At 54.0% G+C, this 57,671-nt stretch carries 51 protein-coding genes, 1 tRNA gene and 6 pseudogenes (1 of these 58 running past the window's edge); 40 read left to right on the top strand and 18 right to left on the bottom strand.

The window, feature by feature from the left end; genetic code table 11:
- The 4 genes and pseudogenes from C816_RS10670 to C816_RS25615 form a co-directional block, all read right to left on the bottom strand.
- Positions 1–2,107: the 5' portion of a hybrid sensor histidine kinase/response regulator gene (locus C816_RS10670; RefSeq protein ID WP_242832185.1), read on the bottom strand. Its footprint begins 131 nt before the window's first position; 2,107 of the gene's 2,238 nt are visible here — the first part of the coding sequence; it begins with the start codon at positions 2,105–2,107; the stop codon falls past the left edge of the window.
- A 293-nt stretch (positions 2,108–2,400) separates the two neighbouring features.
- A complete protein-coding gene (locus C816_RS10665; protein WP_016322398.1) occupies positions 2,401–2,763 on the bottom strand; it encodes a response regulator in 363 nt (120 codons plus the stop codon).
- Between the two features lie 297 nt (positions 2,764–3,060).
- Positions 3,061–3,459: pseudogene (locus C816_RS25620) on the bottom strand (recombinase family protein); the annotation flags it as partial.
- A gap of 44 nt (positions 3,460–3,503) precedes the next feature.
- A pseudogene (locus tag C816_RS25615) lies at positions 3,504–3,749 on the bottom strand (type IV secretory system conjugative DNA transfer family protein); the annotation flags it as partial.
- Positions 3,750–4,320: 571 nt separating this feature from the next.
- On the opposite strand from C816_RS25615, the gene C816_RS10655 reads away from it, so the two are divergent.
- Positions 4,321–4,521: a DUF4177 domain-containing protein gene (locus tag C816_RS10655; protein WP_016322396.1), complete on the top strand. Its 201-nt coding sequence runs from the start codon at positions 4,321–4,323 to the stop codon at positions 4,519–4,521.
- Between the two features lie 101 nt (positions 4,522–4,622).
- Here the strand turns inward: C816_RS10655 and mobQ are convergent, their stop codons facing one another.
- The 6 genes and pseudogenes from mobQ to C816_RS10635 form a co-directional block, all read right to left on the bottom strand.
- Entirely contained in the window at positions 4,623–6,029 is a 1,407-nt protein-coding gene (mobQ, locus tag C816_RS10650) for a MobQ family relaxase (protein WP_016322395.1), read from the bottom strand.
- Between the two features lie 491 nt (positions 6,030–6,520).
- Positions 6,521–6,916, bottom strand: coding sequence for a DUF3847 domain-containing protein (locus tag C816_RS10645; protein ID WP_016322394.1), 396 nt, complete (start codon positions 6,914–6,916; stop codon positions 6,521–6,523).
- Positions 6,917–6,996: 80 nt separating this feature from the next.
- Positions 6,997–7,164, bottom strand: coding sequence for a transposon-encoded TnpW family protein (locus C816_RS22700; protein ID WP_016322393.1), 168 nt, complete (start codon positions 7,162–7,164; stop codon positions 6,997–6,999).
- An 88-nt stretch (positions 7,165–7,252) separates the two neighbouring features.
- A complete protein-coding gene (locus tag C816_RS10640; protein ID WP_016322392.1) occupies positions 7,253–9,097 on the bottom strand; it encodes a recombinase family protein in 1,845 nt (614 codons plus the stop codon).
- Between the two features lie 57 nt (positions 9,098–9,154).
- Positions 9,155–9,343 (bottom strand): annotated as a pseudogene (locus C816_RS22695) (type IV secretory system conjugative DNA transfer family protein); the annotation flags it as partial.
- A 54-nt stretch (positions 9,344–9,397) separates the two neighbouring features.
- Positions 9,398–9,625 (bottom strand): annotated as a pseudogene (locus C816_RS10635) (PcfB family protein); the annotation flags it as partial.
- A 59-nt stretch (positions 9,626–9,684) separates the two neighbouring features.
- Between C816_RS10635 and C816_RS22690 the strand changes: the two are divergent.
- Together C816_RS22690 and C816_RS10620 are read left to right on the top strand one after the other, a co-directional pair.
- Positions 9,685–10,416, top strand: a pseudogene (locus tag C816_RS22690) (IS5 family transposase).
- Between the two features lie 314 nt (positions 10,417–10,730).
- Positions 10,731–10,806 (top strand) — tRNA-Pro (locus C816_RS10620).
- An 86-nt stretch (positions 10,807–10,892) separates the two neighbouring features.
- On the opposite strand, the gene C816_RS10615 is transcribed toward C816_RS10620, so the two are convergent.
- The 6 genes from C816_RS10615 to C816_RS21820 form a co-directional block, all read right to left on the bottom strand.
- Positions 10,893–12,098 (bottom strand): site-specific integrase, encoded by a 1,206-nt coding sequence (locus C816_RS10615; protein ID WP_016322388.1) that lies wholly within the window; start codon positions 12,096–12,098, stop codon positions 10,893–10,895.
- A gap of 88 nt (positions 12,099–12,186) precedes the next feature.
- Positions 12,187–12,381 (bottom strand): helix-turn-helix domain-containing protein, encoded by a 195-nt coding sequence (locus C816_RS22685; protein WP_016322387.1) that lies wholly within the window; start codon positions 12,379–12,381, stop codon positions 12,187–12,189.
- An 18-nt stretch (positions 12,382–12,399) separates the two neighbouring features.
- Entirely contained in the window at positions 12,400–12,699 is a 300-nt protein-coding gene (locus tag C816_RS23665; protein ID WP_207636919.1) for a hypothetical protein, read from the bottom strand.
- Positions 12,700–12,819: 120 nt separating this feature from the next.
- Positions 12,820–13,602, bottom strand: a complete 783-nt coding sequence (locus C816_RS10610; protein WP_016322386.1) for a Rep family protein — start codon at positions 13,600–13,602, stop codon at positions 12,820–12,822.
- A gap of 161 nt (positions 13,603–13,763) precedes the next feature.
- Positions 13,764–14,738 carry a hypothetical protein gene (locus C816_RS10605; protein ID WP_155978990.1) on the bottom strand — a complete coding sequence of 325 codons (975 nt, stop codon included), beginning with the start codon at positions 14,736–14,738 and terminating at the stop codon, positions 13,764–13,766.
- 428 nt (positions 14,739–15,166) lie between these two features.
- Positions 15,167–15,484 (bottom strand): hypothetical protein, encoded by a 318-nt coding sequence (locus C816_RS21820; protein ID WP_242832183.1) that lies wholly within the window; start codon positions 15,482–15,484, stop codon positions 15,167–15,169.
- Positions 15,485–16,391: 907 nt separating this feature from the next.
- On the opposite strand from C816_RS21820, the gene C816_RS10595 reads away from it, so the two are divergent.
- Together C816_RS10595 and C816_RS10590 are read left to right on the top strand one after the other, a co-directional pair.
- On the top strand, positions 16,392–17,615 hold the full coding sequence (locus C816_RS10595; protein ID WP_016322383.1) for an S-layer homology domain-containing protein: 1,224 nt from the start codon (positions 16,392–16,394) through the stop codon (positions 17,613–17,615).
- A gap of 289 nt (positions 17,616–17,904) precedes the next feature.
- Positions 17,905–18,552 (top strand): SprT-like domain-containing protein, encoded by a 648-nt coding sequence (locus tag C816_RS10590; RefSeq protein ID WP_016322382.1) that lies wholly within the window; start codon positions 17,905–17,907, stop codon positions 18,550–18,552.
- Between the two features lie 320 nt (positions 18,553–18,872).
- On the opposite strand, the gene C816_RS10585 is transcribed toward C816_RS10590, so the two are convergent.
- The gene (locus C816_RS10585; protein WP_051147079.1) at positions 18,873–20,120 is read right to left on the bottom strand and encodes a recombinase family protein; all 1,248 of its coding nucleotides are present in this window, start codon (positions 20,118–20,120) and stop codon (positions 18,873–18,875) included.
- Between the two features lie 244 nt (positions 20,121–20,364).
- On the opposite strand from C816_RS10585, the gene C816_RS10580 reads away from it, so the two are divergent.
- From C816_RS10580 to C816_RS10445, 29 genes are all read left to right on the top strand, one after another.
- The gene (locus tag C816_RS10580) at positions 20,365–21,186 is read left to right on the top strand and encodes a ParA family protein (RefSeq protein WP_004081473.1); all 822 of its coding nucleotides are present in this window, start codon (positions 20,365–20,367) and stop codon (positions 21,184–21,186) included.
- A complete protein-coding gene (locus C816_RS10575; RefSeq protein ID WP_016322380.1) occupies positions 21,143–22,078 on the top strand; it encodes a ParB/RepB/Spo0J family partition protein in 936 nt (311 codons plus the stop codon). Before C816_RS10580 ends, C816_RS10575 begins: the two co-directional genes overlap by 44 nt.
- 11 nt (positions 22,079–22,089) lie before the next feature.
- Positions 22,090–22,365, top strand: coding sequence for a DUF5720 family protein (locus C816_RS10570; protein ID WP_004054662.1), 276 nt, complete (start codon positions 22,090–22,092; stop codon positions 22,363–22,365).
- Positions 22,366–22,394: 29 nt separating this feature from the next.
- Entirely contained in the window at positions 22,395–22,580 is a 186-nt protein-coding gene (locus C816_RS10565; RefSeq protein WP_016322379.1) for a hypothetical protein, read from the top strand.
- 67 nt (positions 22,581–22,647) lie between these two features.
- Positions 22,648–23,532, top strand: coding sequence for a DUF6017 domain-containing protein (locus tag C816_RS10560; RefSeq protein WP_016322378.1), 885 nt, complete (start codon positions 22,648–22,650; stop codon positions 23,530–23,532).
- Positions 23,533–23,582: 50 nt separating this feature from the next.
- Positions 23,583–23,945: a DUF7768 domain-containing protein gene (locus C816_RS10555; RefSeq protein ID WP_004070646.1), complete on the top strand. Its 363-nt coding sequence runs from the start codon at positions 23,583–23,585 to the stop codon at positions 23,943–23,945.
- Entirely contained in the window at positions 23,938–24,249 is a 312-nt protein-coding gene (locus C816_RS10550) for a DUF5720 family protein (protein ID WP_016322377.1), read from the top strand. The genes C816_RS10555 and C816_RS10550 overlap by 8 nt, the downstream gene beginning before the upstream one ends.
- A gap of 42 nt (positions 24,250–24,291) precedes the next feature.
- Positions 24,292–24,783 (top strand): PcfB family protein, encoded by a 492-nt coding sequence (locus C816_RS10545; RefSeq protein ID WP_004070654.1) that lies wholly within the window; start codon positions 24,292–24,294, stop codon positions 24,781–24,783.
- On the top strand, positions 24,780–26,615 hold the full coding sequence (locus C816_RS10540) for a VirD4-like conjugal transfer protein, CD1115 family (RefSeq protein ID WP_016222262.1): 1,836 nt from the start codon (positions 24,780–24,782) through the stop codon (positions 26,613–26,615). The genes C816_RS10545 and C816_RS10540 overlap by 4 nt, the downstream gene beginning before the upstream one ends.
- 221 nt (positions 26,616–26,836) lie before the next feature.
- Positions 26,837–27,052 carry a Maff2 family mobile element protein gene (locus C816_RS10535; RefSeq protein WP_004077018.1) on the top strand — a complete coding sequence of 72 codons (216 nt, stop codon included), beginning with the start codon at positions 26,837–26,839 and terminating at the stop codon, positions 27,050–27,052.
- Positions 27,053–27,125: 73 nt separating this feature from the next.
- Positions 27,126–27,995 carry a VirB6/TrbL-like conjugal transfer protein, CD1112 family gene (locus tag C816_RS10530; protein WP_016223835.1) on the top strand — a complete coding sequence of 290 codons (870 nt, stop codon included), beginning with the start codon at positions 27,126–27,128 and terminating at the stop codon, positions 27,993–27,995.
- Between the two features lie 18 nt (positions 27,996–28,013).
- Complete coding sequence (locus C816_RS10525; RefSeq protein ID WP_040655434.1) at positions 28,014–28,499, top strand: PrgI family protein; 486 nt, start codon at positions 28,014–28,016, stop codon at positions 28,497–28,499.
- Complete coding sequence (locus tag C816_RS10520) at positions 28,429–30,816, top strand: VirB4-like conjugal transfer ATPase, CD1110 family (RefSeq protein ID WP_040655431.1); 2,388 nt, start codon at positions 28,429–28,431, stop codon at positions 30,814–30,816. Before C816_RS10525 ends, C816_RS10520 begins: the two co-directional genes overlap by 71 nt.
- The gene (locus C816_RS10515) at positions 30,813–31,184 is read left to right on the top strand and encodes a DUF3851 family protein (protein WP_016322375.1); all 372 of its coding nucleotides are present in this window, start codon (positions 30,813–30,815) and stop codon (positions 31,182–31,184) included. The genes C816_RS10520 and C816_RS10515 overlap by 4 nt, the downstream gene beginning before the upstream one ends.
- A complete protein-coding gene (locus C816_RS10510) occupies positions 31,177–32,937 on the top strand; it encodes a C40 family peptidase (protein ID WP_016322374.1) in 1,761 nt (586 codons plus the stop codon). Before C816_RS10515 ends, C816_RS10510 begins: the two co-directional genes overlap by 8 nt.
- 25 nt (positions 32,938–32,962) lie before the next feature.
- Positions 32,963–33,220, top strand: a complete 258-nt coding sequence (locus C816_RS10505) for a DUF4315 family protein (protein ID WP_016322373.1) — start codon at positions 32,963–32,965, stop codon at positions 33,218–33,220.
- Positions 33,210–33,932, top strand: coding sequence for a DUF4366 domain-containing protein (locus C816_RS10500; RefSeq protein WP_016322372.1), 723 nt, complete (start codon positions 33,210–33,212; stop codon positions 33,930–33,932). The genes C816_RS10505 and C816_RS10500 overlap by 11 nt, the downstream gene beginning before the upstream one ends.
- Positions 33,929–34,123, top strand: coding sequence for a hypothetical protein (locus tag C816_RS10495; protein ID WP_004054605.1), 195 nt, complete (start codon positions 33,929–33,931; stop codon positions 34,121–34,123). Before C816_RS10500 ends, C816_RS10495 begins: the two co-directional genes overlap by 4 nt.
- The gene (locus C816_RS10490; RefSeq protein ID WP_016322371.1) at positions 34,120–34,818 is read left to right on the top strand and encodes a hypothetical protein; all 699 of its coding nucleotides are present in this window, start codon (positions 34,120–34,122) and stop codon (positions 34,816–34,818) included. The genes C816_RS10495 and C816_RS10490 overlap by 4 nt, the downstream gene beginning before the upstream one ends.
- On the top strand, positions 34,799–36,898 hold the full coding sequence (locus tag C816_RS10485) for a DNA topoisomerase 3 (protein ID WP_016322370.1): 2,100 nt from the start codon (positions 34,799–34,801) through the stop codon (positions 36,896–36,898). Before C816_RS10490 ends, C816_RS10485 begins: the two co-directional genes overlap by 20 nt.
- Positions 36,898–37,179: a hypothetical protein gene (locus C816_RS10480; RefSeq protein ID WP_004054600.1), complete on the top strand. Its 282-nt coding sequence runs from the start codon at positions 36,898–36,900 to the stop codon at positions 37,177–37,179. Before C816_RS10485 ends, C816_RS10480 begins: the two co-directional genes overlap by 1 nt.
- Positions 37,180–37,181: 2 nt before the next feature.
- A complete protein-coding gene (locus C816_RS10475) occupies positions 37,182–40,280 on the top strand; it encodes an LPD28 domain-containing protein (protein ID WP_016322369.1) in 3,099 nt (1,032 codons plus the stop codon).
- Position 40,281: 1 nt separating this feature from the next.
- Positions 40,282–40,497, top strand: a complete 216-nt coding sequence (locus C816_RS10470) for a transposon-transfer assisting family protein (protein ID WP_016220730.1) — start codon at positions 40,282–40,284, stop codon at positions 40,495–40,497.
- Positions 40,498–41,345: 848 nt separating this feature from the next.
- Complete coding sequence (locus C816_RS24890) at positions 41,346–41,702, top strand: TnpV protein (protein ID WP_242832182.1); 357 nt, start codon at positions 41,346–41,348, stop codon at positions 41,700–41,702.
- A gap of 59 nt (positions 41,703–41,761) precedes the next feature.
- Positions 41,762–49,477 carry an SNF2-related protein gene (locus C816_RS10465; protein ID WP_242832181.1) on the top strand — a complete coding sequence of 2,572 codons (7,716 nt, stop codon included), beginning with the start codon at positions 41,762–41,764 and terminating at the stop codon, positions 49,475–49,477.
- A gap of 1 nt (position 49,478) precedes the next feature.
- A complete protein-coding gene (locus C816_RS10460) occupies positions 49,479–50,285 on the top strand; it encodes a DUF3848 domain-containing protein (RefSeq protein WP_016322367.1) in 807 nt (268 codons plus the stop codon).
- A complete protein-coding gene (gene mobC / locus C816_RS10455) occupies positions 50,282–50,626 on the top strand; it encodes a plasmid mobilization protein (protein ID WP_004070769.1) in 345 nt (114 codons plus the stop codon). Before C816_RS10460 ends, mobC begins: the two co-directional genes overlap by 4 nt.
- Positions 50,627–50,775: 149 nt before the next feature.
- Entirely contained in the window at positions 50,776–51,090 is a 315-nt protein-coding gene (locus tag C816_RS10450) for a hypothetical protein (protein ID WP_016322366.1), read from the top strand.
- 116 nt (positions 51,091–51,206) lie between these two features.
- A complete protein-coding gene (locus C816_RS10445) occupies positions 51,207–52,625 on the top strand; it encodes a relaxase/mobilization nuclease domain-containing protein (RefSeq protein ID WP_016322365.1) in 1,419 nt (472 codons plus the stop codon).
- A 242-nt stretch (positions 52,626–52,867) separates the two neighbouring features.
- On the opposite strand, the gene C816_RS10440 is transcribed toward C816_RS10445, so the two are convergent.
- Entirely contained in the window at positions 52,868–53,224 is a 357-nt protein-coding gene (locus C816_RS10440) for a helix-turn-helix domain-containing protein (protein WP_004070777.1), read from the bottom strand.
- Between the two features lie 238 nt (positions 53,225–53,462).
- On the opposite strand from C816_RS10440, the gene C816_RS10435 reads away from it, so the two are divergent.
- From C816_RS10435 to C816_RS10415, 6 genes and pseudogenes are all read left to right on the top strand, one after another.
- On the top strand, positions 53,463–54,155 hold the full coding sequence (locus tag C816_RS10435) for a response regulator transcription factor (RefSeq protein ID WP_016322364.1): 693 nt from the start codon (positions 53,463–53,465) through the stop codon (positions 54,153–54,155).
- Positions 54,152–55,183 carry a sensor histidine kinase gene (locus tag C816_RS10430; RefSeq protein ID WP_016316886.1) on the top strand — a complete coding sequence of 344 codons (1,032 nt, stop codon included), beginning with the start codon at positions 54,152–54,154 and terminating at the stop codon, positions 55,181–55,183. The genes C816_RS10435 and C816_RS10430 overlap by 4 nt, the downstream gene beginning before the upstream one ends.
- A gap of 123 nt (positions 55,184–55,306) precedes the next feature.
- A complete protein-coding gene (locus C816_RS10425; protein ID WP_016316885.1) occupies positions 55,307–55,717 on the top strand; it encodes an ester cyclase in 411 nt (136 codons plus the stop codon).
- Between the two features lie 12 nt (positions 55,718–55,729).
- Positions 55,730–55,933, top strand: coding sequence for a hypothetical protein (locus tag C816_RS24275; RefSeq protein WP_162288734.1), 204 nt, complete (start codon positions 55,730–55,732; stop codon positions 55,931–55,933).
- Positions 55,934–56,113: 180 nt separating this feature from the next.
- Positions 56,114–56,779, top strand: a complete 666-nt coding sequence (locus tag C816_RS10420) for an ABC transporter ATP-binding protein (protein ID WP_016322361.1) — start codon at positions 56,114–56,116, stop codon at positions 56,777–56,779.
- Positions 56,780–56,793: 14 nt separating this feature from the next.
- A pseudogene (locus C816_RS10415) lies at positions 56,794–57,671 on the top strand (ABC transporter permease); the annotation flags it as partial.

Below are 57,671 nucleotides of genomic sequence, written 5' to 3'. Positions count from 1 at the left end.
CCGCCCCGATGGTCAGCGACGTGCTCTTCAGCGCGTGGACCTTGATGGCATAGTCCGTCCAGTTGGCGCTCTCATATAACGCGGCGATCTCCGTCCGCTTTTCCTCGCCCTGGGCGCTGAAAAGCCGAAGCATTTCCTGATAAAAATCCTCGTCCCCGGCACAATAATCCAGTCCCACATCCACGTTGACGCCGGACTGGGCAAGCCGGTCATAAGGGATCGCTGAGGCATCTGCCCGGCGCACCGGAGGCTCAGTCGGCCTGGGCTGCTCCGGGCTGTCTGCCGGGACGCTCCGCGCGGCTTCCGAAAGTTCTTCCACAGACATTTCCCTGTTTGCGGGCGTTACACTGTACTGGATGCAGCTTTTGGGCAAAACCTTCCGCAGCACCCGCTCCAGCACCATCCGTTCGATTGGTTTGGGGACAAATTCAGTGAACCCCTCGTTGCGGAACATTTCCCTCGCGCCGCTGACGGTGTTGGCGGTCAGCGCGATCACCGGCAGGTCCTGGTACATTCCGTTCCGAAGCTCCCGAATCCTCTTCAGCGTCTCCACGCCGTCAAAGCCGGGCATCATATGATCCAGAAAGATGATGTCGTAGGCGGTGGTTCCGCACTGGGCTATGGCCTCTTTTCCGCTCAGGCAGGTGTCCACCTCGATCCCATAGTTTCCCAAAACTCCCTTTGCGACCATGAGATTCATCTCTTCATCATCCACCGCCAAGGCCCGAACTCCAACGCAGGTAAAGGGCTTCCGGCCCGCGGCCTGGTCCTCCGCGAACCCGCGCTCCCCCATCTCACCGTTCAGAAGGTTCGCCACGGAAAGGGCGGAAAACGGCTTATGTATCACAAGCAGACGGCTTTCAGCGCTCAGCGTGAAATCCTTCTCTGCGATCACGATAACACGGAGCGTATTCGTCAGCTCCTCGTAATACTCCCGGTTCTCATCATACTCCGACTGGGCAATGAACACATGGGTCAGCTTGTGGCTGCGCCGCAATTTGAGCAGAGTCTCAAAATTATGCGCCTGGTATCCTTTGATGCCAAGCCCATGTATCAGATTATAGATCAGCCCGTCGTAATATCCCCGGACCTCATCACAGACATATCTTTCCGGCCTGAAATAGCAGGCTATACACAGCTGTTCCGGGTGATTGAGCACAATGCATGGCCGCTCATCCACAACCCCCTGGGGAATCACGATATGGGCGGACAGTCCCTGCCTTTCCTCGCTGTTGAAATGGATAAAACCGCCCATGGCGGTCAAAAGTCCCTGCGCGATAGGGAGGCCAAGGCCGAGCCCTCCCGCAAGACGGCTGCTTCCGGTATCCGCCTGATAAAAGACATCATACATCTGTGTCAGCTGAGAATCGGTCATGCCGATGCCGGTGTCACAGATATCAATGACCAGATTGGCGCCGTAATTCTCCTGGCGGTGCTTGATACGGATATTCACACCGCCCTCTTCCGTAAACTTGATAGAATTTTCTACCAGGATTTTGAGTACATGGGAAATCTTTTCCGCGTCGCCGACAAGGGTTGCCGGCACATTGGGATCGATATCAAAAACCAACTCCAAATGCTGCCGGTTGGTTTGCAGCGCAATCGTTGTGATCACGTCGTTCAGCACCGAGGTGATCATATATTCTTTTTTGGCTGGGGTCAGCGTGCCTTCCAAGATCTCCGTATAGTCCAGCATATTGTTAATCTGGTTGGACAGGCGCTTTCCCGCCAGCTTTATGGACGACATATCCGAGCGGATGTCCGGGGAAAGCTCCTTCGCCAGGGCTACCTCGCTGATGCCGATCACCATATTGATCGGCGTGCGAAGCTCATGGGATACATTGGATAGAAAGACGGCGTTTTGCTTCCCCGCCGTCTCCAGCTCTTCAAATATATGCTCATACCACTTCTGCTGCACATTCCGCCGGTTGACCCAGTACCGCGCCAGCGCGGTTCCGCCAAGGGTCACAACAGCGCCAAGGCCTATGCGCACGATGTCCCGGAGTCCCATTTGAGCTGAGATGGTATGGAGGATCAAACAGTGGTACAGCAGCGCCAGCACATACAGGGCGGCTACCGCATGCAATATCCACTTCTTATTCAGCATAAATAGCGCAAGGACAAGAATACAGGCCATGGCTGGTGTATCATAAAGGCTGGATTCATGTACGCTGAAGAAAAAAAATTCGATCAGCATCACTCCCGCGCACAAATTCTCATAAAACGTATCCGACCCAAGCTTCGTAATGTGTAAAATCCACACGCTGAAACATCCTGCTGTTATCAGCAGAATCATCCAGAATTCCCATGACATGACCAATGTGACAAAACTCAATATACCGCTAAGTACCGTAATAATGACCGCCAGCAGAAGGTGCCTGCTTGTCTGTTCCTCTGGCCTCATCGCTTCTCAAACTCCTGGGAGATCCGTTTTAGCAGCTCCTGGGGACGGTAGGGTTTTTTAAGATAGTTCACCGCGCCCAGCTTGATGGCGCTGACAACATCCTCCTCCAGCCCCGACGCCGTCAAAAAGATCACGGGGATCTCGGGGGCAACACCCTTCATGCGCTCAAAGGTCTCAATGCCGTTCATCTCCGGCATATCAATGTCCAGAAGAACCATGTCTACCTTCGTGTTCCTCAACCTCATCAGCGCGTCCATCCCTGATTCCGCCGTGAGCACATCATATTCCTTCCCAAGGATGATCTGTGTCCTGGTCAAATTCATACTGTCGTCATCGACAACTAAAATGTGCTTTTTCATGTGGCTACCTCCAGCTATTATTATTACGAAGTCGCATGAAGCAATACATAGTTTATTTTAATTAAAAGCAGCAGAAAAGTCAAGCCTATGTTCTCGCTTGCCAGGGTAAAGACACCAGGACATTAAAATCTACTACCGCTTTGTTGGGCTGGTGTGATCGGGCAAAAAAAGCGCCCGACCGCATCAGCAGCCAGACGAAAACATTTTGTAACAGCAGCGATATTTGATTGTTGCACACTGATTTGTCGAATTGGAGAGAAATTAGCAGTTTACCCCTCCCAAATGCCTCGTGTTCCTCATAATGTTCAAAAACGGGGTAAAATCGTTATCTCCCTGCTTGTCGCTGTCGATACCATTATTGACGGCGATAAACCGAACACCCTTGTCTCTGAACATGACATCGGTGTAAAAGCCAACCTTGAGATAGTCCCGCCCGAAACGGCTCATATCCTTGACGATGATCGTTGCCACGTTCCCGGCCTCCATCTCGGCAATCATGGCCTTGAAGCCGTCCCGGTCAAAGGTCGTGCCTCTCACTCCACCGTCTGTGAAATGGCGGACATTGGTGAAGCTGTTCCGCTTGCAAAAGTCCTCCAAAAATACCTGCTGGTTCAGAATGGAATTGCTGGGGCCTTGTAACTCATCGTCGCGGCTTAACCGCTCATAAAGTGCCGTAATCTTAGTGTTGTGCGCCATGTTCGCCACCTCCTGTTGTTGTGCGGATTTCTCCGTCCCTAAAATACTAACCCTTTCGGGTCTGTGACAACACAGCTGCTGTGCATTTGCATAAGTGACGGTTTGACGAAAAAGCGCGTCTTGCCGCCGCCGGAACCGCCAATCACAAGAATGTTTTTGTTCCTTGCGTATTTTGGCTGCTTCGGGCGGTTGTTCATAGTGAGCCGTTCCGTCTGTGTCAGCAGGACATTGTTTTCAAATACTGGGTCTATGTATGGCTTTATATCCTCGGCTGTCCCCCATGAAGCGTTTTGTCAAGTGCTTTTTTTAGTTATTGACGCAAACCCTTGTTAGTGCGACGGGAAACGGGGCGCAAAACGCGCCTGTGGACGCTTAGAAGCCGTTTTCGCGGGTGGGTAGTATAAAACCCTTACCCGGTGGGTTTTCGTGTCTGAAACGCCTTGAAAATCAAGCCTTTTCAAGCCCTATTGCGTAACATTCCATTCTGTTCTTTGGAAGAGGTCGGGGGCGCGGGGGCAGAGCCACCGCATAACCTACCGCTCGCCGCCGAAGTAGTGCAGACGGTTTTGCCGTTAGAATGAAGCGGACGAAAGCGGGGGCAGGATTTTTTTATCCTGTTCCCCGTTTTCGGCGGCGAAATGGCAACGGCAAAAATCCAGACGGTCAAGGGTTTAAGAGTGGAGATTTTTTCGCGCACTTTGCGAAAAAATACTACTCGCCCCTTGACGGTCTGGATAGTCGGAACGGAACAAAGTGCGTATTGCTTTCCGGTATTGGGTATGGTATAATTTTCTCCAGTACAAACCGATAAATCAGAATTTGTTTGATAAAATTATAATTAACAGCAGGAGGAAACAAATCATGTACACTTACAAAACAGAAATTTTGATGGTAGGAACCAAATGGTTTTCCGACAAAGCAAGTGCAAAGGATATAGAAGTATTAGACCAGTTAATCAATGAAAGGGCTACCGATGGGTGGGAACTTGTGACATACGATTACATGGCAACATCAATGCAAGTTAAAGGAGCATTTGTGATTACATTCAAAAAGCAACAGTAACACTAAATACAGTGTATAGGGCAAAATACAGTTTATTGTTCTAACAAAAGTCAAAAACAGGGCGGCGGTGACAGGCATTGACTATCCCGCCGCCCTGTCTGTTATCGTTCCATATCTTGTTTTCTTTGGGTCTGTTGCTCCCTCTGTTCCTGCCGCAAGATACCGTAAACATTCTTTCTGATTTTCTCCGCTTCTTTCACTTCCTCTTTCAATGCAAGATACCGCTGATTGAGCGTTTTCCTCTCGGCGGTCAGCTTGGTGTATTCTTCTTTCCATGCCTTTGTCGGGATTGTGGTCTTTCCGTTCATCACGCCTTTGAGATAATCTTTCGCTGTTGTGAACAAGATTTGCTCGGCTTCGGTCAGCGGCTTCTTTCCCTTACACTTGAAATAAATGTCGGCTTGCTCTAAGTGCTTTTTCAGAGTGGCAAGCCGCCGTTCAACGGGTTTCAGTTTCCCTTGAATGTCCAGTTGTTCCCCTATCATGGACTTGAATTTTTCATCAAGCCCCGCCATATCCATGATGTTGTTGGTTTGCAGGAAATTCAGCATTTTTGCCGCGTCTTTAAGGTTATAGAGGGATTGGGAATATCCCGGTTTTCCCGTCTGCGCCTTGCGTGACAGTATGCCCTGAATGTAGTCGGCAAGGGTAGGCGGCTCGGTGTTCTCGGTTTCCTCTTTCAACCAGTTTTGCAGTTTGGAGATACGCGCCTTTAACTGCCGTAACTTCTGGTTTGTCACTTCGATTTCGCGGTTAAGGTCGCCGCGCTCGGTGCGGATGCCGCGCTTCTCCATAGCAGAAGCGGCAACGCCTAAATGGATGGTGGGTATCTGGTCTATCCCCTGCCGCTCATAACTGCGGTGGTCGATACGCTCCGCGTGTCCGTTCTGTTCTAACGCTTGATTACAAAGCTGCGCCCATGCCGCCCTCCATTCCTCCGCTTTGGTCTGCTCGTTCCAGTCGGTAGCGGGAATGGGTTTGCATTTGTACTGCCGCTTCTTCGGGTCATAGATTTTATCCCCGTCTTTGTCAAGAATGTACTCCTTTTTCTGCTTCGCTCCCCACTCGCCGCCCTCATCAAAAGGGCGCATTGTCAGCATGATATGGGCGTGGGGGTTGCCGCCGCCTGTGTCATGTAAACATACATCGGCGCACATTCCCGCCGCCACAAAATGCCGTTTCACATACTCGCGGACAAGGGAAATGCTTTTCTCCCTCGTCAGTTCGCGGGGTAAGGAAATTTCAATCTCCCGCGCAAGCTGGGCGTTTTTGGCTTTCTCGATTTTCTCAACCTCGTTCCACAAAACCGCCCTGTCCGTATATTCGGCGGGGGCGTGGTCGGGCAGTAAAATCTCGGTGTGGACGACACCGCCCTTGTGGGTGTAGTCGTGGGTCATTCCGTCAAACTGGTTTGTGATTTTCTCCCCCGCCCGGTAAGCGGCGGCGGCAACAGCGGATTTGCCCTTGCCGCGGGATATGACTTTGATACTGCAATGGTAGATTGCCACGCGCCGCGCTCCTTTCTGCGGGTAACTCCCGCCGTTTCCTTTTGTGCCGACAGGCACAAAACGCCGTCTGCAAGACCGCACATACCACATTCATGTGGTATATAAGTGCGCCTTATCTGAGATCTCAGATAAGGCGCATTATCCGAGGAGAAAAATAATCCGAGAAGTGGAGCGAAAAGTCCTTAAAATCAAGGTTCTCAGCAAAAACTTCTCGGATTATTTTTAGTAAGATTTTGTCTGGGAAAATCGAGACTATATTACCTGCTGTCCAAAATTGGCGGATAGAAACAGTTTTCAGGCAATTATGGTAACTATATTCCCGAATATGCTTACCCATAGCTGTGTGGAGTAGCTATGCCAAAGCAAAAAATAATCCGAGGAATTTTGGATAAAAACCTTGATACCATCGGGGGTTTGAGCGATTTCCTCGGATTATTGATTTACTCGGATAATGCGCCCTTGCTTTAAGCAAGGGTATGGGCGCAAGCCCGTTACCCTTGTAAACCGCCCCCGTCCGCGTCCCCGCCTGCGCCGCCCTCGCGGGCTGTATGGGCGGTTTTAGCGGCGGGTGGCGTGTTACCCTGTGCCGCCGTTTCCGCGCCCTGTGCGGGGGCTGTGGGGGCGTTCCGGGCGGTCAATTCGTCCAGTATGCGGCGGGCTTGGTCGCTCATTACCGTCTTTTCAAGAAAGGTCTTGAATTGCTCCTCTGTCAGCGGTATCGTGTCGGGGACAAGGCTTTCAAAAAGCCCCATGCGGCGGCATAGGCGTTTCGTCCTGTCCCTGCGCTCCTGTGCCTTTTGCTCCTGCACAAGCTGTCTGCGCCTGTTTTCAAGCTGTCGGATTTCTTCCTCAATGCTCGTGATTTTTTCAGCTTTGGTCTTTGCCATGCGTCAATCGCTCCTTTCATGTCTGGCGTGGAATGGATAGGAATGGATAGGATAGGAATGGATTTTTATAGATAACCGTTTTATTCCTGCCTGTCGGCAAGTATCATTTTCAACAGCTTGTCGCGGAATGTTTCTGTGCCGCTGTGGTTGAAAAACAACTCCGCAACAATGGTCTGCCCGTTCCTGTGGGTCGTGATGATACCGTCCGGCTTTCGGGGCGGGGTGGGCGTTTCTCTCTTTTCTGTCAATGGGTTGCTCCTTTCTTTGGGCGCGGAAAAGGGATTTCCCGTAATCGGAAAATCCCCCTCTGCTGTCGGCTATTTAGTTTTTGCTATTTTACTGTGCGGACGCGGCGGCTTGCGCCTTTTTCCTTGCCCGGTATTCCCTCGCTTTGATACGGTCATACTCCCGTTGCTTTTCAATGTTTCTGGCGCGGTAGGCTCTGGAATATTCCCGGTGGTAAGCGCGGCTCTTTTCCTTTTTTGCTTCTTCGATTTCCTCCCTCATTTGTATGATTTCCTGCTCTGTCGGCTCGGTAAGCTGTGTCAGTTCGTTCTCAAACCTGCCGATATGGTTGAAGTATATCCCGATATGCTGAATGGCGTATCTTGCCCGTTTCTGGTCGCGCTCATGCACTTCGATTTTGCTGATAAACTCGTTGAGAATGGCGGGGGTGAGTTCGGCAAAATCGGCGTATCGTTCTGTCAGTTTTACAAACCTCTGCGCCCGCCCTCCCGCATTTTCAAAAGCGGATAACTGTTCTTTGATTTCCGCAAGTTCCGTTTTCAGTGTATAGTATTCTTCTGAATACTTCTGCGACATCTGCTCGTAACGGTCTTGTTCAATCGTGCCGAGGGCATTATCCTCGTACAGCTTATCCAGAACCTTTTCGATTTGTTCAAGCCGCGTTGTAATCTGCGGGACACGTTTCTGCTGTTTCTTGGTCCGGTCAGTCTGCTGTACGTCAAGGCTCTTTTTCACTAAGGCTTCAAAGTCTGCCCGGTTGCTGATAGAGTATTCCGCGATTTTTTTCAGCACCTCCGAAACGGTCTGCATAAGTAAATCCGCGTCCATGATGTGTGGGGAATGGCACTTCGGATTTCTGGCTTTCCCCTTGTGGTACTCGCTGCAATAGGCGATATGCCGCTTGCCGCCGTTCCTGTAATCTATCCGTATGTGCATTTTTGCGCCGCAGTCCTTACAGAAAAGCAAGCCCGACAAAGGGTGGATTTCCCCGTCCCCGTTGGGGCGTTTGACGGGAATGTTCTCCAAAATCCGCTGTACGTTCTCAAAGTCGGCTCGGTCAACAATCGGCTCATGCACGTTTTCCGTAATCTGCCACTGGCTTCTGTCTACATAGTGGTTTCGCTTGTCGCGGAAATGCTTTGCTGTCTTGAAGTTGACTACATCACCGCAATACTCCTGCCGCGTAAGGATTTTTGTCAAGGTTGTCTTGTTCCATTTGTAGCGGTTTTCCTCGTTCAGCGTCTTGCTTTTGCACGTCCCCCGCCCGCGTTCTTTCATGTAAAAAGTGGGCGTTGGGATTTGCTCATTTTTCAGATATACGGCAATCTGGTTTCGGTTTTTCCCGTCCAGAAACAGGCGGAAAATAAGGCGGACAACTTCGGCGGCTTCTTCGTCAATCAACCAAAAATCCTTGTTGTCGGGGTCTTTGACATATCCGTATGGGGCTTCGGTTGCGATTGGTTTTCCGCTCGTCCCCTTTGTGCGGATACCCGTTTTTACTTTCTTGCTGATGTCCCTTGCGTACCATTCTGACATGATGTTGATGAACGGCGCAAACTCCAACGTGTCGGGCTTCTCGCTGTCTATCCCGTTGTTTACCGCGATAAAGCGCACGTTGTTTCTGCGGAAAATCTCCATGGCGTTTCCCACTTGGAGATAGTCGCGCCCCCAGCGGGTCATGTCTTTCATAATGCACACGCCTATTTTGCCGTTTTCCACGTCCTCAATCATGCGGGAGTAGGCAGAGCGGTCAAAAAATCTGCCGCTTTCGTCATCGTCAATGTAGTGCCGGATATTGGTTAATTTTAGCTGTCTGGCATAGCTTTCCAGAAATTTCTTCTGGTTCTGTATGGAGTTGCTTTCGCCGCCGTCCCTGTCCTCGTCCCCCACTGATAGGCGGGAGTAAAGGGCTGTGATTTTGCTGTAATCATTCATGTGCATACCCTCCTGCGTCAATATATGTGTTGCTTACAGTTAAGATTATGCACCTCAGCGGGCGGAACTGTACTCAATGCCCTTGCGGTATTTCTTCGCGTTCTTGTCTTTCATGTAAACGGCAAGCCGGATAATCACCGCGCCCACAATGCCGATCAGTAAATCGGCGGGGTGGAAGTTGGGGGCAGCGAAAGCAAAGGCGGCGGTGAAGCCCTCCCCCAAGTGTAAGATTTTTGGGCTGGCGTTCAGCTCCTTTGCCTTTTCCCGAAAAGCGGCTAATGCCTTTTGGATTGAGGGCTATTTGTCCTGTGTCAGCTTCTTTGCGGAAAACTCCTTGAAAGCGGCGGTCAGCGCATCCGCGTCCCTGCCCTTGAAGAATACATGATAGCGGGGCGGGGTTTCCGTACGGTCTTTTTTCAGCACAAAGTCGATACCGTACTTTTTGGCGGTATGCTCAAACGCCTTGATATTTTCCTTTTTGATCTCAATATTGGAAATGCCCGTGTTCTGCTTCATAAGCTGCTTTAGATGGTATCGTCAATGAACATATGATAAAATAATCCTCAAAGAAATAGGAGGGCTGAAAAATGGGAAAGGAACAGCGGCGACACGGTATAAGCGATAGAGCTTGGGAGAAAATCAAGCCATACACTATAGGCGAAAAGGGAACACAAGGAGGGAATGCTCGAGACACCCGGCAGTTTATCGACGGAGTATTCTGGATTCTGCGCACCGGAGCGCCTTGGCGGGACTTGCCAGAAACTTATGAAAACTGGAAGAATGTACACCGACGGTTTTGTCGATAGCGAGATAAGGGAATTTGGGAAAGGATTCTGGAAGCGCTGGTGGATGACACAGACTTTGAGTGGTTGATGATAGATGCCAGCCATGTCAAAGCGCATCCGGACGCTGCTGGCGCACGGAGCGGCAATCAGGCGATGGACCGCACAAAAGGGGGCATAATACCCAGATACATTTGGCCGTGGATGCGCATGGTATGCCGGTGCGATTCTTTTGCAGCGTAACTGATGGAGGGTTTCCGGGCGAAATATCTTCTGGCAGACCGGAGCTATGACACAGACGCAATCCTTCTCAAAGCCACCGAGGTGGGAATGATTCCGGTCATTCCGCCGAGAAAAAACCGGAAACGCCAGTGAGAATACGATGAATATCTCTACAAACTCCGTCATCTCGTTGAGAATGCTTTTCTGCTTCTCAAGAGATGGCGCGGTACTGCTACACGTTATGCAAAAAATCTTGCTTCTTTCGTTGCGGCTGTCCAAATTCGTTGTATTGCCATTTGGCTCCTCATTTATTGACGACACCATCTAGGGTCTGTTTCCCGTGGAGCTGCTTCCCAATCTGCTTCTTTGACTGCGCAAGCGCGGCTTACTCTTTTTGTTTTTTCATTCTACCACGAGAGAATAGGTGCTCTCCTATTTTATGCTTACGTATCTAAGAAGCACCGCAGATGCCGTGGACCAGCGATGCTGCATGCAAGGCCCCCGCTCTATCTGGTGGAGAGTGTTTGGGCTGAAAATTTTTTTTGCAAAAAAGCATTTTGGGGGTTGCTTTTTCTGGAAAGCTATGCTAATATATACAAGCTGACAACAAAGTCTGTGTAATTAAATATCCGGGTGTGGCGCAGTTGGTAGCGCGCTTGACTGGGGGTCAAGAGGCCGTGAGTTCAAGTCTCGCCACTCGGACCAGTGAAAAAGCCTAGAGCCGCAATGGTTCTAGGCTTTTTCCACGCCTTTTCCCCGAACGGTTTCCCTTATTTTTTCCCTTATTCGTTTTAAGCCCCGGAAACGCTTTGAATAAACTTTTCCATCCGGTCAGCACTGGCCCGCTTCATTTCCTCCGTGACATGCCCATAAACGTCCAGGGTAAAGGCGGCGGTATGGTGTCCGAGATTGCTTTGAACCGTCTTAATATCGTCCCCGGCCCGGAGCGAGGCCACGGCGTAGCTATGCCGGAGGTCGTGCAGACGGGCATCCGGCAGACCAATAGAGGCCACCAGCCGCTTGTAATTGTGATAGACCGTATTCGGAGAAAGCCGGTGTCCCACTTCATCCGTGAACACAAGGCCCTCTTCCTGCCAGAGAGGGCCGGCCTTTAATCGGGCCTCTGTCTGGAGGACCTTATGCCGCTTCAAAGCGTCTACTACAAAAGCGGCGGGGGTAATCATGCGGCCCTTGCCGTTCTTCGTAGGCGTGAGGCAAAATTCCCCAGAGTGTCCCGGAATCTGTTGAAGCTGCTTATTGATGAAGATGGTCCCACGGTCCAGGTCTACACAGTCCCAGGTCAAGCCGCAGACCTCGCCGCGCCGCAAGCCAGTGAACAGCGTTACCAGATAGAGAACTTCAAAGCGGTGTCCCTGGATAGCTTCCATAAAGGCCCGGATTGCATCATCATCCAGAGGCTTGATGTCCTTCCGCTCTGCTTTCGGCAGTTCACAGGCAGTCGTAGGATTCGAGTGCAGATAGCCTATCGCAATTGCCTGTTGCAAAGCCTTGTGGAAAATCCCATGGACGCACTTAATCGTTTTGGGTGACAGTCCGGGCTTATCTCCGTGAGCAGTCCCAAGTTCATTGTAAAACTGCTGAATGGTATGGGTGTTCAGCTTATCAAGCCTTACTTTCCCAAGGGCGGGCTTGATGTGGTTGTTGACGTGCTGGGTATAGTTCAGGACTGTGTAAGGTCTTACGCCTCCAAGGTAGGTTTCCAGCCAAATATCCAGCCATTCGCCTACGGTCATTTTAGACGATTCCTGATAGGTCCCGTTGTCCACATCCAGGGACATTTGCTTTAACTTCTGGGCAACCTCTTTCTGGGTCTTGCCGCTGATGGAACGTTGAATTTGCTTTCCGGTTCCCGGGTCATAGCCCACCGTGCAGCGGGCTTCCCAATAGGTATATTTCTTGCCATTTTTCGTAACGGTCTTTTTGCGGATGGTGCCGTTACCGTTGGCGGCACGGCCCATAGATTTTGTGCGTGGCATATATCCTCCTTATCCGCCACGCAGACGTACTAAAAACTAAGATTATTATACATCATACGTGGCGGATAATCAACTTTTCTGGATAATATTATGATAGAAATTCTAAAAACGCAGACTTTGGGACGCGGATTTGACGCCCCACCCGAACACTCTTGATGGCCCCGCTGCGGATAAAGTCATAGGCGGTATTCTTTCCGATGCCGAGGATTTTTGAAACATCAGAAACCGTCAGCACAAGGGGCAGATCATCTGTGCTGGTAATCGCAGATTTTGAAAAATGCACTTCAAGGCTCCTATAAAATCAATCTTCAAATATGGAATTGTAAATACCTTCCTCTTGATTAGGCGGCGTGGGTCTTGCCAGAGAAGAATATGGATTGGGACGCTCCGTACCTGGAATGGCCCAGTACCAGCCACTGGTCGTCTGGAACGGGAGCGGGCGATATTGCATCGCCTTAATCTTCCGCCCTGACATTTCAATTGTAAGAGAAATCCGCCGCGCAAGCTGGTCGAGGCTATCTATGACATTAGGCCCCAAAACAGCGGGGAATTGAACACCGTAAAATTCCGACGGCATATAGGGAGTGGTGATGATAATCAAGTCACAGGCAAGGGGCTTGTCGTTATAGCGGCAAGGGGCCATCACCCGATTGTCAATGCCATGCGGGTCAAGGATGCGCAGCAAATCCGAGTAGGCGATTACTCTAGGTCGAAGCTCGTCCTAAATCAGGGTGTGCTCTCCGTTATAGCCCTGAAAAATGTCTCGGCTGGAACCGGAAACAAAATAAGGCTCGCCTTTCTTCTGGGCGTACTCTTTGGCAAGACTGGTCTTGCCCGTACCGGAGGGGCCGTAAATCCATATAACCCGGATTTGAGCGTTTTTCGCTTTCATTTCCGCCCGCCATTTTTCGGCCTCTTTTATCAGCCGCTTGGCGTCCACGTCCTCAATCTGACGGCGGTACTTGGCATATTGGGAGCCGGAGAGCTGCTTTTCGATTTCAGCCTTGGTCGTTCCGCCAATGTACAATAAATCTAAAAGAGCATCCACATTACAGGCGTTATGCCCGGCTTTGGCCTGCTCGATCTCTGTAACAATCGCTTTCATGCGCTCGGGGAAATTGAAATTGGCAACCACAGCACACGGGTCATACGGATGTTTACCCGCCTTTTGGGCCTTGCGGGTCGCGTGTATCAAGTAGGCATGTCCGTTGTTGGCTTCCCCGTCCCACTTTTGGACATATTGCTCCTTATCACCCAGCGCTTTGGCTACTGCGGAGAGATAACGGGCGTTTTTGAAGCACAGCATTGCATGAAGATGTGCCTCTGCGGGCGTTCCGTCCTCGCTTATATCCTGGTCGTGTAAAATAACCGCATATTCCTTTGGAGCCAGCACGTTTTCAATATGGGCCGCTAAATCACTGGCCGTCTTAATGTCCGGAGGTAAATGGTCGATTTGCTGCGTGTACATCATGTTTTTGCATCGAATGGCGTTGTTGTCGCTCATGGCTTCGCATGTTCTCCTCGATGGTTTTTGACACTTTGACACCGGATCTTTGCCGCGCTATAACAAGCCCAGCGCGGCAAATTTTATAGGTAATATAGGAAATTGGCACCTGACACCGCCCCGCCTTTGCTTATCGCACGGCGGGGCGGTGAAATCAGGTATCAGTCGCCGTAATACTCTTTAAGTAACCGTCCCAGTTCCCTATAGACCAGAAATTTCATGCGGGGAAAGTGCACACGGCTCACGGTTTCATGCTCCCCATCGGTCGAGGAAAACCATGCGTCACCCTGTTTGCCCGCAGGAAAGCGGCTGATAGCCTCCAGGCTGGTCCGGTCCCAGATGAAGCTGCCCTCATTCAGGGTGGGCTTGAACAGGACCCGCGTAGTCATGGCCGACTTAATCATAGTCGGCAAGCCGCCCTCTCCGGCACTAGCCTGGGCAATGCTGATAATCATATAGCATCCCGCAGAAGCTCCGGTAGTCACAATCACTTTAACAAGACGGTCAAATGTCTCAAGGCAGTAGTCATCACCCTTGGCGGCTTTCGCTGGCAAAACGGACCGCAGACCCACATACTCGTCAATGAACAGTATGGACGGGTGCATACCCGCATCCCACCAATGGACCGCATCGCCCGTCTTTTCTGACAGGTCATTCAGGACTTTCTGCCGCTCTTTGATGGAAGCGGTAAATCGCTTCATCCCATCCAAAATTGCCCTGGCTTCGCCGTCCTCGTCCAGCGTACGCGTACGAGGGAAACGGCTCAACTCGGCCTGTTTAGGGTCAACGACCATAACTTCGCTCCCAAATTCATCCGGGCCTTGCAAAAGGACTTGCAGCAGCAGAGCAATCACGCCGGTCGTTTTGCCGCCCCTCGTTTTACCGACAATCAACATGGAACCGGAAGTAGTCAGGTCAATATCTGTGCCGTACTGGACGGCCAGTTTATAGGGACTCAAAGGCCGCATTTTCCGCACAGAACGATATGTAATGCTCTTATCTGCCAAAACATCATCGGCGCGGAAAATGATAAAGTTACAAGCTTCGGAGGGGATTATCTCGGTAATGGCAAAAGCCCAAAGCCGGCCCTGCAAATACCCGGAGATAAGCGGGGCCATTTTGGCTAAATCATCCACTGATTTTGTAGTCGCGGTAACCTTAATGTCATAAACGCCTCTGCTAACTTCCTGGCAGTCTACTATGGGGAGAAGTTCTCCGTCCCGCAGTCCAAGCGGATTACCGTAGGCGGGGCAGCACAGGCCTCGGCGAACGAAATGCCGAATCCTGGCAGTATCCGGCCACAAGCCAAAGGCGTAGACAGACGCAAGTATTATAATACAAGCCAAGAGAGAGAGGAACACGCCAGCCAGCCCCAGGTGAAACGCAGCCCGTTGAAGAACAAGGTCACTAATAAAAACATTAGAGGGAACAGCAAGCACCACTCGCCTAAACAAGAACAGCATCCACGACACAATCAGTAGGACCCCGCCCCCTACACAGAATTTTGTGTAGGGGGCGGCGTACCGGAGGCGCGAGGCTCCAGGGTCATACGTCCCAAACATAATCAAGCCTTCTTTCCATCCGCGCCGGTCACGGGCGCAGCCACGACATCATCACAGCGGACGGACAACTGATTGCGATAATCACCATAGACGGTGCAGACCGGATTGACCGGCATGACACAATCACCGACGGAGACAGCGGGCTTCTTCTCCACCTTGAGCGCCAACTTCTCGTAAAGATTATTGGCAACCACACCGTCTTTGCACTTGTACGGCGTGTCATCAACGGTAATCACCGCATCGACAATCCAACCGAGCTTGGCCTTTGTGGAATGGTCCAGCCACTCGCGCAAACCAGTGACGGTCAAGACCTTGTTCATGAAAAACTGGTCCGCCGCAAACTTCAAAAATTGATTTAAGAATCTCATTATAGACATGTCCTTTCTATAGATTAGGCCATTGATACGCTAAATTATCGGCACAGACAGGTGGTACCACGCCTGTCCATGACCTTGCAACATTCACAAAGCGCCGGTTCGTCATTTCGCCAGTGGCGCATTTGACTATTTTCCGGCACACAGCAGTTTCCCTGGCCATCTATCACTATACCGCGAAAACTGAATTTTGTAAACAAAAAAACGAGATATATTTGCCGTCTATCCGAATTTCTACAACTTTAACAAAACGATTCAAGCACGACTTGTTCCAGCTCGAGCGCAGTTTTATAGATAAATTATTGCGGAAAATTCAAATCAGAATCATCTGTTTCACCTCGGTGGAATTCTGCATATTGCACAACAAAAAGCGGGCGGAATATATTGGTAACAGAAGAAGAGAAAGAAAGAAGCAAAAAATATAAGAAAATTTTAACTCCCTTTTTCTGCGGCTTTGAAAAGTACACATCAAAAAAAGGGCCTCTGCCGATATAGACAGAGGCCCTAAAAATATCTTGATATACCTTGCATTTCAGGATATGCAGGTTTATAATATGACTACGACAAACAAAGGCAGGGCGAAGGGTGTTAGCAGCACCCCCGCCCCTATGCGGGAGCTACACCTCCCACACAACAGTATAACTGCGCCAGCCTCATTATACCGGACTTTTCATGAATTTACAAGGCCGGGTTTGGGGTTTGTGTCTGATATGCGGTGTGGGATTTTATATCTCGCACCGCTTTTGTTTGTCTCAGCGGCACCCAGGCAAATCCCCCAGGGAGCGGCAGATCATGCTCCCCGGGGGCCGGACCGCTGAGGACCAAACACATTATATATTTAAGGAGAGGTCATATGAAACGAATATTGTCCCTGGTCCTGGCCCTGATCCTGTGCACCAGCCTTGCCGTCCCTGCCCTGGCGGCGGATTTTTCCGACGTGCCCCCGTCCCACAACTTCTATCCCGCCGTCGCTGACTGTTCGTCCAAGGGCATTGTCGGCGGCTACCCCGACGGCACGTTCCGGCCCTCCGCCACCGTTACCCGCTCCAACTTCTGCGTCATGCTCTCCCGTGCGTTCTATCCCAGCGACATTACCAGGTATACCAACGACTTCACCACATCTTTCGGTTCGTTCTACCCCAACTATCTCGCGCTTGCGAACAACTTCATCTGGAACAACGTCAGCTTTGATACCGATGATATTTACACCTCCGACTTCGCCGAGAGTATGAATCTCGGTATCTCCCGGTACGACATGGCCCAGCTCATGACGAACATTATGAACGCCAGAGGCTTTGCCGCCGGAGAGGCCGAAAAGAACGCCGCCGCCTCTAAGATTACGGACTATTCCAGCATCCCCGGCCAGTACCGCGACGCCGTAGCCAACGTGTATGCCCTCGGCGTCATCGGCGGTTATTCCGACGGTTCTTTTAACGGCGGCGGCATCATGAACCGCGGTCAAGCCGCCGCTGTCATTTACCGCATGACACAGGCCGTTCCTGTCGAAGCCCCCGCGCCGGAAACCCCCGCTGTCCCGGCACCGGAGACACCGGAAGCCCCCGCGCCGGAAACGCCCAGCACTCCTGCTGCCGGTACTCTGACCAACGGCAAGCCCATCACAGTCGAGAACGTGACGGAACTCATGAACGAGCTTCGTGCCCAGTATCCGAGCAAAACCGACGCTGGGACATACAGCGGCGGACCGATGACTATTCGCAAAATTATCAACACGTATACGTTTACCGGACTTCCCTGCAGCACCAGCTCCGGCTGCGGCGGATGGGCCGCCCGAGTGTTCGACTATATCTTTGACAAGAATGTCACCTTCCGACAGGTCAGCTACGACGAAGCTCGCATCGGCGACCTTCTCATCGACGTAAATGACCAAGGCTATGCAACACATGTCGCCATCGTCAGTGCCAGAAAGACTGTCAATGGCATTCCGAACATGCTCTGCACCACTGACGCAAACTATGGTGGTGGTACAAACGTCATGACATGGGACTTGGGCCGCTATGACCCCATCGAGTATAACGACCCCTGGACCTACGACATCTACACCGTATATCCCGACTAATTTTCCAACGTATGGCCCACACGCTGCAAAGCGTGTGGGCCAGTTTTTTTCAAATAAAGTCTTATCCCCCCCAAAATGAAATACACCCCTGGCAGATAGCACAGAGAGAAGCCAGCTTCAAGGGCCGTAAAAAAATTTTCCGGGTTGCGTAAGTGCCCGGAAATTTTTTTTACTTTCCGCTTCGCTCCACCCTTGACCCTGTCTGCTCTTTGTGCGCAAGGAGGCCAACCGAAATCGCCGCAGCCGATTTCGGCAAGGCCGACAACGTTGATTTTGGGAGGATACAGCTATGAAGCAGACGATTAAGACCAGCAGGACAGCCGGGTATCTGGAGAAAATTTTCAGGGCGCTAAATGAGCATTATTTCAGCGGGGTTATCGAGGAACCCGTTATTACCATCCAGAGCACCCCCAGGGCCTACGGGCATGTCACCGTGGCTAAGGCATGGCAGAGGGCGGACGGCGGACAGCGCCATGAATTGAATATCGGAGCGGGAACCCTCGACAGACCCATAGAAAACGTGACGGCTACCGTTCTTCATGAAATGGTCCATCTTTATAATTTGCAAACCGGCGTACAGGACACCAGCCGGGGCGGGGCCTACCACAACAAGAAATTTCGTGACGCCGCCGAGGCAAGGGATCTGCATATCAGCTATGACAGCCGTATCGGGTGGAGCATTACCGAACCCACGGACGCGCTAATCGAGTTCATCATCTCCCAGGGCTGGGACGATATTATGATGAACCGGAAAGCGGGCTTTTCCATGCGGGGCGTGGGAGGACCGGGAGCAAAAGGAGGCGTCACCCCTCCGGCTACGGGCAGGACTTCCAGCACAAGAAAGGTCATGTGCCCCTGTTGCGGTCAGTCGGTCCGGGCTACCAAAAAGGTCAACATTATTTGCGGGGACTGCTTGGTCCCTATGGCGGAGGTTTGAACGTGTAGATTCAAAAAGAGACAGGGGGCCGGGTTTGGCCTCCTGTTCTCTTTTGTTTTTTGTACGTCCGCATGGCCTTGAGTTTCCCTTATTTTTTCCCTTAATGGCTTGATTTAAGCCGGGACCGCTTGTGATTAGGTAACACATGGAAAACGCTGGACCCGTTGCAAATAAAGGCTTTTGGGACTAGGTGGGATTAGGCGGGAAAACGGAAGCGGTATTATTCTCAAATTCAAGTCTCGCCACTCGGACCATGCGGAGTGTCCTTATAGGATTTGAGTATCCTTGTGGGACACTCCGCATTATTTTTGCTCAAAATCCTATACGGCGATCCGCTCCGGGGAGTAGCTGACGGCTACTCCCTTTCTCGTCCCCATCGTGATCTCCGCAGCCGGGATTTTCCGACGGTCAGGGACGGAGAAAGTGCCGATACAGTTGTAATAGATGGTGATGTGCTGGGTGGTAACGCCGTCCTGCTTTTCCGCATGGTACACGTCGATATGGTCAATCAGCTCCGCCACCATGCGCTGGGTGATCTCGGTGGCGTTGGTGTACCGCCGGACCGTTTCAAGAAACGTGTCAACGTCCATCCGCTGGCCCTCGCTCTTTTTCAGTTCCAGCCGCAGCGCCTTGATCCGCTTGGCGTTCTCCCCCTGCTCCTGCTCGTACCGCTGGGACATCTTCGCAAACCGGGCGTCGCTGATCTTCTGGCTCACGTTATCCTCATAAAGCCTCTCGAAAAGCCCGTCCAGCTCTTTATCCCTCGCCAGAAGTCCATCCAGCTCCCGCTGCTTCCTGGCCCGCTCGTCCTCCGTCACTTTCGCGGAACGGCCCATCATGGCCTTGATAAAGTCGTTCTCATATTCATTGGCGAAACAGGCCAGCCGGTTTACCTCATACAGCACCACCCGCTCCAGAAATTCCAGCCGGATATAGTGGGTCTTGGAGCACTTGCGCAGGCCGGAATTGTGGTTCTGGCAGCTAAAGAATTTAATATCGTGGTTGCCCTGGTTGAAATGGAAATTGAGGTTGCCGCCGCACTCTGGGCATTTCAGAACGCCGGAAAAGGCGCTGGGCTCCTGGGTGACGGTGGGCCGCCTCCGGCGGGTCCCCTTTTTCATGCTCTGTACCTTTTCCCAGGTGGCCCGGTCTATAATGGCCTCGTGGACGTTGAGGAAGATCGCCCGGTTCTCCTCCGGGTTTTCAATCCGCTTTTTCATCTTGTAGGACTTGGAGTAGGATTTGAAGTTAATCACGTCCCCGCAATACTCCTGCAAGGTGAGGATTTTCTTGATGGTGGTATGTCCCCATTTGGTGGGTTCCACGGTGCTCTTGGACCCGCCCCGGCCGGTCCCCTTGCTCCGCCAGTAGTAGGTGGGATTGAACACCCCATCCCGCTCCAGCGCGGCGGCGGTTTCCGCCAGCCCGTAGCCGTCCAGGGCCATTTGATAGATACGACGGACAACGGTGGCGGCCTCCGGGTCAATCACCCAAAAGCGGGGATCCTCCGGGTTTTTGATGTAGCCATAGGGAGGCGGGGACAGCGGTACGCCGGAATTACCTTTCATTTTGTTCACGATCCGGCGTTTCTTGGAAATATCGCGGGCGTAGTATTCGTTGAACACAGGTTATTGGGGAAGGGAAAGCAAACAGGCAAAAATCCAGTATTCATGCGGGTTTGCGGCGAGATGGCTCTCAAAAGCTAACCTCACAAAAGACAGATTATTGCACAATCACATATCGTTTCTAAGGGAGAATGTTGATTCCGGTCACATTCTCCCTTTTTTCATACCAAGAAACGAGGTGATTATCTTGAACACGCAAATCATCGCCATCGCCAACCAAAAGGGAGGTGTGGGCAAGACCACAACCTGTGCCAACTTAGGGATAGGACTGGCGCAGGCCGGAAAGAAAGTGCTTCTCATTGACGGGGACCCGCAAGGGAGCCTGACCATCAGCCTGGGCAATCCCCAGCCGGATAAGCTGCCCTTTACCCTCTCTGACGCGATGGGCCGTATCCTGACCGATCAGCCGGTCCGCCCCGGCGAGGGGATTCTGCGCCACCCGGAGGGTGTGGACCTGATGCCGGCGGATATTCAGCTGTCCGGCATGGAGGTGTCGCTGGTAAACGCTATGAGCCGGGAAACGATTCTGCGGCAATATCTGGACAGTGTAAAGGGGCAGTATTCCCATATCCTCATAGACTGCCAGCCCTCCCTGGGTATGCTCACCGTCAACGCGCTGGCCGCCGCCAACCGGATCATAATCCCCGTCCAGGCGGAGTATCTGCCCGCCAAAGGGCTGGAACAGCTGCTCTCTACGGTAGCCAAAGTCAAGCGGCAGATCAACCCGAAACTGCAAATAGACGGTATCCTGCTGACGATGGTGGACAACCGCACCAACTTTGCCAAAGAGATTGCCGCCCTGCTGCGGGAAACTTACGGCAGCAAAATCAAGGTGTTTGGCACTGAGATTCCCCATTCTGTCCGGGCAAAGGAAACCAGCGCGGAGGGCAGGAGCATTTTCGCCCATGACCCAGGCGGCAAAGTAGCCGAAGGCTACGCAAATCTGACCAAGGAGGTGTTGAAACTTGAAAAGCAGCGCGAAAAAAGTAGAGCTGGCATCGGTCGATGATCTGTTTTCCACCGAGGAAAGCCGCGCCGACGCGGGGCGGGAAAAGGTGGTAGAAATTCCTTTAAGCGAGCTGCACTCGTTCAAGGGACACCCCTTCAAGGTCAAAGATGATGATGCCATGATGGAAACAGCGGACAGCATCCGGCAGTACGGCGTTCTTGTTCCTGCTATCGCCCGTCCTGACCCGGAGGGCGGCTATGAGCTGGTAGCCGGACACAGGCGGCATCGGGCCAGTGAACTGGCAGAGAAAGAAACCATGCCGGTGATTGTCCGGGATTTGGACGATGACGCCGCCACGATTATCATGGTTGACAGCAATTTACAGCGGGAAAGCCTTCTCCCCAGCGAAAGGGCTTTTGCCTACAAAATGAAATTGGAGGCCATGAAACGGCAGGCAGGTCGCCCCTCTAAAAATTCCGCCCAACTTGGGCGGAATTTTGAAGGCAAGGAATCCAGAGAAATTTTAGCGGAACAGGTTGGGCAAAGCCGCAATCAGATTTCGCGCTACATCCGTCTGACCGAGTTAATCCCCGAACTGCTGAACATGGTGGACGAAAAGAAAATTGCCCTGAACCCGGCCTATGAGCTGTCCTTTCTCAAAAAAGAAGAACAGACACAGCTTTTGGACGCTATGGACAGTGAACAGGCCACCCCCTCCCTTTCCCAAGCCCAGCGGCTCAAGAAATTCAGTCAGGAGGGGCATCTGTCCATAGACGTAATGCGGGCGATTATGGGCGAGGAAAAGAAAAGCGATCTGGACAAGGTGACGTTTACCTCCGACACCCTGCGGAAGTATTTTCCCAAAAGCTATACCCCTGCCCGGATGCAGGAAACCATCATCAAACTGCTGGAACAGTGGCAGAAAAAGCGTCAGAGAGATCAGGAACGCTGAAAGGAGCGCCTATGAGAGATCACGTTGCCAGGGAGTTAAAGGGCCACAACATACTGGCTGTGGAACGGTTTCAGGATAAGACCCGCTGGATGGTGGAGTTTTCCGTCCTGCGGCCCCGCACCGCCTACGGCGCACCCGGCGATGAAACGCGCCTGTTTCTGGACGAGGACGGCTACCAGGCCGTTCTCGCCAGCCAGAAACGCCGGGACATCAAAATCAAACGGTATGCCCGCGTCATTGAGGGGCATATCCTGGACTTCAAGCCCAAAAAGAAACGCCACCCGTAAACCCGACAAATTGAGAGGAAGGAATGAATATGTGTACCGTTAAGGAAATCAGAGAAGCCATCCGGGAGGACTGCCGCTCCCAGCGAAACATGGAAACCATTGAGATCGACCGGATTTTTCAAACCCTGACGTTTCCGCAGTTAGAGAGCCTGTTTGACAAACCGCCCATGCCGCCGTTTTTTCACCGGTACAGGCAGAAGTCAGCCAGCAAATGAACGCCGCAATTCTTTTTACGGGATTGTGGCTTTTTTCATGCCCTGGGAAACGAAAGGAGTGCAGAAAATGGCCGTTTTTCGCGTAGAACGCACACAGGGATACACCGTTATGAGCAACTATCATCTGCGGGACAAGAGCCTGAGCCTGAAAGCAAAGGGCCTGCTGTCCCAAATGCTCTCGCTGCCGGAGGATTGGGACTACACCCTTTCCGGCCTGGCTGTTATCAACCGGGAAAGCAAGGACGCGATCCGCTCCGCAGTCAATGAGCTGGAAAAGGCGGGGTACATCAAGCGCCGCCAGACCACCGACGCGGGCGGCAAGTTCAGCGCCAACGAGTATGTGATTTATGAGCGTCCGGTAACAGAGGAACCGCCCGCCCAACCGTTGTTGGAAAAACCGTTGTCGGGTTTTCCGACAACGGATAATCCGTCAACGGGAAAACCGTCAACGGAAAATCCAACGCAAATAAATATAGAGAAATTAAATACCCAAAAATCAATTACTGACGGATCAATTACCGATTCCCTTCCCTTCCGGGGAACGGCGGCAAAGCCACCGGAACCGAAGCGAAGGGAAACGATGTCACTGACAGAGATGGAAAGTTATCGGGAGCTGATTTTGGAGAATATCGAGTATGACTGCCTCAAACAGCGGTTTGGAACCTACCGGGAGGATTTGGACGAGATTGTGGAGCTGCTGGTGGAAACCGTCTGCGCGAAGCGTAAGACCACCCGGATTGCCGGGGCGGACTTCCCCCATGAGGTGGTGCGTTCCCGCTTCCTGAAGCTGGACAGCTCCCACATCGAGTTTGTCATGGACTGCCTGCAAAAGAACACCACCGAGGTACGGAACATGAAACAATACCTTTTGACGGTGCTGTTCAACGCGCCCACCACCATGAGCAACCATTACACCTCACAGGTCAACCACGATATGTACGGCGGCTTCTGAAAGCTGGCCGTTTTTGTCTGCCCGGAACTGCCGGGAGAAAGGAATCTGTTATGAAACGACCGCTTGCGTATATCACCGCTCCCTGGAGCAAGAACCCCCATGAAAACGCGGCAAACGCCGCCAGCTACTGCCGCCAGGTGTATGACGCCGGATATTCCCCGGTCTGCCCTGTTTTGTTCCTGCCGCTGTTTTTGAAAGATGAAATCCCCCAGGAACACAAGGACGGAATCGACATCGCCAGAGATTACCTGCGCCGATCCCATGTGCTGGTGGTCTGTGGACACTCGACCGATGAAACGGTCAAAAACGATATTGCCACCGCTGAACGCCTGCGGATCACCGCCACCACGCTGGACGGGATTCTGACGGTGAAAGGCCAGGGCCGGGAGAAAGGGGGCGCACACCATGCCTGAGCAAAAGACCATCGGCCAGCTGATGGAGGAAATGCGGCTTAAAGCCGGGGCGCGGGAGTATTCCGGCCATAGTTACATGGACTTAAACCGGTTCGCGGAGGACACCCGGCACATGATTATTTTTGATACCCTGACCGCTGATTCCCCTGTTGGCTGGAAAGGGGAACGCAGCCGCGCCTTTCTCACCGAGGAAGGATATAAAAAGTCCCTGGAACGCCAGGAACAGGGGCATATCAAGATTGTGAGCCATGCGAAGGTCCGAAACGGACATCTGCGCTACGACCGGCAAGACCAGCTCCGATAGAGAAACCATGCAGAAAATCCATAGAGAGGAGGCGAAACACCCATGCAGGACGAAGTGGAAAGCAAAACCCTGACGCTCATTGTCAGCGGCACAAAGTTCACCGGCAGGCTGTTCAAAGCGGCGATTATGAAGTATCTGGCGCACCTGAAGGAGCAAAAGATGCAGAAACAGCGGGAAAAGGGCGCGGAGGTCAAGCCCCAGGGAAAGCAGACGGTGAAGCAGCTCATCGGGCAGAACCAGGGCGTGTCCAATCTTGAGATCACAGACCCCTCCATCAAGGCGTTTGAACGGGTTGCCCGGAAGTACGGCGTGGATTACGCGGTAAAGAAGGACCGCAGCTGCTCCCCGCCCAAGTACCTGGTCTTTTTCAAGGCCCGCGATGCGGACGCGCTGACCTCGGCATTTACCGAGTACACCCAGAAGAAGGTCCGCAAGGCGTCCCGCCCGTCTGTGCTGGCGAAGCTGAACCAGTTCAAGGAGCTGGTGAAAAACGCGGTGGTGGACCGCACAAAGCGAAAGGAGCTGGAACGATGAAAAGACCATTGAACATCAAGAAGCTCGTTTTGCTGAACCTGCCCTATATCCTGATGGGGCTGTTTTCCACCAACTTCGGGGAGGCGTGGCGGATGGCCCAGGGCGCGGACGCTTCGGAAAAGGTATTGTCTTTGATCTCCGTCCTTCCGGCGGCGCTTGGAAGTTTCTGGCCCAGCTTTCACCCGCTGGACCTGCTGGTCGGGCTGTGCTGCGGCGCGGCGCTCCGGCTGGCTGTTTACCTGAAAGGCAAAAACGCCAAGAAGTACCGCCCGAATATCGAGTACGGTTCCGCGAGATGGGGAAATTCCCAGGACATCGCCCCTTATGTCGATCCGGTATTCCAGAACAATGTAATCCTCACCCAGACGGAACGCCTTACCATGAGCAGCCGCCCCAAGGACCCCAAGACCGCCCGCAACAAAAATGTGCTGGTCATCGGCGGTTCCGGCTCCGGCAAGACCCGCTTCTGGCTCAAGCCCAACCTGATGCAGCTCCATAGCTCGTATGTGGTTACTGACCCAAAAGGTACAATCCTGATCGAATGTGGAAAGCTGCTCCAACGGGGCGCGCCCAGGCTGGATAAGGACGGAAAGCCCATGAAGGATAAGAACGGCAAAACTATCTATGAACCGTACCGGATCAAGGTGCTGAATACCATCAACTTCAAAAAATCCATGAAATACAATCCTTTCGCCTATATCCACAGCGAAAAGGACATTTTGAAGCTGGTGACGACCTTAATCGCCAACACCAAGGGCGAGGGGAAAGCCGGTGACGATTTCTGGGTCAAAGCGGAAACGCTGCTGTACTGCGCCCTGATTGGATATATCCACTATGAGGCCCCGGTGGAGGAACAGAACTTCTCCACCCTGATTGAGTTTATTAACGCGATGGAGGTCCGGGAGGACGATGAGGAATACAAAAACCCCGTTGACCTGATGTTTGACGCGCTGGAATCCGAGAAGCCCAACCATTTTGCGGTGCGGCAGTACAAAAAATATAAGCTGGCGGCGGGCAAAACCGCGAAGTCGATTCTGATTTCCTGCGGCGCGCGGCTGGCGGTATTCGATATTGCCGAGCTGCGGGAGGTCACAGCCTATGACGAGCTGGAACTGGACACCCTGGGGGACCGGAAAACCGCCCTGTTTCTCATTATGAGCGATACCGATGACAGCTTTAACTTCCTGATTTCCATGTGCTATACCCAGCTGTTTAACCTCCTGTGCGAGAAAGCGGACGATGTGTACGGCGGCAGGCTCCCGGTCCATGTGCGCTGCCTGATTGACGAGTGCGCCAACATCGGGCAGATTCCAAAGCTGGAAAAGCTGGTAGCCACCATCCGAAGCCGGGAGATTTCCGCCTGTCTGGTATTGCAGGCGCAGTCCCAGTTAAAGGCCATCTACAAGGACAACGCCGACACCATTATCGGAAATATGGACACTTCCATCTTTCTGGGCGGCAAAGAACCCACCACCTTAAAGGAGTTAGCCGCCGCCCTGGGAAAAGAAACCATTGACACCTACAACACCGGGGAGAGCCGGGGGCGGGAAACCTCCCACTCTCTCAATTATCAGAAATTGGGGAAAGAGCTGATGAGCCAGGATGAGCTTGCGGTGATGGACGGGGGAAAATGTATCCTCCAGCTGCGGGGCGTCCGCCCGTTTTTGTCGGATAAGTATGACATCACCAGGCACCCCAATTTCCAGTACACCGCCGACGCGGACGATAAGAACGCCTTTGACATTGAAGCGTTTTTGTCCACCCGGCTCAAACCAAAACCCAACGAGGTCTACGATGTGTTTGAAGTTGACGTAGACACCGAGGGCGAATAATCCCGTTCCGCGAGAAAGGAGTGATCTTATCTACCCGCCAGGGTCCCTGAAACCTGCCTCGGTTGAGGCCATTGGCGTACAAAGCGGACAGCTCAACAAAAAAATGAAGAAGGAGGATAGCCGGAATCGAGCCGCCCAAAACGCAGGGCGGTTTTGTTGTCCGGCTTTTGTATGCCTATGAACCAACACTAACCACAAAGCGATTCCGGCTAAATTAAAGTATGGAATTTTTCAACAGCGCAATCGACGTTTTGCAGACCCTCGTGATCGCACTCGGAGCCGGCCTTGGAATCTGGGGCGTCATCAACCTGCTGGAAGGTTACGGCAATGATAACCCTGGTGCGAAAAGCCAGGGCATGAAGCAGCTTATGGCGGGCGGCGGCGTTGCCCTGATCGGCATGGTGCTTGTACCGCTGCTCTCCGGTCTGTTCGGCTAATCCCCGCACCAGAAACACCCATACCTTTGCCCCTCCCGCAAACGCGGGAGGGGCGGAAAGGAGGTAGCACTGTATGGATTTTCTGCTGGATGCAATCACCACCTGGCTGAAAGAAATGCTGGTGGGCGGCATTATGAGCAACCTTTCCAGTATGTTCGATTCGGTCAATAACCAGGTGGCGGACATATCGGGGCAGATCGGGCAGACGCCCCAGGGCTGGAACGCGGGTATTTTCAGCATGGTCCAAAGCCTTTCGGAAACGGTCATTCTCCCCATAGCAGGCGTGATTCTGGCCTTTGTAATGACGCTGGAGCTGATTCAGATCATCACTGACAAGAACAACTTTCACGATATTGAAACCGCTGTGTTTTTCAAGTGGATATTCAAGACCGCCTGTGCCATCCTCATTGTCACCAACACCTGGAATATCGTGATGGGCGTGTTTGATGTGGCCCAGGGCATTGTGGCGCAGGCTTCCGGCGTCATCGGCGCGGACGCTTCCATCGACATTTCCTCCGCGATGGCGGATTTGGAGCCAAGGCTCATGGAGATGGATTTGGGGCCGCTGTTCGGACTGTGGTTCCAGTCCCTGTTTATCGGCCTTACCATGTGGGCGCTGACCATCTGTATTTTTATCGTCATTTATGGCCGTATGCTGGAAATATATCTCGTCACCTCGGTCGCGCCGGTCCCGATGGCCGCTATGATGGGCAGGGAATGGGGCGGCATGGGGCAGAATTACCTGCGTTCCCTGATGGCGTTAGGCTTTCAGGCGTTCCTTATCATGGTATGCGTGGCGATCTACGCGGTCCTGGTGCAGAACATCGCCACTGACGAAGATACGATTGCCGCCATCTGGTCCTGTGTGGGATATACCGTCCTGCTCTGCCTGACCCTCTTTAAGAGCGGCAGCATGGCAAAGGCGATCTTCCAGGCCCACTAACGAAAGGAGTGTGCAAAAATGGCTTATGTACCCGTACCCAAAGACTTAACGAAGGTCAAGACAAAGGTGGCCTTCAACCTCACCAAACGGCAGTTAGTCTGCTTTGGCGGCGGGGCGCTGATTGGCGTGCCGCTTTTCTTTCTGCTTCGGGGGCCAGCCGGGAACAGCGCCGCCGCCCTGTGCATGATGCTTGTCATGCTGCCCTTTTTCCTGCTGGCGATGTACGAGAAGAACGGCCAGCCGCTGGAAAAAATCATCGGAAATATGCTCCGGGTATCCTTTCTCCGGCCCCGGCAGCGCCCCTACCAGACCAACAACTTCTATGCCGTATTGGAGCGGCAGGACAAACTCGACAAGGAGGTGTATGACATTGTTTACGGCAAAGAAAAACCGGACCAACGGCAAAGGGCCGGAGGGCGAAGGGCCAGCGCCGGTGAAAAAGAAGCTCTCCCGCGCGGAAAGAAAGCAGATCGAAGCCGCCATTTCCCGCGCCAACCGCACTGACCAGAAGGGGATTTCCGCACAGGACAGCATCCCCTATGAACGGATGTGGCCGGACGGCATCTGCCGCGTGACCGGCTGCTACTATACCAAGACCATTCAGTTTCAGGACATCAATTACCAGTTGTCCCAAAACGAGGATAAGACCGCCATCTTCGAGGGCTGGTGCGATTTCCTCAACTACTTTGACAGCTCCATCCGGTTCCAGCTGTCCTTCCTCAACCTGGCCGCGTCCCAGGAAACCTTTGCCCGGTCCATCACCATCCCGCCCCAGGGGGATGATTTTGACAACATCCGCGGCGAGTACACCCAGATGCTGCAAAACCAGCTGGCAAAGGGGAACAACGGCCTGATTAAGACAAAATACCTGACCTTCGGCATTGACGCGGACAGCATCCGGGCGGCAAAGCCCCGGCTGGAACGGATTGAAACCGACCTGCTCAACAACTTCAAGCGGCTGGGCGTAGTGGCGGAGCCGCTGGACGGGCGGGCGCGGCTGTCCCAGCTGCATGGCGTATTCCACATGGACGAACAGGTTCCCTTTTCCTTTTCGTGGGACTGGCTGGCCCCCTCCGGCCTTTCCACCAAGGATTTTATTGCCCCCACTTCCTTTGAGTTCCGCACCGGCAGGCAGTTCCGCATGGGGAAAAAGTACGGCGCGGTCAGCTTTGTGCAGATTCTCGCGCCGGAATTGAACGACCGGATGCTGGCGGATTTTCTGGATATGGAAAGCTCCCTGATTGTCAGCCTCCATGTGCAGTCCTTGGATCAGGTAAAGGCCATCAAGACAGTCAAGCGCAAAATCACCGACCTGGACCGGGCCAAGATCGAGGAACAGAAAAAGGCGGTCCGGGCAGGGTACGATATGGACATCATTCCCAGCGATCTGGCTACCTACGGAAACGAGGCCAAAAAGCTGTTGCAGGATTTACAGAGCCGCAACGAGAGAATGTTCCTTGTGACCTTCCTGATCCTGAATACGGCGGACACCGCCAGACAGCTGGGCAACAATGTGTTTCAGGCGTCCAGTATCGCGCAGAAGTACAACTGCCAGCTGGCAAGGCTGGACTTCCAGCAGGAGGAAGGGCTGATGAGCTGCCTGCCTTTGGGACAAAACCAGGTGGAAATCCAGCGGGGGCTGACCACTTCCAGCACCGCCATCTTTATTCCTTTCACCACCCAGGAGCTTTTCCAGAACGGGAAAGAGGCGCTGTACTACGGCATCAACGCCCTGTCCAACAACCTTATCATGGTGGACCGCAAGAAGCTGAAAAACCCAAACGGCCTGATTTTAGGCACTCCCGGCTCCGGCAAGTCCTTTTCCGCCAAGCGGGAAATCGCCAACTGTTTTCTGCTCACCACCGATGACATCATCGTGTGCGACCCGGAATCGGAGTACGCGCCCCTTGTGGAGCGGCTGCATGGGCAGGTTATCAAGATTTCGCCCACCTCCGGGGACTACATTAACCCGATGGACCTAAACCTGGACTACTCGGATGATGAAAGCCCGCTGTCTTTGAAATCCGACTTCATTCTGTCGCTGTGCGAGCTGATCGTGGGCGGCAAGGAGGGCTTGCAGCCGGTCCAGAAAACCATCATCGACCGCTGTGTGCGGCTGGTCTACCATGATTACCTGAACGACCCCAGGCCGGAGAATATGCCGGTATTGGAGGATTTGTATAACCTCCTGCTGACCCAAGAGGAAAAAGAGGCGCAGTACATCGCTACGGCACTGGAAATCTATGTTTCCGGCTCCCTGAATGTGTTCAACCACCGGACCAATGTAAACATCGACAACCGCATTGTCTGCTATGACATCAAGGAGTTAGGCAAGCAGCTGAAAAAAATCGGTATGCTGGTGGTACAGGACCAGGTATGGAACCGCGTCACCATCAACCGCGCCGCCCACAAGTCCACCCGTTACTACATTGACGAGATGCACCTTCTGCTCAAAGAGGACCAGACCGCCGCCTATACCATTGAAATCTGGAAACGCTTTCGGAAATGGGGCGGGATTCCCACCGGCATCACACAGAACATCAAGGACCTGCTTGCCAGCCGGGAGATCGAGAACATCTTTGAGAACTCGGACTTTGTATATATGCTCAACCAGGCAAGCGGGGACCGGCAGATTCTGGCAAGGCAGCTGGGCATCTCCCCGCACCAGCTGTCCTATGTGACCCACTCCGGCGAGGGCGAAGGGCTGCTGTTCTACGGCAACATCATCCTGCCCTTTATCGACCGGTTCCCCAAGGACACCGAGCTGTACCGCATCATGACCACAAAATTACAGGAATTAAAGGAGGGAAAGCAATCATGACTGCACAGAAAATCAAACACAATCCCCGGCTGTTTTTGCAGCGGGCGATGGAGATTCAGCGCCGCCAGCTGCTTCTGGCGATGGCGGACGCGGTAAGCGAGTGCCGTACTGCGGAGAGCATGGCGGCAGAACTGAACGGGGACGGGGAAACCGGCCTGCTCCGCCTTGCGGAAATCTGGTGCTGCCTCTCCCCCGACACCGGCGGCAGGGTTTTGGAGGGCCGGGGCGCGGAGCTTCTGGCCGATGTGCTGGCACAGGTCTATGCCTGCCTGATCCTCCGTCCTTTACACACCCCGGCTGGCATGGGCCTCTATGTGGAACTGCTCTATATGATGGAGGCGCTGATGCTGGGGGAATGGTTTGATTAAGGAGCCACGCCTGCGCTTTACGAGGGAGGAACAGACCGACCCGGCGCTGGAAAAGCCGATCCGCCGCGCACAGAAAGCAGCTGTCCGGGCAGACAAGGCGCAGGCCAGGATACCCAAAAAGAAGGTCCGGCAGACCGTTATTGACCCCGATACCGGAAAGAAAACAACGAAACTGACCTTTGAGGAACAGGCAAAGCCGCCCTCCAAGCTGTCCCATGCGGTACGGGGCGCTCCGGCCAACGCGCTGCTTGCCGGGGCGCATAAGGAAATCCGCAAGTCCGAACAGGACAATGTGGGCGTGGAAGGGGCGCACAAGACCGGGCAGGCTGTTGAAGTCAGTGCGCGGCTGGTGCGGGAGGGATACCGCAGCCATAAACTGAAACCCTACCGCGAAGCGGCAAAGGCGGAGCAAAAGCTGGAAAAAGCAAACATCAACGCCCTGTACCAAAAGTCCCTGGCGGAGAACCCCCAGCTTGCCAGCAACCCCCTTTCCCGCTGGCAGCAAAAGCAGGCCATCAAAAAGGAATATGCCGCCGCCAAACGTGCCGGTCAAACGGCTGGGCATACGGCACAGGCCGCAGGCCATACCACCAAGACCGCGCACAAGACCGGCAAGGCGGCAAAGTCTGTCAAAGAAAAAGCGGAACAGGCGGGCCGGTTTGTCATGCGGCACAAGAAGGGATTCCTGATCGTGCTGGCGCTGTTTCTGCTGGTCTGCCTGCTGATGAATACCCTGTCCTCCTGCTCCATGCTGGCCCAGAGCGTCGGCTCGGCGGTGTCCGGCTCCACCTATCCCTCCAAAGACGAGGATATGCTGGGGACGGAAGCGGACTATGCCGCAAAGGAGGCACAACTGCAAACCGAACTGGACAACATGGAGAGCCTGCACCCAGGCTATGACGAGTACCGGTACGATCTGGACCCTATCGGCCACAATCCCCATGAGCTGGCGGCTTATTTAAGCGCCCTGCTCCATGAATACACGCCCCAGAGCGCGGCGGCACAGTTACAGCGGGTCTTTGACCTCCAATATGTCCTGACGCTGACCGAGGAGGTGGAAATCCGCTACCGCACCGAAACCAGCACCGACCCGGAAACCGGGGAAACGACCAGCGAGGAAGTCCCCTATGAATACTACATCCTCCATGTGGAGCTTGTGAACACCCAGATTTCCGCCCTTGCGCCGGAGCTGCTCACCCCGGACGAATATGAGATGTACCAGGTCTATATCGCCACCAGGGGCAACAAGCCGCTGCTGTTTGGCGGCGGTTCCCCGGATATGGGAAATTCCGAAGATTTGAGCGGCGTGGAGTTTATAAACGGGACCCGCCCCGGCAATCCGGGACTGGTGGATCTGGCGAAGCGTCAGGTGGGAAACGTGGGCGGCTATCCGTATTGGAGCTGGTACGGCTTTAACAGCCGGGTGGAATGGTGCGCCTGCTTCGTGAGCTGGTGCTATAACCAGGCCGGGAAAAGCGAACCGCGCTTTGCGGGCTGCCAGTCCCAGGGCGTACCCTGGTTCCAGTCGCATGGACAATGGGGCGGGCGCGGATATGCCAACATCGCCCCCGGCGACGCCATTTTCTTTGACTGGGATTTGGACGGTTCCGCCGACCATGTCGGCATTGTGATCGGCACAGACGGGAGCCGGGTCTATACGGTGGAGGGCAATTCCGGCGATGCCTGCAAAATCAAAAGCTATGACCTGAATTACCAGTGTATCAAGGGCTACGGCCTGATGAACTGGAACTAAACCATATGGGAAGGAGTGTTTACAGATGGCAACGAACAAAATCGACCGGATTGACCGGGAGATCGCAAAGACCCGCGAAAAGCTGGCGGAATACCAGAACAAGCTGCGGGAATTGGAGGCGCAGAAAACCGAGGCGGAGAACCTGCAAATCGTCCAGCTGGTGCGGGCGGTCCGCATGACCCCGCAGGAGCTGAACGCGCTGCTGTCCGGCGGCGGGATTCCCGGCGTGGGAACGCCTGCACCCGATACCCAGGAAAAGGAGGAAAATCACGATGAAATCTAAACAGTTATTGCGGACACTGGCCGCATTTTGCACCGCCCTGGTCCTCATGGGCGGTTTTTCTGTCCCTGCCTATGCGGGCGGCGGCGGGGAACCGGCTGATGAAACCAACGATTCCAACGTACAGGTGGAGCAGCCGGAGGAAACGCCTCCCCTCACCCCGGATGGCAACGCCACCCTGGTGGACGATTACGGCGGGAACAAGCAGCTGATTACCGTTACCACCAAAAACGGCAACTACTTTTACATCCTGGTGGACCGGGATGACGAGGGAGAAAACACCGTCCATTTTCTCAACCAGGTAGACGAAGCCGACCTGATGGCGCTGATGGAGGACGGGGACAGCGAGGAGCCTCCCGCTGTTTGTAGCTGCACCGAGAAATGTCAGACAGGCGCAATCAACCGGAACTGCCCGGTCTGCGCCTTTACCATGACAAGCTGCACCGGCAAGGCGGCGGAACCGGAGGAGCCGCCTGCAATGGAGCCGGAACCGGAGAAAAAGTCCGGCATGAATCCGGCTGTCCTGCTTTTGGTTGTGGCCCTGTTAGGCGGCGGGGGCGCGCTCTACTACTTCAAGTTTATAAAGAACAAGCCGAAAACCAAAGGCCCGGACAATCTGGACGATTACGACTACGGCGATGAGGAAGATGAGCTGTGGGAATCCGAGGAGGGCGCGGAGGAGGAACCGGAGGAAAGTGAGGAAGAACCGGAATGACCCGCTTCACCGACAGCCCCTTTGAGCGCATGATGACACAGAAACCGGAGGGCAGGAAGAAAACTTCCCGCCCTCCTTCTTTACCCAAAAGCCACCCCTGCTATGGCTGCGGCAACTACGGGAGGCCCTGTGTGGGATTCTGCCACCGGGAACTGGAAAAGCAGCTGAAAGAAAGGAGAGATCGGAAATGAAGTATCTTATTTTATTTATCAAAATCATCGCTGTTTTTGACCTGTGCTGTCTGGCGGTGTATCTGGGCGGCGACATTGTTTCTGCCCTGATACGCAAACTTCGGAAAAAGCCTGCACAGAGCGATGACTTCTATGACTTTTCTATGGATGGCGACACAACTGCCCCGCTGTCCATAGATTCCATCCGCCAGCTGTACTCCGGCGATGTGGAAACTTTTGTAGGGGAAAGGCTTCTGCCGGACGCCGCAAAGACGATGGAGGCTTTAACGGAACGGGAACAGACAGCGGCCCGCCTGCTTTTATGCGCCCTGATCGGCTATCTGAAAGAAGAAGCCCGCATGGACGAGCAGAGCTTTCCGATGGTGATGGAACTGCTGAAATATATGGAGGGGGAAAAAGAGGAAGGCTGCCAGGACCCGGTGGACTGGCTGCTGGAGGACGCCAACAGCCGCGCGCACCGGCAGGAGTCCTATTACAGCGATTATCAACGCTACCAGCTGATGCAGGTGGATAAAAAACGTGTCATTCTGGCCTGCCGTATCCTCATCAATGATCTGGTAGGAAAACTGTACCGATATGATTACCGGTTCGGCTATGACCTGATGCTGACAGAGGACAACAGCATTGAGGAAAAGCTGCGTACATCTATGCGGGAAGAATGGGAGGATGAAGATTATGCGCCTTGTGATTGCTGAAAAACCGTCGGTGGCCCAAAGCCTGGCTGCTGTGATCGGAGCCAATGCCCGCAAGGACGGGTATCTGGAAGGGAACGGCTGGCGGGTCAGCTGGTGCGTGGGGCATCTGGCCGGGCTTGCCGATGCGGACAGCTATGACCCCAAGTACGCCAAGTGGCGCTATGACGATCTGCCGATCCTGCCCTCGGACTGGAAAATGAGCGTGGGCCAGGACAAGAAGAAACAGTTTGATATTCTCAAAAAGCTGCTGTGCGCCCCGGATGTGACGGAGGTGGTAAACGCCTGTGACGCGGGACGGGAGGGCGAACTGATTTTCCGCAACGTCTATGAGCTGACGGGCTGCAAAAAGCCCATGAAGCGGCTCTGGATTTCCAGCATGGAGGATTCGGCAATCCGGGAGGGCTTTGAAAACCTCCGCCCCGGCGCGGACTATGACGGTCTGCATCAGGCGGCGCTCTGCCGCGCCAAAGCCGACTGGCTGGTGGGCATCAACGCTACCCGGCTGTTTTCGGTGCTGTACCGCCGGACCCTCAACATCGGGCGGGTTATGTCCCCTACACTGGCCCTTATCGTCCAGCGGGAAGCAGAGATTGAAGCCTTCCAGCCGGAGCCGTTCTATACGGTGGCGCTGGAACTGCCCGGATTTACCGCTGTGGGGGCGCGGATGAAAGACAAAACCGCCGCGAAAGAGCTGCAAACCGCCTGCCGGGGCGGTTCTGCGGTGGTGAAGCAGGCGCAGCGGAAAGAGAAGTCCGAAAAGCCGCCCGCCCTTTATGACCTGACCACCTTACAGCGGGACGCCAACCGCCTGCTGGGGTTTACCGCCCAGCAAACGCTTGATTATCTGCAAAACCTCTATGAGAAAAAGTTGTGTACTTATCCCCGGACGGACAGCCGGTATCTGACCTCGGATATGGCGGAGGGCCTGCCGGTGCTGGTCAACCTCACCGCCAATGCCATGCCGTTCCGAAAGGGGATCGGCATTACCTGCAACCCGGAGGCGGTCATCAACGATAAGAAAGTGACCGACCACCATGCGGTGATCCCCACCCGCAATCTTCGGGATGCGGATTTGTCTGCCCTCCCTGTGGGGGAAAAAGCGGTGTTGGAGCTGGTGGCCGCAAGGCTGCTGTGCGCGGTGGCGGAACCCCATCTCTACGAGGAAACCGCCGCCACGCTGGTCTGCGCCGGTCAGGAGTTTGCCGCAAAAGGGAAAACCATTCAGCGCCCCGGCTGGCGCAGGCTGGATTCCGCTTATCACGCCGGTCTGAAAAATGCCCCGGAGCCGGAGGAAAGACCAGAGGAAAAGACACTGCCGGAACTCTCCGAGGGACAATCTTTGTCCGTTTCCAATGCCTCCGTCAAGGAGGGGAAAACCAGCCCGCCAAAGCATTTCACCGAAGATACTCTGCTGTCGGCTATGGAGAACGCCGGTAAAGAAGATATGCCGGATACCGCCGAGCGCAAGGGATTGGGTACGCCTGCCACCCGCGCCGGGATTCTGGAAAAGCTGGCCTCCACCGGTTTTCTGGAACGGAAAAAGAGCAAAAAGACGGTCCAGCTGATGCCCTCCCGCGACGCGCGTTCCCTCATTACGGTTCTGCCGGAGCAGCTGCAATCCCCGCTGCTCACCGCCGAGTGGGAGTACCGGCTGGGCGAGATTGAGCGCGGCGAGCTTTCCCCGGAGGAGTTTCTGTCCGGGATTTACGCCATGCTGCGGGAGCTGGCGGCAACCTATCAGGTGGTTAAGGGGACCGAGTACCTGTTCTCCCCGCCCCGCGAAGCAGTAGGCAGATGCCCCCGGTGCGGCGGTGAGGTTACAGAATCGCAAAAGGGATTTTTCTGCCAAAGTGAAACTTGCAGATTTGCCATCTGGAAAGACAGCAAGTGGTGGAGCGCCAAGAAGAAACAGCCCACCAAGGCCATTGTCGCGGCCCTCTTAAAAGACGGGCGGGCAAGGCTCACCGGCTGCTACTCGGAAAAAACCGGAAAAACCTATGACGCGGATGTGCTTTTGGAGGATACCGGCGAGTATGTGAACTTCAAGCTGGACTTTGGCCAGCGGAAAGGAGGCTCGTGATGAAGCTGTCGCTGCTGGAACAGGAAACGGTTCTCCTTTATAACCAGGCCGAGTCTGCGGCAGAGGTCTATACCCATGACCCCAAGCTGATGAAGAAGCTGGAGCAGCTGGCGGAAAAATACCCGGAGCAGATCATCAAGAAGGACGCCCACAACTTCATTGTCCCCAAACGCTGTGTATCGGTCCGGGAGCCGTACAGCGAAAAGCGGCGCAAAGCCGCCAGTGAGCGGGCCAGGGCCGCAGGCTATAAGCCGCCGTTGAAATCCTCCTCCGGTCAATAAGCATGGGCGGGAATGTCTTTGAAACGGTAAAGCAGTCCATCAGTACCAGAGAAGCGGCGGAACACTATGGAATCGAGGTAAAGCGGAACGGCATGGCCTGCTGTCCTTTCCACGATGACAGGACGCCCAGCCTGAAATTAGACCGCCGCTTTCACTGTTTCGGCTGCGGGGCGGACGGTGATGTGATCGACTTTGCCGCCAGACTTTATAACCTCTCCCCCAAAGAGGCGGCGGAAAAACTGGCCCAGGATTTTGGCCTGCTCTATGACAGCCAGGCGCCCCCGAAGAAAACCTATGTCCGTCAAAAGTCAGAAGCGCAGAAGTTCCGGGAATCAAAGCAGCGGTGTTTCCGCGCGCTGGCAGACTACGCCCATCTGCTGCGGGGCTGGGAAACCGGCCTTGCGCCCCTGACCCCAGAGGATGAGCCGCACCCCCTTTTTGTGGAGGCGCTGCACCAAAAGGACTATGTGGAGTATCTTCTGGACTTTCTGATGGAGGATGGCAGAGAGGAACAAAAAACATGGATTGCAGAACACCTAACAAAAATCATGGATTTGGAAAGGAGAAACAAGGAAATGGCAGAGAAACCCACCAACCGGGAGCGATTGCGGGAAATCACCGAGGGCATTGAGCAGAACATCAAGGAACTGTTTGAGAGCGAAAAGTATATGCGCTATCTGTCGGTGATGTCCCGGTTCCACCGCTACTCGGTCAATAATACCATGCTGATCTATATGCAGAAGCCGGACGCGACCCTTGTGGCTGGCTATAACAAGTGGAAGAACCAGTTTGAGCGCCATGTGAAGAAGGGCGAGCGCGGCATCACCATCATCGCGCCCACCCCCTATAAGAAGAAAATCGAGGAACAGAAGCTGGACCCGGACACCCATGCACCGGTGCTGGACGCAAACGGCAGGGTGGTCATGGAGGAAAAAGAGGTGGAAATCCCGCTGTTCCGTCCGGTCAAGGTCTTTGATGTGAGCCAGACGGACGGAAAGCCCCTGCCCTCCCTGGCGGCGGACCTGTTCGGGAATGTCCGGCACTTTGAGGCGTTTATGGAGGCGCTGAAACGCTCCGCCCCGGTTCCCCTTGCGTTTGAGGAAATGGACGCAGATACGGACGGATATTTTTCTTCCATTGAGCAGCGCATCGCCATCCGCCAGGGCATGAGCGAGGTGCAGACGGTTTCCGCCGCTGTCCATGAGATCGCCCACAGCAAGCTGCACAATTTTGATGTGCCGGACAACCCGGACGCGCCCTTGTATCAGGAAGTGGAGCTGTTTGGACAGCCAGCCCTGTTCTCCAATGACCGGATTGCCCCAGACGATCTGCCGGACGGACTGTTTTGTTATGACCTGCGCGGTTCCGATGATGACCCCGGCGCGCCGGTTGCCGTAGAGGAACAGGTTATCGTCAACCACGCCGGTTCCGTCATAACCGCAAAGCCGCTGGAACTGCCGGAGCAAGGGTATCTCCCTCTGACCGATGAATCCGGCCTGGACTTTAACGGCGGCGAAAAGACCGCCCAGCGGTTTTTGCAGGACCATAAAAAGGACCGGCGCACCGAGGAGGTGGAGGCCGAGAGCATCTCTTACGCGGTCTGCCAATATTTTGGGATTCAGACCGGCGCAAACAGCTTTGGGTACATTGCGAACTGGAGCCAGGGCAAGGAGCTGAAGGAACTGCGGGCCAGCCTGGAAACCATCAACAAGACCGCCGGTACTCTGATTGCCGATATTGACCGCCATTTTCAGGAGGTCTGCAAGGAGCGCGGCATTGATCTGGAATCCGGGCCGGAGCAGGACGCCGGAAAAGAAACCATGCAGCCGGAAAACCCGCAGGCCGATACGGAGAATCAAGAGGTTTCCCCTGAACCGGAACCCTCCTGGAAAATCCCCGCCGAACTGCCGGAGCAGGACCCCTCCATGTTCCGCTATTACATTACCCAGGAATCTCTGAATGTGGGAACCTATCCTTTGATGGACGGGAAAACCATCACTGAACTGGCCGCGCCGGTAAAGGTGGAACAGGATTCCATCACTGCCTTTGGCTGTATCGACTACCCCCAGCCGCTGACCGCCGAACAGGAACGGGAATACGCCCTTTTGCCCGCCAGCCAAAACCTGCGGGCGCTGGATTCCATCGGCCATGCCGCAGAAGCCGCCCAGCTGCCCGACGCGCCGGAGCAGGCGCTGGATGAATACCCGATGCCGGACCCTTTGCTGCGGGAGGACGATCTGAAAAACTGCGGCTATCAGGACGGGGACTTGCTGCCCCTCTCCAAAGAGCGGGCGCTGGAACTGTTTGAGCAGGATTTGACGGTGTACGCGGTGGTGGACGGGGGCGGCGCGGAAATGCTCTTTGACCGGGAGGAATTTGAATCCCAGCTGCCCGGTACGGTGTTCGCCCTTTCCCGCGAGGAATGGGAGGAAAGCCCAGCCTTTGACGCACTGGTGCAGGAACGGCTGAACCGCCAGCAGGAACGGGAGCAGGCGTTTCTTTCCCATGAGGGGGACTGCTTCGCCATTTATCAGGTCAGCCGGGAGGACCCGCAGAATGTGCGGTTTATGAATCTGGATTGGCTAAAATCCCATGACATCCCCGTGGACCGGGGCAATTATGACCTGATCTACACCGCCCCGCTGGGCGGCTCCGGCACTAAAATGGAGCAGCTGGAAAAACTATATGAGCAGTTCAATCTGCAAAAGCCTGTGGATTTTCACAGCCCCTCCATGAGTGTCAGCGACATTGTTGCTGTTAAACGGGATGGCATGGTATCCTGCCATTACTGCGACAGCGTTGGTTTTACTGAGATTCCCGGATTCCTGCCGGACAACCCGCTGAAAAATGCGGAAATGTCTATGGAGGACGATTACGGCATGATTGACGGGATCATCAACAACGGCCCCAAAGAGCCGACCGTAGCCCAGCTGGAACAGCAGGCCAGAAGCGGCCAGCCGATCTCCCTGATGGATTTGGCGGATGCGGTCCACCGGGAGGAACGGGACAAGCGGAAATCGGTGGTGGAACAGCTCCACCAGCAGCCGAAGCAGGAAAGCAAAAAGACAGCGCCGAAAAAGAGCGCGGAAAGGGAGCTTTGATATGGGACACTTTACCTTTGAAGAAATGAATCTGATGTGTATTTACAACACCGGAACCCGCGCCGGACTGATGGAGAGCCTGACCGAGATGCGCGGCTATCTCTCGCCGGAGGAAACGGAGCTGATGGAACTGACCGACAGCGCCCTTCATAAGCTGCGCGCCATGACGGACGCGGAGTTTGACAGTCTGGAACTGTACCCGGACTTTGACGAATAGGAACCAACAGACCGGAGGGGCTGGCGCTGTGCCGCCCCTTCCTTTTATCCAAAACCCGAAAGGAGGGCCGAAAACAATGGCAACCAAAGCGCAGATGTACGCACAGATGGCCGACCATGCGGCGGTGCAGCTCACTTCCAGCTGGAATGAGTGGATGCGGTTTCTCGACACAGCCTCCAGGCTTTACAAATACCCCTTCCACGACCAGCTGATGATCTACGCCCAGCGCCCGGACGCTACCGCCTGCGCGGAGTATGACCTGTGGAATGACAAGATGGGCCGCTATGTCCGGCGCGGCTCCAAGGGCATCGCCCTGGTGGACGATTCCGGGGACCGGACCCGGCTGCGGTATGTCTTTGACATCTCCGACACTGGAACCCGCGAACATTCCCGCACACCCTGGCTCTGGAAGATGGAGGAACGGCATATAGATTCCATCTCCGCCATGTTGGAAAACCGGTATGAGGTGGGCGGCGATGATTTAGGCGGGCAGCTGACCGAGATCGCCCGCAGGCTGGCCGGGGAATATTGGGCGGACAACGGGCGGGACTTTCTTTACATCGTTGACGATTCCTTTTTAGAGGAGTACGATGAACTTAACATCGAAGTCCAATTCAAAGCCGCCGCCACCGTCAGCATCGCCTATTCCCTGATGTCCCGCTGTGGGCTGGCCCCGGAACAGTATTTCACCCATGAGGATTTCATGCCGGTTTTCGATTTCAACACACCGGCCACCGTTGGGGCGCTGGGAACGGCGGTCAGCCAGATCAACCAGCAGGTGCTGCGGCAGATCGGCGTCACCATCTTAAATGCGGAGCGGCAGGCCGCTCAGGAAAGGAGAACAGAACATGAAGAACAATCTGACTTACAGCCGGAACGGGGACTATCTGATTCCCGACCTGCAACTGACAGAACAGCCCGAAATGCCCCTGGGCAAGTACGGCAGGATGCGGAAAACCTACTTGAAGGAACACCGGCCCATCCTTTACAACCGTCTGCTGATGAGCGAGAAGCTGTACCCGCACCTGTTGGAGATCGACCGGACCGCGAACAGCCGGTTGGAGCAGCTGATGCCCAAACTGGCGCAGGCGGCGGGCGTGACGGAGGAACTGAAAGCCCGCGATCAGATGCAGTGGGTGGGTCTGATGAACAACTGCAAGGCCCAGGCGGAGGAGATTCTGCTGGCGGAACTTATCAACAGCTGACCTTAAACCTGTTTCTTTCCGAAGCAGAACAGATTCAGAATATTGATGAAGCAGAGAATGTGAAAGCGTCCTCTGCTTTTTCTTTTGCCCAAAAGGACATTGACCATGTGCTGCGGCTGGGCGGCAATACCGACCGTCTGCGGGAGCGCGTGACAGCTGAATTTGAAAAGCAGAAGCCGGTCCCGGAGATTGCCGCCGCCCTGCAATCCCTCTATCATGGCGGTAACGGTTTTACCACCGATGCAGGCCGTATCACAGTCTGGTATGGTGAGGACGGAATCCATCTCTCTCATGGAAAATCCGCCCGATATGATAAATCCGCACAGGTTATTTCCTGGGAGGGCGCGGCGGAGCGTATTGGCGAGCTGTTGGAATCCGGTCAATTTGCTTCCAATGTGGAGCTTGCCGAGGCGGAGGGTTATGAACGCTCCCTCCTTGCCAACAAGCTCTGGAACCTGTATCACGATTTGAGCGATGAAGCCAGAGAAGCCGGATATTTACCCAGTCTGTCAGAAATCAAGGGCAACGGGTTTCCAGAAGAATCCGCATGGCTCACTGAGCAGCTGCGTGACCCGGCTTTCCGCCAGCCCCTCACAGAAGAATACGCCGCCTTTTGGACTGCCTATACGCAAGACCGTAACTTGCTGCGTTTCCATTACCACAAGCCAAAGGAGATTTGGGAAAACCTGAAAGACCTGTCACTGCCCCGCAAAGCCTTTTCATCTGAAATGGCAGAGGTTCCTGCGGTTAAGCAGTTTATTACGGAGGATGAGATCGGCGCGGCCCTTTCTGGCGGCAGCGGTTTTGCCGGGGGCAAAGGGCGCATTTATGCCTTTTTCCAGCAGCCCCATACCGACAAGGAAAAAACCGCGTTTCTCCGGCAGGAATACGGAACCGGCGGACGCTCCCACGCACTGTCCGGTGCAACGCACAGTGGCGAAGATCACGATGGAAAGGGCCTGCGCTACCAGAAAAACGGCTGTGACGATGTACGCCTGACCTGGGATAAGGTCGTGAAGCTGGTTGCCGGCCTGATCCAAAAGGATCGTTATCTGACCGAAGCAGAACGGGAACAGTATGAGAAAATCCAGGCAGAAAAGGAACTGGCAGAGGCGGGCATTGTAGAATCACAGAGCCAGCCTGCTCCTGTCCATGAAACCGAAACAGAACCGCCCCAGCCCGCGCTGGAAGAATTGCTGGAACAGTACAAGCCGGTTGTGACCGCCGCCATCATGGAGGATACGGCATACCGCAACGCCTGCGGCCATACTGACCATGAAAACGCTGTGATTGAGGGCAACGCCGCTGTACGCCGCGCGGTTCTTGGCTCCGGTGATTTGCAGCTTCTCAAACAGTATTCGGATGTGCCGGAGTTCCGCCACCGCCTGCATCAAGAGGTGATTGCCGAAACCTATCCAAAGCTCCATGAGCTTCTGCGCCCTCTCTCCCAGGACGATATTGACGAAGCCCTCTGTGCATGGAACGGCGATATGGACAGCAAACGGGCCGTAGTCCGCTATATGAAGGAGCATGGGCGGGAAAAAGATACCGCCGCATGGCTGTCCAGGGAGTACGGCGGTCCTGAACATACAAACCTGTTTATTGTCCGCGCCGGAAGCCTCGAAGAAATGGAACTGCCCTGGCCCAAGGTACAGCGCCGGATCGCCCAGCTTATCAAAGAGGACCGCTTTTTTACAGAGGCAGAACGGGATAATCTGGACGATATAGACCCTATCGCAATCCGGGAAAATCTGGCCCAGCGCGGCATTGTAAACGGGCAGGTAGTGGAACCGGAGAAGCTGGACAATGACCCCTTTATTCAGCAGGTCATGGCTGATGTGGAACAGATTGCCGCCGATGAAGCAGAACCACGCTTTTCCGTTGTTATGACCAGCGATGCGTTTCCCGACCCGGAAGATGCGTTTGCTGTCTGGGATAATCAGACCAATGATTACTATACCGCCTCTGATGGAACGGTACGGACATTTTCAAGAGAAGAAGCTGCGGAGCAATTCCTGGCCGGGCTGGAACCACAAGAGATAAAGGCGAACCGGCAAGAGGAACCGGCACAGGAAACAGCCGCACCCGCTGCGGACGAACCGGGAACACTTCCCCGCGACCCGCTGGCATCGGCCTATGGCGTAGGGGATTTTGTTTTTCTGGAAGATACCGAGTACCGCATCACCGATTTGCAGCAGGGCTATGTCCAGCTGAATGACCCCGCGCTGGCCTACCCCGTTTACCGGACAGAAAGCAAAGAACAGTTTGAACGCGCCATCCGGCAGGACCCGCGCAACAGCGCCATCACCGACTATCTCCCCGCCGATCTGGACCAGTTTTCCCCGGATTTACGGGAGGCTCTGACCGGGGATGGCGGTTTACTGGATGGGTTGGCAAAGGAGGATATAGCGGTACTGCTCCGAAGCGGCGCAGGCAATCCGGCTGTTGCCCAGCATCTTTCCCAGCGGTTTTCGGGTACAGTGGAAACCATGCAGCTGGAAACCGGGGATACGGCAGATTACAGAACAACCGACAAAGGCATGGAAGTAGAGATTTTGCGGGAGGATGAAACGGTTCTGGCGGCGCTGTATGAAAGCTGGGAACCGGTTGCCGCCGCACTCCGCGCCCTCTACCAGCAGGAACTGGACGGATTCTCCCACGAACCGGCACAGCTAAAGGAACAGCCAGCAGAGAAACAGCCGGATTTGGGGAATCCTCCCGCACCGGAACCAGCGCCGCGAATGACTACCACCCCTGTCACCCGTTATCCGGGCGAACAGAACCACCTGCCCTATGATGTGGAGATTCATACCCTGCACATAGAGAAACCGGAACCCACCCCACCCCAGCCGACAGCCGGGAACTTCCGTATCACCGACATTCACCTGGGCGAAGGAGGGCCGAAAGCAAAATTCCGGGCCAATATGGACGCTATCAGCCTCTTAAAAGAACTGGAATTTGAAAACCGGCAGGCCACGCCGGAAGAACAGGAAACACTCTCCCGGTATGTGGGCTGGGGCGGTCTGTCAGACGCTTTTGACGAGAACAAGCCCACCTGGGCAAAGGAGTTTGCGGAACTCTACGCAACGCTGTCCCCGGAGGAATATGAAGCCGCCAAAGGGACCACCTTAAACGCCCATTACACCAGCCCTACCGTTATCCAGGCCATTTATGAAGCGGTGGGGAAAATGGGATTCCAGACCGGCAACATCCTGGAACCCTCCTGCGGCGTGGGCAATTTCTTCGGTATGCTGCCGGAGGAAATGCGGGGCAGCAAACTGTACGGCGTGGAACTGGATTCCATCACCGGGCGCATCGCAAAACAGCTCTATCCCAAAGCAGACATCACTATCGCGGGCTTTCAAACCACTGACCGGCGGGATTTTTATGATTTAGCCGTAGGAAACGTGCCGTTTGGCCAGTATTCCGTCAATGACCGGGCCTATAACAAGCTGAACTTCAACATCCACAACTACTTTTTCGCCAAATCGCTGGACCAGGTGCGTCCAGGCGGCGTCGTGGCCTTTGTCACCAGCCGCTACACGATGGATTCCAAGGATTCTACGGTGCGCCGGTATCTGGCGCAGCGGGCGGAGCTGTTGGGCGCGATCCGTCTGCCCAACAATGCGTTTAAGGCCAATGCCGGGACAGAGGTGGTATCCGACATCATTTTCCTGCAAAAACGGGACCGCCCGATTGACATTGCCCCGGACTGGACGCAGACCGGACAGACCGAAGATGATTTTACCATCAACCGCTATTTCCTGGACCACCCGGAAATGGTGCTGGGCAGGCAGGAGCCGGAAAGCACCGCTCATGGCATGGATTACACCGTAAATCCCATTGAGGGATTGGAACTTTCCGACCAGCTGCACGACGCCATAAAATATATTCGCGGAACCTACCAGGAGGCCGAACTGCCGGAGCTGGGCGAGGGGGAAGAAATTGATACTTCTATCCCCGCTGACCCTGATGTAAAAAACTATTCCTATACCGTTGTGGACGGTGCGGTGTACTATCGGGAAAACAGCCGCATGGTGCGCCCCGACTTAAACGCCACCGCCGAGGCCCGCGTAAAAGGGCTGGTGGAACTGCGGGACTGTGTGCAGAAGCTCATCGCACAGCAGATGGACAGCTTTGTTTCGGATGCGGCAATCCGTGAAACCCAGGCCGAATTGAACCGGCTCTATGACGCATTTTCCGCAAAATACGGCCTTATCAATGACCGGGGGAACCGGCTGGCCTTTGCCGATGATTCCAGCTATTATCTGCTCTGCGCGCTGGAAGTCATTGACGATAACAAACATCTGAAGCAAAAGGCGGATATGTTCACCAAGCGCACCATCAAGCCCCATCAGGCTGTTACCTCGGTAGATACCGCCAGTGAAGCCCTGGCTGTTTCCATCGCGGAAAAGGCCGAGGTGGATATGGCGTACATGGCCGAACTGAGCGGCAAAACCCAGGAGGAATTGGCGCAGGAACTGCGGGGCGTGATCTTCCGTCTGCCCGGACCATTGGCGGAGGGGGAAACGCCCCGTTATGTGACAGCGGATGAATACCTCTCCGGCAACGTGCGCCGGAAACTGCGGCAGGCACAGCGGGCGGCAGACAAAGACCCCGCCTTTTCTGTCAATGTGGAGGCGCTCACCGCCGCCCAGCCCAAGGATTTGGACGCATCGGAAATCGAGGTGCGCCTGGGCGCTACCTGGATTGACAAAGACTACATCCAGCAATTCATGTACGAAACCTTCCACACCCCCTACTATCTGCAAAGGCAGATCGAGGTCAAGTATGCCTCCTACACCGCCGAGTGGCAGATCACCGGCAAAAACGCCGTTGGGTACGGCGATGTAGCCGCCAACACCACCTACGGAACCGACCGGGCCAACGCCTACAAGATTCTGGAGGACAGCTTAAACCTGCGGGATGTCCGCATCTATGACACCGTTGAGGACGCCGAGGGGCGGGAGCGCCGGGTACTCAACGCCAAAGAAACCACCCTTGCCGCCCAGAAGCAGATGGCGATCCGGGAAGCCTTCCGGGACTGGATTTGGAAGGACCCACAGCGGCGGCAGACGCTGGTGCGCCAGTACAACGAGGAAATGAACAGCATCCGCCCCCGCGAGTATGACGGGCAGCATATCCGGTTTGCGGGCATGAACCCGGAAATTACGTTACGGGAACACCAGAAAAACGCCATCGCCCATGTGCTGTACGGCGGGAATACCCTGCTGGCCCATGAGGTGGGCGCGGGCAAGACCTTTGAAATGGTAGCCGCTGCGATGGAATCCAAGCGGCTGGGCCTGTGCCAGAAATCCCTCTTTGTGGTGCCGAACCACCTGACCGAGCAGTGGGCCTCTGAGTTTTTACGGCTCTACCCTTCCGCGAATATCCTTGTCACCACCAAAAAGGATTTTGAAAGCCACAACCGCAAGAAATTCTGCGCCAGAATCGCCACCGGGGACTATGACGCGGTGATTATCGGACACTCCCAGTTTGAGCGTATTCCCATCAGCCGGGAACGGCAGGAGCGCCTGCTGCGGGAGCAGATCAACGAGATCACCGACGGGATTGCCGAGGTGGAGGCCAGCGGCGGGGAACGCTTTACCGTCAAGCAGCTGGAACGCACCAAAAAATCGTTGGAGGCAAGGCTGGAAAAATTGCAGGCCGAGGGCCGCAAGGACGATGTGATTACCTTTGAGCAGCTGGGCGTGGACCGGCTGTTTGTGGACGAGAGCCACAATTATAAGAACCTCTTTTTATACACCAAAATGCGGAATGTGGCGGGGCTTTCCACCACAGACGCGCAGAAATCCTCCGATATGTTTGCCAAATGCCGCTACATGGACGAGATCACCGGCAGCCGGGGCGTTGTGTTCGCCACCGGAACGCCGGTCAGCAACAGTATGACCGAACTTTATACCATCCAACGCTACCTCCAGTATGAGCGGCTCCAGGAATTGAACATGACCCATTTCGACTGCTGGGCCAGCCGGTTCGGGGAAACGGTGACAGCCCTGGAACTGGCTCCGGAGGGGACGGGCTACCGGGCGCGGACAAGATTTTCCAAGTTCTTTAACCTGCCGGAGCTGATGAACCTGTTCAAAGAGGTGGCGGACATCAAGACCGCCGACCAGCTGGACCTGCCCACCCCGGAGGTGGAATACCACAACGTCGTGGCAAAGCCCACCGAACACCAGCAGGATATGGTGAAGGCCCTCTCCGAGCGCGCCGCCAAAGTCCATTCGGGGACCGTTGACCCATCAACCGACAATATGCTGAAAATCACCTCGGATGGCCGAAAGCTGGGGCTGGACCAGCGCATTATCAACCCCATGCTGCCGGACGAACCCGGCACAAAAGTCAACCAGTGCGTGGACAATATCCTGCAAATCTGGCGGGACGGACAGCCGGAAAAGCTGACCCAGCTGGTGTTTTGCGACATTTCCACACCCCAGGCGGCTGGCTCCAAAAAGGTGGCCAAGACGCTGGATAACCCGATGCTTCATGCGCTGGAACAAGCAATTCCAGAGCCGGAGAACCCGCTGGCCTTTACGGTCTATGAGGACATCCGGCAGAAACTCATCGCACAGGGTATGCCCGCCAGCCAGATCGCGTTTATCCATGAGGCCAATACCGAAGTCCGCAAAAAGGAGCTGTTCTCCAAAGTCCGCTCCGGCCAGGTGCGCGTCCTGTTAGGCTCCACCCAGAAGATGGGGGCCGGGACCAACGTGCAGGATTTGCTGGTGGCCCTTCACGATCTGGACTGCCCCTGGAGGCCCGGAGATCTGGCCCAGCGAAAAGGGCGGATCGAGCGCCAGGGCAACCAGAACCCGCTGGTCCATGTTTACCGCTATGTGACCGAAGGGACCTTCGACGCATACCTCTGGCAGACGGTGGAGAACAAGCAGAAATTCATCTCCCAGATCATGACCTCAAAATCCCCGGTCCGCAGCTGTGACGATGTGGACGAAACCGCCCTGTCCTTTGCGGAGATCAAGGCCCTATGCGCCGGGGACCCCCGCATCAAGGAGCGTATGGATTTGGATGTGGAGGTATCCCGCTTAAAGCTGATGAAGGCCGACCACCAGAGCAAGCAGTACCGGCTGGAAGATCAGCTGTTAAAGCACTTCCCGGAGGAGATCGAGAAACACAAAGGCTTTATCCAGGGCTTGGAAACGGATATGGAAACCCTGGCGGCGCACCCCCACCCGACAGACGGATTTACCGGCATGGAAGTCCGGGGCGATACGCTCACCGACAAAGAGAACGCCGGAGCCGCCCTTTTGGACGCCTGCAAGGAGGTTAAAGGCTCCGAGCCGGTGCAGGTCGGCAGCTACCGGGGATTTGCTATGTTTGTAACCTTTGACGCTTTCCAGAAGGAATATATGCTCCAACTGAAAGGCAGGATGACCCACCGTACCGCCCTGGGCGCGGACCCGCGCGGCAACCTGACCCGGATTGACAACGCGCTTTCCCAGATGCCCCAGCGGTTGGAAAGCGTCAAAGTCCAGCTGGATAACCTTTACCAGCAGCAGGCCGCCGCAAAGGAGGAAGTGGGCAAAGCCTTCCCCTATGAGGAGGAATTGCGGGTCAAGAACGCCCGTCTGGTGGAGCTGGATATGGAGCTGAACATGGACAGCAAGGGGCAGTCCCGTCCAGAAGCGGCGATTGCCAAGCGCGAAAGGCCCTCGGTGCTGGAAGGGCTGAAACGCCCCATCCCGCCCCGCAGCATGGAAAAGAAACCCAAACAACAGGAACAGGAGGCAAGATAATATGAACAGCAACGAAAAGAATACGGCCCTTTATGAGAAGATGGCCGCTGAACAGGATACCTTCCGGGATTGGCTGAAAAGCCAGTCCCCGGAGGAGGTCTTAAACCATGCCTATGAGTACACCGTCCGGGAGGACATTGTGATGGCGATGGAGGAACTGGAACTCTCCGATAACCAGGCACAGGCGCTTCTGGATTCCCCCTCCCCGCTGGCTGATGTGTACCGGCATTTTGAAAAGCTGGAAACCGGCTATATGGATGTGATCCGGGAAAGCATTGAGGAACGGGCCAATGAGATGTGCAAGGAAAAAGAGGAACAGAGAGCCGCCCCGGTCTATCCCCACTCCGCCGCCTATGCGTCCGAGCATGGGGAGATGGCGCAGTACCGCGCCTCCCTGCAAGTCAGTCTTGCCTGCAAAGAAGCCATTGAGCAGGCCATCAGCGCCCACTATGGGGATAACCGCCTGAATACCGAGGCCGCTGTCAAAGAAGTGCTGGAACAGTTCGGGCCGGAGCGTGTGCAGGTTATCCTTGCCAATACGGTGCTGAAAAAGGAGCATGACGGGCGTATCTCCCGCGATAACAAAGCCTGGGCGAAAACAATCCCCATGCCGGAGGATGGCGGCGATCCCCGCCACAGTTATGCCCTGGTGGTGGATAAGGTCAACCCCGGCCTGACCGATCTGTTTGTGAAGCAGGCGCGGAAAGTCCTTCAAGCCCCGGAAAAAGGCTCCGTCCTGGAAAAACTCAAACAGGAGCCGCCGGAACGCAAACCCGCTGCCCCTAAGAAACGGGAACCGGAACGATGAGCGCGGCAAAGCGGAAACGGGAGGTACAGGTGAATTTCCGGGTTTCCCCGGAGGAGCTTGCTCTGATCGAGCAGAAAATGTCCCAGCTTGGAACCGTCAACCGGGAAGCCTATCTGCGGAAAATGGCGCTGGACGGGTATGTGGTAAAGCTGGATTTGCCGGAACTGAAGGAGCTGGTGTCCCTGATGCGCTATTCCAGCAACAACCTGAACCAGCTGACCCGTAAAGTGCATGAAACCGGGCGGGTTTATGACGCTGACCTGGAGGATATATCCCAGCGGCAGGAACAGCTTTGGGAGGGTGTGCAGAAGATACTGGCCCAGCTTTCCAAGCTCTCCTGACCGGATAGTTTGCTCCATCTGCGGAGGGAGGAACGGCGTTCTTCGCCGCGCCTTCCTCCGTTTTTTCTTTTTGACGGTAAACTTGCCGGATGTGCCGGAATCATGGATAATAGCGGCAGAACAGGGTTTTACGAAAGGAGTGGACTGCTATGATGTCATTTGAACAGGTGATAGACATTTTTGGGGACTATCTGGCATTGGATACAGAAATGGAAGTCTGCAAAAGCCGGTATGGGTATATCCGGGTGGAGTTTCATGGGACAGGGGAATTACCCGGCTATTGCAGCGGCATGGTCTGCCGTACCCCAAAGGAGCTTTTTGACCTTCTGCTTTCCGATTATGAAAGCTATCTGGAAATCCAGCGGACAAAGGGACGCAGGAATGTGACGGAGGAAGATAAAAACGAAATTGCCGCACTGTGCCAATCCCGTTTGGAGAGGTGGGAAAAAGGAAACGCCAGATAGCTTTGGGTGATTTACTTTTGGCATGAAACAGGATAATCCGATATAAAAATGTTGAATAAAAAGAAACAAGCGGTCTGCATATGCAGGCCGTTTTGTTATGAAGGGAGGATTCCATCATGGCAACCACACGCATCATGCCGCTGCACATTGGCAAAGGCCGCACCGAAAGTCAGGCGGTCAGTGACATTATCGACTATGTATCCAACCCGCAAAAGACAGATAACGGCAGGCTCGTCACCGGCTTTGCGTGTGACAGCCGGGTAGCCGACGCCGAGTTTCTGCTGGCAAAACGGGAGTACATTTCCACCACCGGACGGGTACGCGGCGAGGACGATGTGCTGGCCTACCATGTCCGGCAGTCCTTTGTCCCCGGTGAGATCACCCCGGAAGAAGCCAACCGGCTGGGCGTGGAGTTTGCAAAGCGGTTCACCAAGGGCAGTCACGCCTTTGTGGTCTGTACCCATATCGACAAGTCCCATATCCATAACCACATCATCTGGAACGCGGTCAATCTGAACTGTGACCGGAAATTCCGAAACTTTTGGGGCAGTACCCGCGCGGTCCGGCGGCTCAACGATACCATCTGTGTTGAGAACGGCTATTCCATTGTAGAGGACCCAAAACCGCATGGAAAAAGCTATAACAAGTGGCTGGGGGATCAGGCGAAGCCCTCCCACCGGGAACAGCTCCGCGTGATGATTGACCAGGCATTAGAACAGAAACCGGCAGACTTTGACGGGCTGTTAAAGCTGCTTGCGGAAATGGGTTGTGAGGTGTCACGCCGGGGACAGGCAATCCGGCTCAAAGCCCCCGGCTGGAAGAATGTTGCCCGCATGGATGAAAAGCTGGGACAAGGGTACAGCGAAGATGAAATACGGGCGGTCCTTGCCGGAGAAAAGCAGCATACGCCCCGCAGAAAAGACGCGGTTTCAACTCCCACTCCCAAGGTCAATCTTCTGGTGGATATTCAGGCAAAATTGCAGGCCGGAAAAGGCGCTGGCTACGCGCGCTGGGCAAAGGTATTCAATCTGAAACAGATGGCGCAGACAATGAACTACCTCACCGAGCATGGCCTGCTGGAATATGCAGTCTTGGAAGAAAAAGCGGCGGCTGCTACCACCCGCCACAATGAGCTGTCGGCGCAGATCAAGGCGGCGGAAACCCGCATGGCGGAGATAGCCGTACTGCGGACCCACATCATCAATTACGCCAAGACCCGCGAGGTCTATGCGGCCTACCGCAAGGCGGGATATTCCAAGAAATTTTTAGCGGAACATGAAGCGGATATTCTGCTCCACAAGGCGGCAAAACAGGCATTTGACGATTTGGGTATCAAGAAGCTGCCCACCGTCAAGAGCTTGCAGGCCGAGTACGCAACATTGTTGGAAGGAAAGAAAAAAGACTATGCCGAGTACCGGCGTTCCCGCGAGGAAATGCGGGAACTGCTGGCCGCAAAAGCCAACGTGGACCGGCTGATGGGATATGGGGAGGAACGCCAGAATGACCGGGAAAAGGAACAGGGGCAGGATCGCTGACGCGCCTGTTTTTTCGCATTTTCTCACCGCCGCAGGCCGGTAAAAAGCGTTCCGCAGGAACGCGCAGCCACAGAATGAAATTCTGTGTTCAAAGGGGCTTGGGGAATCCCCAACAAGCAGCGCCAGGAGCCGGATGGCTATCCTGGGGCATTGCTTGCCACGGTTATCCCGGAACGGGATAACCTTCTTTTTCTCGAAAAAGAACAAAGCCGGTGAGGAATTTGTTAAATTCACTCACCGGCTCAATTCGTTTCAAATTTCTCGGATAGTTCGGTTAGTTCTTTCATGGTTTCCTGCGTATGGTGCAAGAGGGTTTCACGCATTTCTGACGGGCAGCTGCAATACAGCATCTTCATCTGACCGGCTCCCTCATCTTCCGGGGAAACATCCGGATTGATTAAAGAATCCAGAGAAATCGGCAGTACCTTTGCCAGTGCCTTCAAAATCAAAAAGGACGGATTCATCTGCCCTTTTTCAATCTTGGCAATCTGCTTGACAGATACATGGCTCAAATCAGAAAGCTCCTGCTGTGTCAGGCTTTTTCCTTTTCGGGCTTCCCGCATTTTTTGCCCTAAAGCGGTTAAATCATCAATCGGCATAATCATTCACCTCGAATATATTCTATCGTGCCGATTTACACAAAGGAATAACCTTATTATGCCGACTAACAGGTATGATTATGCTGTTTTTTTAGTGAGATATAAACGCTATCCTTGTATCACTAACCAAATCAAATTATAATAGAGGTGGATATTTTTTTGAAAAAATCCGTCCGCTGTAACATTTCGCGGACATTTGCCTGTTATACTATCTGCAAAAAGCAAAGGAAGTGAGGATATGAAGCAGATTTTAATTGTCGAGGACGACAGTTTTTTGAATAAGATGTTGGCCTATAACCTGACCGCAGACGGGTACGGCGTGACTTCTGCCCTAAACGCCAGAACCGCAGCCAACGCCATCCGCCAGCGGGAATTTGACTTAGTGCTGCTGGACATCAACCTGCCAGACGGGAACGGTTTTGAGCTGTGCAAACTGATAAAGCCCCAGCACCCGGACACCATCGTGATTTTCCTGACCGCCAACGATCAGGAGAGCGACCAGATACGGGGCTATGAGGTGGGCGCGGTGGACTACATCACAAAGCCCTTTGTGATCGGGGCCTTGCAGCGGAAAATCAAAGCCATGTTTGCCATGCTGGAACACCACAAACCGGCCAAGGACATTTACGACGACGGGCGGCTGTTTCTGGACTTCTCGGAGCAGACGGCTTCCCTAAACGGCAAGCCCCTGACCCTATCCCCGATGGAGTATAAAATGTTGAACCTGTTCCGTAAAAATCCCCGGCAAGTGCTGACCCGTGGGCAGCTTTTGGAAAAGCTGTGGGATATAGACGAAAGGTTTGTGGACGAACACACCCTGACAACCTCCATCAGCCGGATTCGCAGCAAGATCGAATCCGGCGGCGGCGCCCCCTACATCAAGACTGTTTACGGTATGGGCTATCAATGGACGGGAGGCGAGGCAAAATGAAGTTTCAAAACCTTTCGGTAAAGCGGCTGTTTGACCGGGTTGCAATAGGACTTGTCCTCTCCATGTCCGGGATCACCATAGCCATGTCTCTTGTAACAAAACAGACGGCGGTGCTGCTAACGGGCGGGGCGCTGCTGCTGTGCGCCCTTGTGGGGATTTTTGTACTGACGCAGGCGTTTGGAAAACGGCTGTCGCAGTTTACCACAGACCTGTGCCAAACCTTAGACCACATGATTGCTGGGAATGAAGCGCCAAAGCGCCCGGAGGACAGCGAAACCCAGCTTGCCAGAATCGGACACCGGCTGGCAAGACTTTACCAGATCATGCAGGAGAACCGTCGCAAGGTGGACGAGGAACGGCAGGAGTTACAGACCCTTGTATCGGATATTTCCCATCAGGTAAAAACGCCGGTAAGCAATCTGAAAATGGCGACGGACACCCTGCTGGAAAAGCCCATGACAGAGGCAGAGCGCACAGACTTTATCCGGGGAATCCGCAGCCAGACGGATAAGCTGGACTTTCTCTTTCAAGCTCTTGTGAAAACCTCCCGGCTGGAAACGGGCGTGATCCAGTTGGATAAGAAACCGGGACGCCTCTTTGATACCGTGGCACAGGCCATGAGTGGGATCGTGTATGCGGCCGAGAAAAAGGAAATCGCCGTGTCCGTAGACTGCCCGGAGGATTTGACCGTTTCCCATGACAGTAAGTGGACATCCGAAGCCCTCTTTAACTTGCTGGACAATGCGGTGAAGTACACCCCGGCAGGCGGGGAAATCGCTGTGTCGGTGGTACTGTGGGAAATGTATGTGGAGATCAAAGTGGCCGACACCGGCAAGGGCATTTCGGAAAGCAATCAGGCCGCCATCTTCCGGCGCTTCTATCGTGAGGAAGAAGTACACGAACAACAGGGGGTTGGCATTGGCCTTTATCTGGCCCGCGAGATCATAACGCGGCAGGGCGGCTATATCAAAGTGGTTTCGGAGCCAGGCAGAGGTTCGGAATTTTCCATTATGTTGCCTACAAAATGAAAGTAAATGAGCGAGGTGTCTGTATTATGAATAAACGAGAAAAAGCAATCCAACTGTGGTTTGAATTGATAATATTTTTACAGAAGATGCACTGCAATTCAAAAATGGAGGATTAGGATATAGATGGAAAACAAACAAATTGTAAAGAATTTCTATGAATTGGTTGTATCAAAAAACTCGTTGCAAGAACTCTACCAGTATATATCGAAAGACTGCCGCCTTAATATTGGTAATGAAAAAATACCATTTGGATTAGAAGGTATGAGAGAACATCTTGTTGCTATAAAAAAGACTTACCCGGATTATACGATAAAAATATTACGGCAATTTTCTGATGGCGATTATGTAATATCTGAAATTCTTATGGAAGGTACACATGAAGGGGAATGGATGGGAATAAAGCCGACACATAAAAAACTGGTATTTACTGGTGTTAATATTGACAAAGTAATAAACGGCAAAATAGTAGAGCATGGCGGCTCCGTTAATACATTTGAAACATTGCTTGAGCATGACTTAATTAGGCCCGTATAAGGACGTAAAAATATGATGTATCGTACAGAATCATTAGAAAAAATTACCGTTAAAAATGTAATTAAGAGAATCAACACAAAAATAGAGGAAATGGAAAAACAAAGTTATCGGCTTGTTACAATATTGTTTTGGGGCACAGAAAAACCGTATTGTTTTCAAAAAGGGGTTGGAAGGCAGCTTGCCTTGAACTGCTGCTGTCTTTCAAGTTCAGTATAATAGAATGCGGCGGACGGCCATTCCCGGCTGCCCGCCGAAAATTTTTTTGAAATGTCCGAGTATTGTAACATTTCACCCAGATTTTCAATGAAATTTTTTGGCCGCTGTAACATTTCGCGGACATTTGGGTTTTACAATAACCTTATCAACAGGCAGAAAGCCTTGAAAGGGGTTTTGAGTATGAGCATTTTACAGACGATTGATCTGAAAAAGTATTACGGCACAGAGCCGAACATTACCCGCGCCCTTGATGGCGTGAACTTCTCTGTGAACGAGGGCGCGTTTGTGGCCGTTGTGGGAACTTCCGGCAGCGGCAAGTCCACCCTGCTTCACATGATGGGCGGGCTGGACACCCCCACCAGCGGAACCGTGACTGTCCGGGGCGAAGAACTGGCAAAGAAGAACGACGAACAGCTTACCATCTTCCGTCGCCGCAACATCGGCTTTATCTTCCAGAACTATAACCTTGTTCCCATCCTGAATGTGTATGAGAATATCGTCCTGCCGGTGGAGCTGGACGGGGACACGGTGGATCAGAAGTTTTTGGACGAGATCGTTCACCTGCTGGGGCTGGAAGATAAACTGAAAAATATGCCAAACAATCTTTCCGGCGGACAGCAGCAGCGTGTGGCGATTGCCCGCGCCCTGATTACCAAACCGGCCATTGTGCTGGCCGACGAGCCGACCGGCAACCTTGACAGTAAGACCAGCGCCGAGGTGCTGGGGCTTATCAAACGCACCAGTGCGGAGTTCCGGCAAACTGTCGTAATGATTACCCACAACAATGACATTGCCCGCCTTGCAGATCGGATTATCCGCATTGAGGATGGCAAGATTGTGGAATAAGGAGGTGGCAGGCTATGACATGGCCTTTTGAAAATGATACCAGCGCCATTACAAAGAAGCTGGCAAAGAAAAGTTTACAAAGCGAGAAGCGCCGGAATCTGATGGTGGTGATCGCCGTTGCGCTGGCGGCATTTCTGATCTGCTTTACGGGAATTGTATCTACTTCCCTGACACAAATGCAGCGTAATCAGGTTGTCGATACTTATGAGGCGGTCTGGCTGGGCGTAGAGGAAAACGACATTGAAACCCTGAAAGGACTGCCGGAGTTTGAGCGCGTAGGCGGCTACTATATGCTGGGTGAGGAACTTTCGGAACAAGGCTATCATGCGTCCTATGTGTATTGCGACGCGCAAATGATGGAGATTACCAAGGCACAGATGAAGTTGTTAGAGGGCCGGGTTCCTGAAAAAGCAAATGAAGTTGTCGTAAGCGAATACTTTCTTTCCACCTATGGAAACAATGCCAAGATCGGGGATACTGTGACCTTAGATACCGAGAGTTTTCATGGTGATTATGTCGTTACCGGCATTATGGACAGCGTAAATGAAAAAGAAGCGAATACCTGCGCTATCATTCTTTCCAACGCTGCCCTGACAGAATGGAAAGGGTTTGACCCGACTGGCTATCGCGCCTATGTCCATTTCAAAAACAGCGACCAGTTGGGCGAAGAACTGATAACTTCTTATTGCAGGGAGATTACAGAGGAATATCAGCTTCCTAATCTCCGCATGAACAACAGGTATTTTACTTATGTTTCTAAGTCCTTTAATTTTGCACTGATGGCTGGCGTGATTGCCATTGTTCTGATCGGCGGCTATATTGTGATCCAGAGTATCTTCCGTATCTCCATCAATGACAAAATCCAGAGCTACGGGCAGCTTCGGACGATTGG

This window comes from Oscillibacter sp. 1-3 (assembly GCF_000403435.2).
In the GTDB taxonomy this organism is placed as follows: Bacteria; Bacillota; Clostridia; order Oscillospirales; family Oscillospiraceae; genus Oscillibacter.
This window is presented reverse-complemented; position numbering and strand designations above follow the sequence as displayed.

Excerpts from the sequence above, each read along its gene's own strand:
- C816_RS10665 (WP_016322398.1), bottom strand. The coding sequence starts at position 2,763 with ATGAAAAAGCACATTTTAGTTGTCGATGACGACAGTATGAATTTGACC.
- C816_RS10655 (WP_016322396.1), top strand. The coding sequence starts at position 4,321 with ATGTACACTTACAAAACAGAAATTTTGATGGTAGGAACCAAATGGTTT.
- C816_RS10645 (WP_016322394.1), bottom strand. The coding sequence starts at position 6,916 with ATGGCAAAGACCAAAGCTGAAAAAATCACGAGCATTGAGGAAGAAATC.
- C816_RS10640 (WP_016322392.1), bottom strand. The coding sequence starts at position 9,097 with ATGAATGATTACAGCAAAATCACAGCCCTTTACTCCCGCCTATCAGTG.
- C816_RS10615 (WP_016322388.1), bottom strand. The coding sequence starts at position 12,098 with ATGCCACGCACAAAATCTATGGGCCGTGCCGCCAACGGTAACGGCACC.
- C816_RS10610 (WP_016322386.1), bottom strand. The coding sequence starts at position 13,602 with ATGAGCGACAACAACGCCATTCGATGCAAAAACATGATGTACACGCAG.
- C816_RS21820 (WP_242832183.1), bottom strand. The coding sequence starts at position 15,484 with ATGAACAAGGTCTTGACCGTCACTGGTTTGCGCGAGTGGCTGGACCAT.
- C816_RS10595 (WP_016322383.1), top strand. The coding sequence starts at position 16,392 with ATGAAACGAATATTGTCCCTGGTCCTGGCCCTGATCCTGTGCACCAGC.
- C816_RS10590 (WP_016322382.1), top strand. The coding sequence starts at position 17,905 with ATGAAGCAGACGATTAAGACCAGCAGGACAGCCGGGTATCTGGAGAAA.
- C816_RS10585 (WP_051147079.1), bottom strand. The coding sequence starts at position 20,120 with ATGAAAGGTAATTCCGGCGTACCGCTGTCCCCGCCTCCCTATGGCTAC.
- C816_RS10570 (WP_004054662.1), top strand. The coding sequence starts at position 22,090 with ATGAGAGATCACGTTGCCAGGGAGTTAAAGGGCCACAACATACTGGCT.
- C816_RS10565 (WP_016322379.1), top strand. The coding sequence starts at position 22,395 with ATGTGTACCGTTAAGGAAATCAGAGAAGCCATCCGGGAGGACTGCCGC.
- C816_RS10560 (WP_016322378.1), top strand. The coding sequence starts at position 22,648 with ATGGCCGTTTTTCGCGTAGAACGCACACAGGGATACACCGTTATGAGC.
- C816_RS10555 (WP_004070646.1), top strand. The coding sequence starts at position 23,583 with ATGAAACGACCGCTTGCGTATATCACCGCTCCCTGGAGCAAGAACCCC.
- C816_RS10550 (WP_016322377.1), top strand. The coding sequence starts at position 23,938 with ATGCCTGAGCAAAAGACCATCGGCCAGCTGATGGAGGAAATGCGGCTT.
- C816_RS10545 (WP_004070654.1), top strand. The coding sequence starts at position 24,292 with ATGCAGGACGAAGTGGAAAGCAAAACCCTGACGCTCATTGTCAGCGGC.
- C816_RS10540 (WP_016222262.1), top strand. The coding sequence starts at position 24,780 with ATGAAAAGACCATTGAACATCAAGAAGCTCGTTTTGCTGAACCTGCCC.
- C816_RS10535 (WP_004077018.1), top strand. The coding sequence starts at position 26,837 with ATGGAATTTTTCAACAGCGCAATCGACGTTTTGCAGACCCTCGTGATC.
- C816_RS10530 (WP_016223835.1), top strand. The coding sequence starts at position 27,126 with ATGGATTTTCTGCTGGATGCAATCACCACCTGGCTGAAAGAAATGCTG.
- C816_RS10525 (WP_040655434.1), top strand. The coding sequence starts at position 28,014 with ATGGCTTATGTACCCGTACCCAAAGACTTAACGAAGGTCAAGACAAAG.
- C816_RS10515 (WP_016322375.1), top strand. The coding sequence starts at position 30,813 with ATGACTGCACAGAAAATCAAACACAATCCCCGGCTGTTTTTGCAGCGG.
- C816_RS10505 (WP_016322373.1), top strand. The coding sequence starts at position 32,963 with ATGGCAACGAACAAAATCGACCGGATTGACCGGGAGATCGCAAAGACC.
- C816_RS10500 (WP_016322372.1), top strand. The coding sequence starts at position 33,210 with ATGAAATCTAAACAGTTATTGCGGACACTGGCCGCATTTTGCACCGCC.
- C816_RS10495 (WP_004054605.1), top strand. The coding sequence starts at position 33,929 with ATGACCCGCTTCACCGACAGCCCCTTTGAGCGCATGATGACACAGAAA.
- C816_RS10490 (WP_016322371.1), top strand. The coding sequence starts at position 34,120 with ATGAAGTATCTTATTTTATTTATCAAAATCATCGCTGTTTTTGACCTG.
- C816_RS10485 (WP_016322370.1), top strand. The coding sequence starts at position 34,799 with ATGCGCCTTGTGATTGCTGAAAAACCGTCGGTGGCCCAAAGCCTGGCT.
- C816_RS10480 (WP_004054600.1), top strand. The coding sequence starts at position 36,898 with ATGAAGCTGTCGCTGCTGGAACAGGAAACGGTTCTCCTTTATAACCAG.
- C816_RS10475 (WP_016322369.1), top strand. The coding sequence starts at position 37,182 with ATGGGCGGGAATGTCTTTGAAACGGTAAAGCAGTCCATCAGTACCAGA.
- C816_RS10470 (WP_016220730.1), top strand. The coding sequence starts at position 40,282 with ATGGGACACTTTACCTTTGAAGAAATGAATCTGATGTGTATTTACAAC.
- C816_RS24890 (WP_242832182.1), top strand. The coding sequence starts at position 41,346 with ATGAAGAACAATCTGACTTACAGCCGGAACGGGGACTATCTGATTCCC.
- C816_RS10460 (WP_016322367.1), top strand. The coding sequence starts at position 49,479 with ATGAACAGCAACGAAAAGAATACGGCCCTTTATGAGAAGATGGCCGCT.
- mobC (WP_004070769.1), top strand. The coding sequence starts at position 50,282 with ATGAGCGCGGCAAAGCGGAAACGGGAGGTACAGGTGAATTTCCGGGTT.
- C816_RS10450 (WP_016322366.1), top strand. The coding sequence starts at position 50,776 with ATGATGTCATTTGAACAGGTGATAGACATTTTTGGGGACTATCTGGCA.
- C816_RS10445 (WP_016322365.1), top strand. The coding sequence starts at position 51,207 with ATGGCAACCACACGCATCATGCCGCTGCACATTGGCAAAGGCCGCACC.
- C816_RS10440 (WP_004070777.1), bottom strand. The coding sequence starts at position 53,224 with ATGCCGATTGATGATTTAACCGCTTTAGGGCAAAAAATGCGGGAAGCC.
- C816_RS10435 (WP_016322364.1), top strand. The coding sequence starts at position 53,463 with ATGAAGCAGATTTTAATTGTCGAGGACGACAGTTTTTTGAATAAGATG.
- C816_RS10430 (WP_016316886.1), top strand. The coding sequence starts at position 54,152 with ATGAAGTTTCAAAACCTTTCGGTAAAGCGGCTGTTTGACCGGGTTGCA.
- C816_RS10425 (WP_016316885.1), top strand. The coding sequence starts at position 55,307 with ATGGAAAACAAACAAATTGTAAAGAATTTCTATGAATTGGTTGTATCA.
- C816_RS24275 (WP_162288734.1), top strand. The coding sequence starts at position 55,730 with ATGATGTATCGTACAGAATCATTAGAAAAAATTACCGTTAAAAATGTA.
- C816_RS10420 (WP_016322361.1), top strand. The coding sequence starts at position 56,114 with ATGAGCATTTTACAGACGATTGATCTGAAAAAGTATTACGGCACAGAG.